Raw genomic sequence first — 57,013 nt, forward strand, 5'->3', positions numbered from 1 at the left:
CGCTGCGGTCGCGGCCGTGCGCGTCTTCCAGCGCATGCAGCCAGGCATCCAGCGCGTCCAGCGGCAGGTCGGTCTGGATGGCCACCGCATTGTTGAGGAAATCCGGGCCGTCAAAACCGACGGCGGCGGTGCGGTAGGCCGGGGAGACCGCAATGGCGCCGAAGCGCGCGCGCAGGGCCTCCACCGCGGCGTGAAGGTGCTGTTGCGGCTGCAGGTTGCTGCCCAGGCTCAGGAGCACAGTGGTCATGGTATTCAGCATGCGTGGGGCGAATCCACACCGGGCCAACAGGGCCAGCGCATAGAATCGGGGTGCACATCATAGGACACCGACATGACCTATTGCGTCGGCATCGAGGTGGACGAAGGCCTGGTCTTCGCCGCCGACACCCGTACCAACGCGTCGCTGGACGACGTGCGGGTGCATCGCAAGCTGCACGAATTCGAGTTCCCGGGCCAGGCCGCCTTCGTGATCATGGCCGCCGGCAACCTGGCCACCACCCAGTTGCTGATCTCGCGACTGCGGCGCGACGTGGAGGAACAGCGCGCGGAGAACCTGCGCGCCTACCGGCACCTGTTCGAGGTGGCCGAGTACGTGGGCCGCATCCTGGTCGACAGCCAGGTCAAATCCAGCACGCCCGAGCACGGCCACGACGGCGTCAACACCCAGGCCACGCTGATCCTCGGCGGCCAGGTGGGCGGCGAGCAGCCGGGCATGTACATGATCTACCCGCTGGGCAATGCCATCGCTGCCTCGCCGGAAACCCCGTTCCTGCAGATCGGCGAATCCAAGTACGGCAAGCCGATCCTGGACCGCATCATCCGCCCGCAGACGCGGCTGGAAGACGCGGCGCGCACCGCGATCGTGTCGCTGGATTCCACCATCCGCTCCAACCTATCGGTCGGCCTGCCGGTGGACCTGGTGTTGGTCCGCACCGGCGACCTGCGCATCAGCCAGCGCATGCGCCTGGCCGGCGATTCGCCGCTGTACGCCGAAATCCACGGGAGTTGGTCGCACAAGCTGGAACAGGCCGTGGCCAGCCTGCCGGGGTTTCCGTGGGAAGCGGGATGACCGCGCCCGGTTACGCCGTCTCCAGCGCCTCGGCGACCGAGCGGAACACCTGCTGCATCTCCAGCGGCTTGCGCAGCACGTGCACGTTGATGATCGGCGGGAACACCGCCAGCGGCACGGTGACATCGGCCTCTTCCAGCACCAGGGCCGGACCGCGGTAGCCCAGCGTGGCCATCTCGCCCAGCAGGTGACTGGCCGACAGCAGCTTGGAGCCGGCGTCGGCAATCACCAGCGCCGGCATCGCTTCCTGCTGCATCCAGCGCAGCGCCGCGGCGCCGTCCGATGCCAACTGCAGGTGGTAGCCCTGGCTGGACAGTGCATTGCCCAGCAGCGACAGCCGCGTGGCTTCGCCATCCACCACCAGGATGGTCTGGCCTGCACCCGCAGCAATCGGCGCGTCGATCGCCTCGCCTTCGGCCGGCACTTCGCGCATCGGCAGCAGCAGGTCGAAGCGCGTGCCCACGCCGGGCGTGCTGTCCACGTGGATGGTGCCGTTGGCGCCTTCCACGATCCGCTTGCACGAGATCAGGCCCAGGCCGGTGCCGTTGGCCTTGGTGGTGAAGAACGGATTGAACAGGTGCGACAAGGTTTCGGCATCCATGCCGGTGCCTTCGTCGCTCACCGAAATGCGCAACCACTCTTCCCCCTGCCTGCCCGCGTCGGCAGACGCGCGCAGGGTCAGGCGGCCGCCGCTCGGCATTGCCTGGATGGCATTCAATGACAGATTCAGCAGCACCTGCTGCAGCTCGGTGTAATTGGCGTCCACGCCGAGGCCTTCGTCGGCCACGTCCAGGTGCAGGCTGACCTTGTCGGGCAGGTTGCTGCGCAACAGCAGTTCCACGGCCTCGAACAGGTGCGCGATGCAGATGTGCTCGCTCGGCTTGCGCGACCCGCGCACGAACGACAGCATCGATTCGGCCATCTCGTGCCCGCGCCGGCCGCACTCGGCGATGATGTCGGCCAGGTGATGCAGCTGCGGGTCGTCGCTGCGCGCCTTGAGCAGGTCCGGCATGATCAGCAGCGGCTGCAGGATGTTGCGCAGGTCGTGGCTGAGCCCGGCCGCCAGCAGCGACAGGCTTTCCAACCGCTGCGCGCGCATCAGTTCGGCCTCCACCCGCTGGCGGTCCATCGTGCTGCGTGACTCGCGCACCGCGCGTGCCACCGCCGAAGGCAGCCGCGCCGGCTGGTGCTTGATGATGTAATCGTTGGCGCCCTGGTGCAGCGCGGCCACCGCGTTTTCCTCGCCCATCGTGCCGGACACGAAGATGAACGGCACATCGGGATGCCACGCACGCACGATCCGCAGGGCCTCGTTGCCGGAAAAGCCCGGCATGCTCAGGTCCGACAGCACGATGTCCGGCGAGAAACGGGTCAGGGCATCGCGCAGTTCGCGCGCGCTCTCCACCCGCTCGAAGCTCGCTTCAAGCCCCGCATCGAGCATCTGCTCGCACATCAGTTCGGCGTCCTCGGGGGAATCTTCCACCAGCAGGACGCGCAACATACCCAGGGAGGGGCCAGTCAGCGGCATGGATTATTCGACTTCCGGCGCCTGGTTGATGACGGCCCAGAACTTGCCCAGGGTCTGCACGGCACCGAAGAACTGGTCCACGTCCACCGGCTTGACCACGTAGGCGTTCACGCCCATGTCCCAGCTGCGGGCCAGGTCGCTTTCTTCGCGCGAGGACGACAGGATCACCACCGGCAGGCGCTTGAGCTCGTCGGTGTTGCGGATTTCCTTGAGGACTTCCAGGCCGTCCATGCGCGGCATCTTGATGTCCAGCAGCAGCACCGCCGGCAGGCCTTCCTCGCGGTTGGCGTAGGCGCCGCGGCGCAACAGGTAGTCCATCGCTTCCACGCCGTCTTCGACGTGCACGATGGGATTGGCCAGACGGGCCTCTTTCAGGGCATCGACGGCCATCTCGGCGTCGGCAGGGCTGTCCTCGGCGAGGAGGATGGTGCGGAGAGCGGTCATGCGGCAGAGCCTTTATTGATTGCGTCGAGCGCAGGAGGAAGCAGGAAGTGGAAGGAGGCGCCCTGGTCGACGGCCGATTCAGCCCAGATGCGGCCGCCGTGGCGGGTCAACACGCGGCGCACACTGGCCAGGCCAATACCGGTGCCCGGATATTCGCTGGCCTTGTGCAGGCGCTGGAACACGCCGAACAGTTTGGCCGCGTAGGCCATGTCGAAACCGGCGCCGTTGTCGCGCACCGTAAACAGGTGGCCACCGTCGGGTTGTTGCTGGTACTCGACCTCGATCCGGGCCGGATCGCGGTTGGAGGAGTATTTGATGGCGTTGCCAAGCAGGTTCAACCACACCTGGCGCATCATGTTTTCGTCGGAGACCAGGATCGGCAGCGGCGCGATCTTCCACTCGACATGGCGCGGTACGCCGGTCTCTTCGGCCTCGGTCTGCAGGTTGGCGTCCAGCATCGCGCGGGTGTCGGCCACCAGCGACTGCATATCCACCGCCTGCATGCGCATCGCCGCGCGGCCCAGCCGCGAGTAGACCAGCAGGTCGTCGATCAGCGCCGCCATGCGGCGCGCCGAATTGGAGATGACACCCAAGTAGTGCAGCGACTTTTCGTCGGCGTCGTCGCCCAGGTGGCGCGCAAGCTTGTCCGAGAAGCCGCCGATGTGGCGCAACGGCGCGCGCAGATCGTGCGAGACCGAGTAGCTGAAGGCCTCCAGCTCGCGATTCACTTCGGACACCTGCTCGACCTTGCCTTCCAGCTGCCGGTTCAGTTCTTCCACGCGCTGCTGCACGGCGCGCTGCACGGTGACGTCGCTGACCGTCATCAGCACCACTTCATCGTCCTTGTCGGGCAAGGGCATGCGGCGGGCGTTGATCAACATGGTGCGTACCTGGTCGTCGGCGGTGCGCTGTTCGTGTTCGTAGTCCCACAGTTCGCGGCCGCGCAGCAGCACGTCGGTCAAGCGCTGGCGCACCACCGCATCGGTCCAGGCACCGTCGCCGATGCTGTCCAGCGACCGCACTTCGCCGCTGTCCTCGTCCAGGCCGTAGAGCTCGGCGAAGGCCGGGTTGTGCAGCTGCACCTTCAGGTCGCGATCGAGCAGCACGATCGGTTCGCGCACGGTATGCAGCACTGACGCGGCACGCGCGGTCGAACGCAACGATGCGCGCTCGGCGGCCGCACGATGGCCGGCCTGGCGATAGAGCAGCCACAGTACCAGGCCCAGCAGGGCCAGCTGTATGGCCAGGGCAGTCCATGACACGAACTCGCCCCGGCGCTGCTGCTTCTGGAAGGTCGCGGTGCGCTGCGCCAGCAGCTTCTCTTCGCTGGCCTGCAGTTCCTCGATCAGGCCGCGGATCGGGTAGCGCGTGGTCAGGTCCTGGACCAGCTCGCGCTGGTCGGCATTGGGCGAGGTTTTGGCCAGCTGCCTGGCCACTTCCATGCGCCGCTCGACCATCGACTGGATGCGTCCGATGCGCACCAGCTGTTCGGGGTTGTCGCGGGTCAGTTCAGCCAGCCGCTGAAGGCGCTGCGGGATCTCCTTGGCCTTGCCCAGGCGCTCACGCAGGCCTGGTGCGTCGATGCCCTTGGACATCGTCAGCGCGGCCGATTCCACATCGCGCACATCGGCCTGCAGCTGGTAAACCACCACGCCTACGTCCTGGGTATGGGTGACCCAGCGCATGGCCTCGACATTGTCGTCGGACAGTTGTCGCAGGGTGACCCACGGCACCACGATGATCGCCGCCGCGGCCAATGCCAACGCCGGTAAACGCCACCGATCCCAGATTTCATCACTGAAAGCCAGCGCCATAGTTCCTCTTCACCGTGCGATGCCGTTGCCGGCGGTGCCTGTCGCGGCCGCCTCGGCTTCCTTGGCACGCCGTCGCGGGCGAAGACGTCAATATACCGCAGCGCATTGTGAATAGGATGCGCCGTATTTTCTGAACAATTAAGCGAACGCGGTTCGTGCGCAGCCGCCGATGAAAAGGTTCTTCCGGCGCGACGCTACGCAGGTGGCCGGGTGTGTGAAGTCGCTGTTTGGATCGGCTGGTGTCTCCGATCGGGTCGGTCGCGAGCGTGAGGGCCCCGTAGCAGGCGGTAGGCCCCTGGTGCAAATGTCCCCCGGCCGCGGGGCGGCCTCCTCCTTTATTTTGCCCAGGAGCCTACCGCCTGCTACGGGGCTCGGTTTGCGGTAAGGGGACAAGCCAGGCTTTTCTGGCGCTGTCGGTGGGTCGGGCGCTGGGGCCCCATGCCCTTGGAGGCGAAATAAAGGAGGAGGGGGCGGCCGCAGGCCGACGCCGGGGGACATTCGCCGGAAAGGGCATGGGCCCCCAGCGCCCGACCCGCCGACGGCTGCGCCTGAAAGCGTCAAAGCACGTTTCAGTCTGCCCGCAGAGGGGAGTAAAACAAAAAAAGGCGCGCCCTAAGGCGCGCCCTGTTACTTGCAACAGCTGCTGGAATCAGCGCTTGGCAGCGGCGGCAGCGACCTTCAGACCGCTGGCATCGACGCTCTTGACGCCCTTGATGCCCTTGGTCACGCGCAGTGCCTTGTCATGCTCGGCCTGGCTGGCCACGGTGCCGGTCAGGGTGACGACGCCGTTGACGGTCTCCACTTTGACTTCGGTGCCCGGCACATTCTTGCTGGTGAGCAGGTCGGTCTTGACCTTGGTGGTGATCCAGCTGTCGGTCACCGGCTCGGCAGAGTCATGCTTGTCCGCATGGGTCATGGCGGCATGATCGGTGGTCTTCGGCGGGTCCTTGGCCATGGCCGACGACGTGCCCAGCACCATGCCGAGGGCCAGCGAAGCAGCAAGCAGATTACGGGTCGTGTTGGTCATGTTCGGTGTCTCCTTGGGTGTGTGGCCAGTCTCCGTGTCGGGCCGTGTGCAGGACGTCGGCAAGACATAACGCCGCCGTGAACCGCTCAGGTTGATGCACAACCGTTCATGTTCCGCGCTGCAACAACCCACGCTACGCTGTATAGCCCGCACGGTTGGAGCCCCACCATGACCACGCGTCTGCAGGTTGGATTGATCGGCTACGGCCTGGCCGGCAGCGTGTTCCACGCGCCGTTGATCCAGCACACCCCGGGGCTGGCGTTGCACAGCATCGCCAGTTCGCAGCGCGACCGCCTTCTGCGCAGCTTCACCGACGTGCGCATCTGCAACCAGCCAGCTGAGCTGTTCAATGATCCCGCGCTGGACGCGGTGGTCATTGCCACGCCCAACGCCGAACACGCGCCGCTTGCCATTGCCGCGCTGCAGGCTGGCAAGCATGTGCTGGTGGACAAGCCATTCGCGCTCGACCTGACCGAAGCCGAGGCGGTGGTGCGCGCCGCGCAGGGCGCCGAGCGGGTGGTCACGGTGTTCCAGAACCGACGCTTCGACGCCGATTTCCTCACCCTGCAGCAGCTGCTGGCCGATGGCGTGCTGGGCGAGGTGGCCGAATGCCATTCGCACTTCGACCGCTATCGCCCGCAGGTGCGTGACCGCTGGCGCGAGAGCGATGCACCCGGGGCCGGGTTGTGGATGGACCTGGGCCCGCACCTGCTCGACCAGATGCTGCAGCTGTTCGGCTGGCCGCAGGCCATCAGTGCCGATCTGATGGCGCAACGCGACGGCGCGCGCAGCGACGACTATTTCCATGCGGTGCTGCACTACCCGCGGCACCGGGCCATCGTGCACGCCGGCTCGCTGGTGGCCGCCGCCCGTCCGCGTTTTGCCGTGCATGGTGGTCTGGGCAGTTACCTCAAGCACGGTCGCGATGTGCAGGAAGACCAGTTGCGCGAGGGGATCGCCCCGGGCGCGCCGGGCTGGGGGCTGGACCCGGTGCATGGCCAGCATGTCAGCGTGGATGCCGCGGGCCACGAGCACGCGGCCAGCGTGGACAACGCCCTGGGCGACTACCGGCGCCTGTATGCGGCGTTCCGCGATGCGATGCTGGGGACCGGCGCGCCTACGGTGAGCGCGGAGCAGGCGCTGCAGCTGATGCGACTGCTGGCGGCGGGCACGGAGAGTGCGCGCAGTGGCCGGCGGGTGGCGCTGGGGTAGCGCATCCACCGCCCCGCGCGCGTCGGCGCGGGGGTGGGGTTGGACGGGAGCCGGCCAGCGGCCGGCACCGGGTGGTGCGGCCGGGAATTACCGGGTTTTGATCGCGTGGCCGCCGAACTCGTTGCGCATCGCCGCGAGCAGGCGGTCGCTGAAGGAGTTCTTCTCGCGCGAGCGCAGGCGCTCCAGCAGGGACAAGGTGATCACCGGGGCCGGGACGTCCAGGTCGATGGCTTCGGCCACGGTCCAGCGGCCTTCGCCGGAATCCTCCACGTAGGGCGCGATGCCGTCGAGCTGCGGGTTGCGCTCCAGCGCATCGGCGCTCAGGTCCAGCAGCCACGACCGCACTACGCTGCCGTGCTGCCAGGCCCTGGCCACCTGGGCCAGGTCCAGGTTGAAGTCGGTCTTGTGCTGCATCAGCGCGAAGCCTTCGGCGTAGGCCTGCATCATCCCGTACTCGATGCCGTTGTGGACCATCTTGCAGAAGTGGCCGGCGCCACTGGGGCCCACGTGTGCCCAGCCCCGGTCCTGCGCCGGGGCCAGGGTGCGGAAGATCGCGCCCACCTGCTCCACGGCCGCCGCCTCGCCCCCGATCATCAGGCTGTAGCCTTCCTCCAGGCCCCACACGCCGCCGCTGGTGCCGCAGTCGATGTAGGTGACCTCTTCGCCCTTGAGCTGTTCGGCGCGGCGCATCGAGTCCTTGTAGTACGAGTTGCCGCCATCGATCACCACATCGCCTTCGGACAGGTGCGGGGCCAGCGCGGCCAGGGTCTGGTCGACCACCTCGCCGGCGGGCACCATCAGCCACACCACGCGCGGCACCGGCAGCTGCGCCAGCGTGTCGGCGATCGAGGCACTGACCTGGAAACCGCGCTTGGCCGCGCTGTCGCGCGCGCCTTCACCGGGATCGACGCCAATCACCCGATGGCCGCCGCGATGCAGGCGCTCGGCCATGTTGGCGCCCATCTTTCCCAGGCCGATCATTGCAATGTCCATGTATCTCCTTCCAGCGTGTCAGTTGTGGTGCGGGGGTGCTGCCGAGGGGGAATCGCACTGGCGAATGCGTGCGTCGATCCAGCGTCGGTACAGCGTGGTATGCAGGTTGTGCAGGCCCAGTTCGAAGGCAAACGGCGTGCGCGGGTTGCGGTCGAGCAGGCGTGCGATGTGATAACGCACAGGACGTATACCGCGAGGATGCACGTAAATCACGAACCCCTGGTAGAACGGATCGTCCAGCAGGGCGTCCAGTTCGGCCAGCAGCGGTTTCTGCTCTGCGGGCAGGCCATTGCGCCACACCGGGTCACGCTCGATCAGCAGCCGTTCGAAGCGGCGCGGTCCCGGCCCGGGCATGCGCTGGGCCAGCGCCCAGATCTGGCGGTTGATCGTGTCGTAGTGGGCAAACCCGCCGTGCACGCGCAGCGCCTCGGCGGCCGCGGTGCTGACGTCGACCACCACGAAGTTCTCGGCCTGGTTGTTGATGTCGTCCAGGTAGCGCTTGTCGAACACATGCTCGATGAAACCGGGCGCGCCGACGAAGGCCTGTCGACCGAGCTGCGCGGTCTTCACCGCCTTGCCATCGGCGAGGAACGCGCCGGCGTGGCGGCCGAGCAGGATGCTGTCGGTGTCGTGCAGGGTCAGGAAGGTGCCGATCGACAGTTCGCCGGGGCTGAACTCGGCATCGAAGGCCGCATCACCGTAGAGCTCGCGCTGGGTGGCCAGCTGCGCCACCTGCCGCCCTACCCCACATTCGGAGCGGACCCGGCCGTCGTAGAAGTGCTGCAACGCGGCGCTGTTGGCGCCGGCCGGCTGATAGCCCCGCCCGAAACTGCGGAAACGCTGCCAGCCCTGCGCCTGCGCACCGCGTGCACCGAAGCCGATCCAGCCCAGCTGCAGCGCCGAGAAGCGGTAGCCGGGGTTGTCCTGCAGCTGCGTGGCGGCCCGGCGCGTGGCCTGGCCCAGTTTGAACATATACGCACACCGCGTGGCCGGGTCGTCGAACAGCCCGGTCAACCATTCAGCGCGCTGGTCGGCTGTCCACGCCTGTGGCACCTGCACCCGCAGGTCGCCTGCCTGCTGGGCCAGCGGCAACGTGGCCCGCGTACAGACCGGACCGCCGTGGATCACCGGTGTGGCCACCGGCGCGTCGACGATGCGCCAGCCCAGTTCTTCCAGCAGCGCCTGGGTGCAGGTCGGCCCAGGCGCGGCAGCCGCGGTGCCGATGGCTGCACACAGCATGGCCGCCAGCACCCGCGTCCAGCGGCGAGGCCTGCGCGTTACGGTTGGGGATGGCACCCTGCCCGCCTGCTCAGTGCGTGGGTACCGGGGTATCGGCCGCCGGTGCGGGGCCGGGCTCGGGCACCGGCGTCGGTGCGGCGGCCGGCGGCGCGGGCGGGGTTGGCTCGACCGGTGCGGGCGGGGGCGTTGCCGGTACCACCGGCAGGTACTGCTGCAGGCGGTCGAAGAAACGGCGGTAGAACTGCGCGTCCTGCACGGTGCTGCTGGCCACCTTCACCAGCGAGTCGTCGTTGCTGCCGAACGGCAGCGACACCGAGCCCAGCGCGCCCACGCCGACACTGGCCGAGGTCGGGCTCTTCTTCAACGCGTAACGGTCCTGCACCGCACTGACGAACACCAGCGCCTGGTCGCCGCGCGGCGCGCAGGAAATCCGCAGCACCAGCTGTTCGTGCTCCTCGTCGCGCGGCTGGAAGTTCTTGTTGCCCTCCACCGCCGCGGTGTCGGCCCGCGCGATCGCATAGCCCTGGCTGAGCAGGGTACGGCGCGCCGCCTCGCAGGCCTGCGCCGGGGCACCGGGCACGGTGCGCGAATAGGTGTCGCCGGAATCGAAGGATTCGCGGATCAGGGTGCTGTCGGCGGCGCGGCCGCCGCAGGCGGTGAGCGACACGGCCAGCAGGCCCGCCGGGATTACGTGGGACAGGCGCATGCGCGCTCCTGCAGGGACAGACTGCGCCCAGCATAGCCACCCCGGCGTATGTGCCGGGTCTAAAACGGCGAAGGGCCGGCACACTGGCCGACCCTTCGTTGCTTCCGGTTCATGCCCCGCGGTGGGGGCGGCGACCGCCCTCAGTCCGCCCAGCGGCCCACGCCGGTGGACTGCGGCAGCACCTGGGCCGACAGCGGGCGGTCAGTTTCCAGCAGGTTCACCGCGTCGGCCAGGATCGCAGCCGATTCGCGCAGCAGCGGGTCCGGGCGCTTTTCGGCGGCCTTCTCGCGGGCGGCATCCTTGACGATGTCACGCTCGTTGCCAGTCAGGCCGTCGTCATTGCTGTCATCGGCCAGCGGGTCCAGATCCAGGCCCAGCTGCTTGCGGATCACCTGGCGATCCACTCGCTGCTTGTCCTGCTTCTCACGCTCGGCGCGGCGCTCGGCCTCGTTGAGCGAGATGTACTTCTTGGCCTTCTCGGCACGGAACTGCTCGACGTCCTCGTTCCACCACTGGAACTCCTTGTCGGCCGCGATGCGCGAGGCATGGCGGGTTTCCAGCTTGGGCAGCAGCGGGCCGAAGTTGCCGTACTGGGTATGCGGCACCGCGGCGATGCGGGTCCACGGCAGCGCGTTGTCGTAGGTGCTTTCGCCGTACTCGCTGGCGTCCACGCTCGCCGGGAAGGCCAGGTCGGGCACCACGCCCTTGTGCTGGGTGCTGCTGCCGCTGACGCGGAAGAACTGCGCGATGGTCAGCTTGACCTGCCCATAGCGCTGCGCTTCCCCGGTGGGCCAGCGATCCAGGTCCACGATGTTCTGCACGGTGCCCTTGCCGAAGGTGGTCTCACCGATCACCAGGCCACGGCCGTAGTCCTGGATGGCGCCGGCGAAGATCTCCGACGCCGAGGCCGAACCGCGGTTGATCAGCACCGCCAGCGGGCCATCCCACGCCACCGCTTCGCTGCGGTCGCTGTTGACGGTCACGCGGCCGCCGGACTCGCGCACCTGCACCACCGGGCCCTGCTCGATGAACAGGCCGGTCAGTTCGATCGCCTCGTCCAGCGAACCACCGCCGTTGTTGCGCAGGTCCAGCACCACGCCGTCGAGCTTGTCAGTCTTGAAGCCGGCCAGCAGCTTGGCCACGTCACGCGTCGCGGACGCATAGTCGGTGGCGTTGCGGCGACGGCCTTCGAAATCCTGGTAGAACGTGGGCAGCTTGATCACGCCCACCTTGCGCGCCGGTTCCCCGTCCTTGGCCGGAATGGTCAGCGTTTCGCCCTTGGCGGCCTGCTCGGCCAGGCGCACCTTCTGGCGGGTCAGCACCAGCGTGTGGTGCTTGCCGTCCACGCCTTCCTCGGCCGGAATGAATTCCAGCCGCACCTGGGTGTCGGCCTTGCCGCGGATCTTGGCCACCACGTCATCGATGCGCCAGCCGATCACATCCTCGATCGGCCCGGACTTGCCTTGGCCGACGCCGACGATGCGGTCGCCCGCCTTGAGCGTGCCGTTGACCGCCACCGGACCGCCGGCGATGACCTCGCGGATCACCACCATATCGTCCTGGCGCTGCAGCTGCGCGCCGATGCCTTCCAGCGACAGCGACATGGCCTGGTTGAAGTTCTCGGCGGTGCGCGGGGTGAAGTAGTCGGTGTGCGGATCCACCGCGCTGGTGTAGGAATTGAGGAAGAACTGGAACACGTCCTCGCCCTTCAACTCATTGACCGACTTTTCCAGCGTCGCGTAGCGCTTGTCCAGCGTCTTGCGGATCTCGGCCGGCTGCTTGCCGGCCAGCTTCAGGCGCAGCCAGTCGTTCTTGACCGACTTGCGCCACAGGTCGTCCAGTTCGGCATTGCTGGCTGCCCACGGCACGTCCTTGCGGTCGTACTCGAATTTCTCGTCGCTGCTGAAATCAAAGTCCTGCTTGAGCAGCTTGCGGGCATAGCCCACCCGCTCGCCCACGCGCTGCTTGTACACCGCAAAGACCTGGAACGCCGGCTCCAGCTCGCCGCCACGGATGGCGGTGGCGATGTTCGCCTCGAACGGCGCGAACCGGGTGATGTCGGCTTGGGTGAAGAACTGCTTGCTGCCGTCCAACGCCTCCAGGTACCGCTTGAACACATCCTTGGAGGTGGCCGCGTCCAGCGCGCGCGGACGGTAGGCATAGCGGCTGTCCGAGAGCAGCCCGTACACCAGCTTGGAGGTTGTCACCTGGTCGGGCGTGGCCGCCGACGGCAGCGCCGGCGAATCGGCATAGGCGGCCAGTGCCAGCGGCGCGGTGAGCGCCAGGGCCATCAGGAATGCGGGGGCTTTGAATTTCATCAACTTGCTCATGGCACCTTGCCAAGGGGGAGACTGCGTGCGGATCAGACCACACGACAGTGCCGAAAGTTGCGGGCTTTGTCATCCATCGCCGCGCAACACGTATTTCCAGCCTAAACCGGGGTCTGTAGCAAATTGTGAATGTGGGGCAGCGCCGGGGAGCCACCGACCGTTGGTCGGTGGAAACGCGCGGATCGCGGAAGGAAAAACGCGCGAATCGCGGGAGGAAACGTGAGGAGCCCGCCCCGTACCGACCAACGGTCGGTACCTACCGGGAGGCGTTTTTTGCCGTTGGCAACCGCCAGCGCAGGACACTGTCGGGGAGGGGGCAGGCCGCCCTCTCCGGGACCGTTAGCGCCATGGATGGCGCCAGACGAGCACCATGGAAGGGATTTGGCGTGTCCTGGAGAGGGCGGCCTGCCCCCTCCGGGCATGTGGAGAACTGAAGCGCTGCTGTGTGCTGTTGGCTGGATGCCCGGCAGAACCCGGCACTACGTGCAAAGCCATGCCGGGCAGAGCCCGGCACTACGTACAAAGCGATACCGGGCAGAGCCCGGCACTACGTGCAAAGCGATGCCGGGCAGAGCCGGGCCGGGCCGGATCAGGCTACGCCTGCGCCTTTCGCCTGCACGTCGGCATGGTACGAAGAACGCACCATCGGGCCCGAGGCCACGTGGCTGAAGCCCAGCTCGTAACCGTAGACCTCCAGCGCCTTGTAGTCATCCGGCGTCCAGTACCGCAGCACCGGGTGGTGGTGCGGCGTCGGCTGCAGGTACTGGCCGATCGTAATCATGTCCACGTCGTGCGCGCGCAGGTCGCGCATCGTCGCCCGCACCTGGTCCAGATCCTCACCCAGGCCCAGCATGATGCCGGACTTGGTCGCGATCGACGGATGCTGCGCCTTGAAGTTCTTCAGCAGCGTCAGCGACCACTGGTAGTCCGCACCCGGCCGCACATTGCGGTACAGGTCCGGCACCGTCTCGATGTTGTGGTTGAACACGTCCGGCGGGTTGGTCGCCAGGATGTCCAGCGCGCGCTCCATGCGGCCCTTGCCACGGAAGTCCGGTGTCAGCACCTCGATACGCGTGTTCGGCGACTTCTCGCGGATGGCCCCGATGCAGTCGGCGAAGTGCTGGGCACCGCCATCGCGCAGGTCATCGCGATCCACGCTGGTCACCACCACGTACTTCAGGCCCATGTCGGCCACCGTCTGGGACAGGCTGGCCGGCTCGTTGGCATCCGGCGGCTTCGGCCGCCCGTGGGCCACGTCGCAGAACGAACAGCGCCGCGTGCACACCTCGCCCAGGATCATGAACGTCGCCGTGCCATGGCTGAAGCACTCGTGGATGTTCGGGCAGCTGGCTTCTTCGCAGACCGTCACCAGACGGTTCTCGCGCAGCTTGGCCTTCAGCGTCTGCACCGCGTTTCCCGACGGAATCCGCACCCGGATCCACGACGGCTTGCGCAGCACCGGCGCATCGGCGAACTGCACCGGCGAGCGGCCGATCTTGTCCCCGCCCAGCTGTTTGACGCCCGTCTGCAGCGGCGCAACGGACGGCGTGTCGCCCTGCACGATCTGCAGGGGAATGAGGCGAGCGGTGGTTTCAGTCATGGCCTTGGTCGGCGGCGTTACGCCGCCTCTGTCAGATCGGGCAAATCAGTGGTCGGCTGGAGGTCCAGGCCGAACTGGCGGGCCAGATGGCCCAGCAGCACCGGCGTCACGGCCGCCATGCCGGACGGTCCCCCCAAGTCTACCACCGAGGTCACCTGCAGCCCTTGGTAGCCACAGGGGTTGATGCGGTGGAACGGCTCCAGGTCCATGGCCACATTGAAGGCCAGCCCGTGGAAGGTGCAGCCGCGGCGGACCCGGATGCCCAGCGCGGCGACCTTCGCGCCGCCCACGTAGACCCCGGGCGCACCGTCCAGCCGTTCAGCGCCGATATTCCATTCGTCGAGCGTATCAATGATCGCCTGCTCGATCCGGCACACGTAGTCGCGCACCCCGATTCCCAGCCGGCGCAGCTGCAGCAGCGGGTAGACCACGATCTGGCCCGGCCCGTGGTAGGTCACCTGGCCGCCGCGGTCCACGTGCAGCACCGGGATGTCGCCCGGCGCCAGCACGTGCTCGTCCTTGCCGGCCTGGCCCAGGGTGAACACCGGGTCGTGCTCGACCACCCACAGCTCGTCGGCCGTGCTGTCGTCGCGGTTGTCGGTGAACCGCTGCATGGCATGCCAGACCGGCGCATACGGCTGCCGGCCCAGCTGGCGCACCCGCGCCGGCTGCGGCGGACGGGCACCCGGGCTGGGAACGCTGTCGCAGGCGGCTACAGCGTCCACTTCACTTCCGGGTGGTCACGCAGCGCGGCGTGGGCGGCGTCGTACTGTTCGCGGCTGTCGGCCTTGAACACCAGCCGCACCGACACATATTTGCCGTTGGACGAGTGTTTCCAGCTGACCCGCTCGGTCAGTACTTCAACGCCGGCCTGCTCAAGCAGGCGCGGCAATTCGCGTTCAAGCTCCTGGCCGGCCGCGCCCATGGCGCTGAGTTCGAACTGGCCGGGGAACTGGAAGCCGTGGTCGGGGTTGTCAGACGTGATCTCCATGACCGCGATTATGGGGACGCCAGCGGCCGAACCCAAGCGCTGCATGATCGTGCCCATAGCTGCACCCAACGCTACGTGAAAATCGGCCTTCACCAGCAAAACGCTCCAGTGCGTGCGCGGGTATGGTCAGTACATCACGCGTTCACTACGCTGCATGCGCTTAAAAACAAAACAAATCCTGAGCGGGAATTCCATGTCGTTGAAGCCCTATGCGTTGTCGGCCGCACTTGCCGGCGCCCTGGCGTTCGTCGCCCCCGCGGTACAGGCCGCCAACCAGTGCGGCCCCGACGCGATGCGCGAGCACCCTCCGCAGGTCAACTTCCGCGTCGACAACGACCTGTTCGGCGGGGCCGACCAGGACCAGGGCTACACCAACGGCGCCCAGCTCACCCTGGTCTCGCCCAATCTGGTGGACTACACCGACGACGCCTGCCTGCCGCGCCTGGCGCGCTGGGTCAACCGGCACCTGGAAAAGCTGCACCCGGGCGAATTCGAGCAGCAGAACATGATCTTCAGCCTGGCCCAGGGCATCTTCACCCCCACCGATTTCACCCGGAAGGACCTGATCGAGGACGACCGGCCCTACGCCGGCGTGCTGATCGGCAGCTTCGGCTACAACGCCCGCCGGGGCGACCGCCTGCAGACCACCCAGCTCGCCGTGGGCGTGGTGGGCCCGTGGGCGCAGGGCAAGCAGGTGCAGAACGCGGTGCACGAACTGCTGGGCGACGAGAAGTTCCAGGGCTGGGACAACCAGTTGCACAACGAACCGGTGTTCATGCTCACCCACGAGCGCATGCGCCGCTGGCCGGCCGATGCCACCGACAACGCGACCGGCTGGGGCTGGGATGCGATCAGCCATTACGGCGGCGCGGTGGGCAACCTGGCCACCCACGTCAATGCGGGCGGTGAAGTGCGCTTCGGCTGGAAGCTGCCCGACGACTTCGGCAGCACCCCGCTGCGGCCGGCCGGCGAGAACACCGCCCCCACCCGCGGCGGCAAGCCGGCCGGTTGGTCCTGGCACCTGTTTGCCACCACCGACGCCGCCTGGGTGATCCGCGACATCACCCTGGACGGCAACACCTTCCGCAACAGCCACAGCGTGGACAAGCGCCACGTGGTGGGCCAGGCCGGCTACGGCGTGGCGGTCATGCGCGGCCGCTGGAAGTTCGCCGTGGCCCGCTACCACAGCACCCGCGAGTTCGACGGCCAGCGCCAGTCGCCGGTATTTGGCAGCTTCACCATCAGTCGCTCGCTGTAGTTGCCGACCGTTGGTCGGCACACCGACAGGGTAGCTGCCGACCGTTGGTCGGCACACCGACAGGGTAGCTGCCGACCGTTGGTCGGCACACCAAAGAGAAAAAGACCGGCACCCGCCGGTCTTTTTTTGCCTCGGCTGTCCGCCGGCTCGGTAGTGCCGGCCGCTGGCCGGCTCCCCATGACCCATCCAAACACCGGTAGGCGCCGACCGTTGGTCGGCGCCCCCATGACCCCAGCAGGGTGTGCGAGGAGCCGGCCAGCGGCCGGCACTACCCGGAATCGCACCGTTTCGCCCGGGATTCGCAGCGGTTCACGCAGATTCCCAGCGGTTCGGCCGGATAAACGCACCGGTTCACCCTGTAGCTGCCGACCGTTGGTCGGCACACCATCAATCGGCCCATCGCAGCCCCAAAAAAAAGACCGGCATGCGCCGGTCTTTCTTCACTACGGTCGGGCAGGCATCACTCCGATTCCCACCACATCCAGAAGCTGTCCCACAGGCGCTTGAAGAAGCCGGCTTCTTCCACGGCGGCCACGGCCACCAGCGGGGCTTCGGCCACCACCTTGCCATCCAGCGTCACCTTCAGCGAGCCGATCTGCTGGCCCGCGGTGAACGGCGCCTCCAGGGTCTTGGGCACGTCGATGGTCGGCTTGAGGTCGTTGTAGCGGCCACGCGGCACGCTCACCAGCAGCGGCTGGGCCACGCCCAGCTGCACGGTGTCGGTCTTGCCCTTCCACACCTTGTGCTCGGCCACGGCCTTGCCGGGTTCGTACATGCGGTGGGTTTCGAAGAAGCGGAAGCCCCAGTTGAGCAGCGCCAGGCTGTCATCGGCACGCTGCTTTTCCGAGCTGCCGCCCAGCACCACCGCGATCAGGCGCTGGTCGCCGCGCTGCGCCGAGCTCATCAGGCAGTAGCCGGCTTCGGAGGTGTGGCCGGTCTTGATGCCGTCCACGCTGCCGTCGCGCCACAACAGCAGGTTGCGGTTGGGCTGCTTGATGGTGCCCACGGTGAATTCCTTCACCTTGTTGTAGGCGTAGGTCTCCGGGTAGTCGCGCACCATCGCCCGGCCCAGCAGCGCCAGGTCGAAGGCGGTGCTGTGGTGGCCCGGCGCGGTCAGGCCGTGCGCGTTGACGAAGTGCGAGTTCTTCATGCCGATCTTGGCGGCGTAGCTGTTCATCAGCGAAGCGAAGGCCTCTTCGCTGCCGGCCACGTGCTCGGCCAAGGCAATCGCGGCATCGTTGCCGGACTGGATCGCCATGCCCTTCTCCATGTCTTCCAGGCGCGCGGTCTGGTTCACCGGGAAGCCGCTGTAGCTGCCGTCGGTACCGGCGCCACCTTCGCGCCAGGCGCGCTCGCTCATCATCACCTGGTCGTCGGGACGGACCTTGCCGTTCTTGACCTCAGCGGCGACCACGTAGGAGGTCATCACCTTGGTGATGCTGGCCGGGGCCAGCTGTTCATGTTCATTCTCGCCGGCCAGCACCTGGCCGGTGGCGTAATCCATCAGCACCCAGGCCTTGGACACGCTGGGCTTGGGCGCCGGCGGGGTGGCAACGGTGATCGGGGCGGCGGCAGGAGCAGGCGTCGGCTGCGGGGCCGGCTGCGGGGTCTGGGCAGAAACCACGCCCACCAACAGGGTCGTGGCCATGGCAGCAGCGGCAAAGCGGAATTTCATCGGACAGCAAGCTCCTGGAGGGCGCCAAGGTGGAAAGAGGGGTGGGCCATTGTAGGCCCATGCAACGGTGCGGCGTGTGGCGGCCGGCGGCGGCGGCCGTGCCGGTCAATCCTTCACGATCTGCGGCGATCCAAAGCCCAGACCCACGATGCGGCCGGCAAGTTCCGATGCACTGGCGTGGTCGGCGGCCGGAACCCGCAGGCGCCACAGGGTGCGGCCCCCGCTGACGATGTCGCTGATGCTGGCCCCGACAATGCCGGCCGAGGACAACTGCCCCAGCGCGCGGGTGGCGTTGTCGCGGCTGGCGAAGCTGGCCACCTGCAGGAACACGTTGCCCACCTGCTGTTGCAGGGTACTTGCCGGGACAGGCGCGGCGGCCGGTGCCGGGCGCGGCGCCGGGCGGGCGGCAGCGGCAACGGCCACCGGGGCGGCGGGCAGCGCGCTCACCGTGACCGGGGCATCGTCGATCTGTGCGGCCTGGGTGGCGGCCGGACGGCCCGCGCTGGGCGAGGGCGGCGACGGCAGCCGGCCCACCAGTTTGTCCATGTCGCTGGGCGTGCGCGCCGGCGCGGCGCTGGCCACGCTGGCGGCGGCCACGGCACGGCGTTCGCGGCGCGAGGGCTTGTCAGCCAGCAGGTTGTCGTCGCCCGGGCTGAGCGCACGTACTTCCACGTTGCCGGTGCCGCGCTGGGTGATGCCAAGGCGCACGGCGGCGGCATAGCTCAGGTCGACCACGCGGCCATCATGGAACGGCCCGCGGTCGTTGACCCGCACGATCACCGATTCGCCGTTGTCCAGGTTGGTCACCCGGGCGAAGCTGGGCAGCGGCAGGGTCTTGTGCGCGGCGGTGAAGGCGTACATGTCGTACACCTCGCGGTTGGAGGTCAGCCGGCCGTGGAACTTGGCGCCGTAATACGAGGCGGTGCCCTTCTCGGCATAGCCGCTGGTCTTGTCCAGCACCTGGTACTGCTTGCCCAGCACGACATACGGCGATTTGTTGCCCACCGGCGAGCGCGGCAGGTCGACCACGTCCGGCTCGGGAATGCAGGCCACGTTCGGAACATAGGTGGGCGTGCTGTCGTTGACGCCCGGCTTGTACAGCCCGCCGGCGCGGTAGTCGCCGCGGGTGCTGGGATCTTCGGTGGCCGCCTTGTACGGCGAGCCGTCCGGGCAATGGGCCGGGCGTCCGCCCTTGCCCTTGCCCTGCACCAGGGTGCCGCCGGGCTTGGCGGTAACGGCGCTGGCCGGCTTCTTGGGCGCGCTGCTGCAGGCGGCAAGCGCCAGGATCAGCAGACCGGGAACCAGCCATCTGCAGCGTGCGCGTGCGTTCATGCCGGGGGCAGCTCCTGTCCGGCGATGGCCTGGGACAACTGGAACACGGCCATCGCGTACATCTTGGAGAGGTTGTAACGGGTGATTGCGTAGTAGTTCTGGAAGCCCAGCCAGTACTGCTTGCCGGCGCTGCCTTCCAGCGTGATCGGGGTGGCGGTGAGCCCGGCCGGCACGCTCACGCTGGGCTGGTAACCGCGCTGGGCCAACGCGGACAGGGTCCAGGTGGGCGCCCAGTCGGTGGGATTGAATTCCTCGCGTCCCGCGGCCAGCGTGGCCGGTACCGCCACCGGGCCGCCGCGCACCCAGCCGCCCTTCTTGACGAAGTAGTTGGCGATCGAAGAGAACACGTCGTCGTAGCTGTTGAACAGGTCACGGCGGCCATCGCCGTTGCCGTCCACCGCGAAGTCCTGGTAGCTGGACGGCATGAACTGGCCCATGCCCATCGCACCGGCGTAGCTGCCCTTGATCGCAGTGATGTCCAGCTTCTCGTCGCGGGTCAGCGCGAACAGGCGCGCCAGCTCATCGCGGAAATACAGTTCGCGGCGCACTTCGCGCTCCAGCTTGGCCGGATCGCCGCTGCGCGGGTACTTGAAGGCCAGCGTATACAGCGCGTCGAGCACGCGGTAACTGCCGGTATTGCGGCCATAGCTGGTTTCAACGCCGATGATGGCCACGATCACTTCGGCCGGCACGCCCGTGCGCTGCTGTACGCGGGTGAGTTCGTCGCGGTGTTCGGCCAGGAACTTGCGGCCGCCGTCGATCCGCGACTGGCTGATGAACATCGGCCGGTACTCGTTCCACGGTTTGACCCGCTCGGCCGGACGCGACATCGCGGCGATGATCGGGTCGCGGATCTGCGCCTGGGCCAGCGTCGCTTCGATCTGCGCGGCCGGAATGCCGTAGCGCTGGGCGGTATCACGCACGAAGTTGGCGCGGGCCACCTCGAACGGCACCGGGGTCAGGTCGACCGGCGCGGCGGTGGCCGCAGCGGCCTCCGGCGCAGCTTCCGCCGGGCCCTTCTGCCCGGGCACCGGCTTGTTCGGTGCACCCGATGCCTGCGGTGACGGTGACGGAGAGGGCGGTTGGGTCGCGCAGGCGACCAAACCGAGCGTAAGCATGCAGGCCAGAGTGCGTCGAATCATCGCGGCAGGTTAGCAGGTCAAGGATGAATTAAAACCCCTAAGACCATGAATCACAACGAATTGCGTCAGCCAGCGCCGACTCGTTAAGCCCGTGTGTATTTCGACCGTGATCGCAGCCCCATTCAGATAAAGCCGGGAAGCACCTGGCGCCAGCGGCGGTCGAGGTTGAACGCGCGCGTCGGCTGCGGGGGAACCGAACACCCCGATAGGATCGCGCAGGCCGATGGCCAAAAAGGTCGTGCCGGCTGCGCCCCCATCCCCATGGACGCAACCGGCCAAACCGACCAGGTCGGTACCAGCGCGGCGCGCAACTCCCCAGCGCGCGCCTCGCTCCTTGTACCCGTAAGGTCAACTACTCCCCGTCAAGCTCCCCAGATGCAGCGCTTGGCTCACTGCACCCTGCTGACGGGCCGCCATTGTGCAGGCCGTTTACGACAAGTCCATTGATCAGGATCAAGCGACGTCATATGTGTGCGCCACATCCCACTTTTGCGCCACTTTCTTGACGAAACCTGCACCAAACACGACAGCAGATGACGCGCATTCCGCAATTCTGCGGATGGCGTGCGCTGGGCGGGTGCCGTGCGTCGGCAATGGTCGCCACGTTTTTGGGCCATCCCTTCCGAACAATGTTCAGAGCGGCCGACCAACGGTCGGCTCTACCTCCGGGGGCGCTTCTGTGTTGGTGCAGCCGACCAACGGTCGGCTCTACCTCCGGCCGGGTGTGGCAGCCGCCGGCCAGCGGCCGGCCTTACCGTCAGGTGCCGGCCGTCAGTGGCCCGTGGCGCTGCCGGCCGTGGATGGGCTTTCTGCCCTGCACCGCCATGACCAGCCCGAAGCCGGCCAGCAGCGACACCGCCGACGTGCCGCCATAACTGATCAGCGGCATCGGCACCCCCACCACCGGCAGCAGGCCGGAGATCATCCCGCCGTTGACGAGCACGTAGACGAAGAACACCAGACCGGTGGTCCCGGCCAGCAGCCGGGCGTAGCCGCAGCGCGTGCCCGCCGCGATCCACAGGCAGCGCGCGATGACGAACGGGAACAGCCCCAGTACCGCCAGCACCCCGACCCAGCCGAACTCCTCGGCCAGCACCGAGAACGCGAAATCGGTGGTGTACTCCGGCAGGAAATCCAGCGCGGCCTGGGTGCCCTGCCCCCAGCCTTTGCCGTGCATGCCACCGGAGCCAATGGCGATGCGCGACTGGATGATGTTCCAGCCGGTCCCGAGCGGATCGTTCTCCGGGTACAGGAACGTCAGCACACGGTCCTTCTGGTACTGCCGCAGCAGCCCGAACCACGCCAGCGGTGCTGCAACCGACACCCCGCCCAGCGCCAGCGCCACCCAGCCCCAGTGCAGACCCGCCAACAGCAGCGCGAACATCCCACTGGCCGTCACCAGCGTGGCCGTGCCCAGGTTCGGTTGCAGCAGGATCAACACCGCCGGCACTCCGATCAACAGCGCGGCCACCAGCACCACCTTCGGCCGCGGCGGTAGCGTCTGCCGGTGCAGATACCAGGCCATCATCATCGGCAGACTGAGCTTGAGCAGTTCCGACGGCTGCAGGTAGAACGCCCCCAGGTTCAACCAGCGCTGCCCGTATTTCCCCGTACCCACCACATACACCGCCAGCAGCGGCAGCAGCGACACCGCATAGATCCAGGGCGACCACGCACGCAATTGCAGCACCGGCAGCCGCGACAACCCCCACATCGCCGCCAGCCCCGCCGCAAAACGCATGGCCTGCGCCTGCACCGGCCCTTCCACGCTGTGCAACACCGCCAGGCTGGCCAGCATCAACAGGCACAACGCGACCAGCAGCGGAAGATCCAGCGAATGCAGGAAAAAATGAAACGCGGCGCGTACGCGCTGCAGGTGTTCGACCATAGGGGCGACTCCTGGAAATGCGCGACGCACAGCAAACGGCGACACGGCAACAAAAAGCGGACCCGAGCGGCCCGGCGCAAGCGGACGACCCTAGCATGCAGTCCGTTGGGCAACCTGAGTCACGCCCAACCTACGGCTGGCGTGCGGTGGGTCATGTTGTCGCCGAATACAGAAGAGCAGCCGGGCAGAGCCCGGCGCTACGGGCTAGCCGTAGCCGCCGTGCACCGGCTGGTGGCTGCGTGCGGCCATCACCAGCCCGAAGCCGGCCAGCAGCGACACCGCCGACGTGCCGCCGTAGCTGATCAGCGGCATCGGCACGCCCACCACCGGCAGCAGCCCGGAAATCATGCCGCCGTTCACCAGCACGTAGACGAAGAAGGCCAATCCCGTCGCGCCCGCCAACAAGCGCGAATACGAATCCCGCGACTGCGACGCGATCCACAGGCAACGCCCGATCACCACCAGATACAGCACCAGCACCGTGGCCACGCCGATCCAGCCAAATTCCTCGCTCAGCACCGAGAACGCAAAGTCCGTCGTCTGCTCGGGAATGAAGTTCAGGTGCGACTGCGACCCCTGGCCCCAGCCCTTCCCGTCGAACCCGCCCGACCCGATCGCGATCTTGGACTGGATGATGTTCCAGCCCGCGCCCAGCGCGTCCATCTCCGGGTCCAGGAACATCATGATCCGGTCCTTCTGGTAGGGACGCAGCAGCCAGATCCACGCCACCGGCGCCGCTGCCGCCACACCGCCCACCGCCACCCCTACCCACCACCACGGCAGGCCGCCCAGCAGCAGCACGAACGCACCGCTCGCCGCGATCAGCACCCCGGTCCCGAAGTCCGGCTGCAGCATCACCAGCCCGGTCGGCACCCCGATGATCACCGCACTCACCATCACCGTGGAAAAACGCGGCGGCAGCGGCATCTTGTGCAGGTACCAGGCCACCATCATCGGCAGGCTCACCTTCAACAGCTCGGCCGGCTGCAGGTAAAACAGCTTCAGATCCAGCCACTGCCGCCCGTACTTGCCCGTGCCCAGCACGAACACCGCCAGCAGCGGGATCATCGAAATCGCATAGATCAGCGGCGTGGCCGAGCGGATGCGCAGGATCGAAGCACGCGAGATGGCCCACATCGCCCCCAGCCCGACCACGAAACGCGCGCCCTGGGCGAACACCAGCCCGTCGCCGCCGGCGCTCTTCAGCACCGCCAGCCCGATCAGCATCAGCGCCCCCAGCGCCAGGCACAGCACCCAGTCCAGCGAACTGCTGAAACGCACGACCATGTCGGTCGCCCAACGCAGGAACACCTTCATCGTGAGCGCTCCGGCGCAGTAGGCGGGGCCGTGGCGGCAGGCACCGGTGTGCCGGGCACCGGCGATGGCACCGGGGCTACCGGCAGGCCGACCTGGACCGGCAGCGACTCCAGCGCCGCCGCCGCCGCATCGCCGGCCGCACGCGCGCTGTTGTCGCTGCTCTCGAAGCCGGTGATGCCGATCGCCGTCGTGCCGCGCTCGCTGTCCAGCGGCTCCAGCCCGTCGGGCATCTTGCCCAGCAGCCACGCATCGAACAGCTTGCGCGCGATCGGCGCGGCCGCCGAGCCACCGTAACCGCCGCCCTCGACCGCGATCGCCACGGCGATCACCGGGTTCTCGGCCGGCGCGAAGCCGACGAACAGCGAACGGTGGCGCAGGTGCATGGGCAGGCTCTTGGGGTTCACTGCGGCGGTACCGCGGCGGCTGATCACCTGTGCCGTACCGGTCTTGCCGGCAATGGTGTACGGCGCGCCGGCCGCGGCGCGCGCGCCACTGCCGCCCGGGCGCATCGTCCCCATCATGCCTTCGCGCACCGCCTGCAGGTTGCCGGGGCTGGGACTGACCGGCTTGGTCTCGCCGGCCGGCATCGCGGTCCAGTCGGCGTCGAAGCCGGCACGCTGCTGCATCACCAGGTGTGGCGTGCGCAGCTGGCCGTTGCCGATGCCGCTCACGCCATGCACCAGCTGCAGCGGGGTCACTTTCCAGTCGCCCTGGCCGATGCTCACGTTGACCGTGTCGCCGGGGTACCAGCGTTCCTTGCGCGTTTTGTACTTGTGCTGGGGCGAGGGCAGGATGCCGCCGATCTCGCCGGTGAGATCGATGCCCGTGGGCGCGCCGAACCCGTAGTAGCCCATGTACTGGTCGAAGCGCTCGATGCCCATGTCCAGCGCCAGCTTGTAGTAATACGTGTTCACCGACTGGGTGATCGACTTGCGCAGGTCGGTCCAGCCGTGGCCGCCGCGGTTGGCATCGCCCCAGCCGCGCGAGGTGCCCGGCAGGTAGAACATGCCGGTGGACAGGATCTTGTCTTCCGGCTTGCGCGTGCCGCTGTCCAGGCCGGCCAGGCCGATCAGCGGCTTGATCGTCGAACCAGGGGCCACGCCGCCCAGCACCAGCCGGTTGAACTGCGGCCGCGACGGGTTGCTGTTGAGGGCCTGGAAATCGGCATGCGAGATGCCGTTGACGAACAGGTTCGGGTCATACGACGGCAGGCTGACCATCGCCAGCACTTCGCCGGTGCGCGGGTCCATCGCCACGGCCGCGCCTTCGAACTCGCCGAACGCGGCCACCATCGCCCGTTGCAGGTCGGCGTCGATGGACAGCCGCAGGTCGCTGCCGGATTGGGCGGCCACCCGGCCGATGGTGCGGATGGCGCGGCCCTGCACGTTGGTCTCGACCTGCTCATAGCCGACCTTGCCGCGCAGCTGCGACTCGTAATACCGCTCCAGGCCGGACTTGCCGATATGGGTCAGCGCGGCATTGCCCTCGCCCAGGACCTCCAGGTCCTTGTCGTCCACCCGGCCCACGTAGCCGATGATGTGCGCGAACAGGTCGCCATAGGGATAGCGACGGGTCAGGTAGGGCTCCAGCTCCACGCCGGGATAGCGCCAGCGGTCCACCGCGAAGCGCGCCATTTCCTCATCGGTGACCCGCAGCTTGAGCGTGACCGGCAGGAACTTGCGGCGCGCCTTGCGCGACTTGTTGAAGGTTTCGATGTCCTCCGGACTCAGCGCGAGGATCTTGGCCAGCCCGGCCAGGGTGGCGTCCATGTCCTTGACCTTGTCCGGGGTGATGTCCAGCCGGAACGCAGGCACGTTCTCGGCGAGCAGGCGCCCGTTGCGGTCGTAGATCATGCCGCGGCCGGGCACCACCGGACGTGGCTTGATCCGGTTGGCTTCCGAGCGCGTGGCGTAGATGTCATGGTCCAGCACCTGCAGCTTGAAGTACCAGCCGCCCAAGCCCAGCAGGCAGACCAGCACGCCCAGGAAGCCCAGCGCGGCGCGACGCCGGAACTGTTCGCCCTCGGCGTGGGGATTCTTGGCCTGGCGGCGCACGTACATGTCAGCGCCCGCGACGCCCGAAGCGGACCGCGTCGAGCAGGATGAACAGCAGCGGCCACAGGCCCATGCCCAGCAGCGGGGCCCACCAGTACGACCACGGCAGGGTCGGTTCGCCCACCACGATGTGCACCACCGAACTGACGATGCGGTCGTTGAACAGCAAGCCGCCAATGGCGAGCATCTGCTGGGACATCGGGAAGAAGCGGATGCGCGCGCGGAAGCGCTGCAGGATGAAGGTGAGCATGACCAGGCGCAGCGCCTGTTCGCCCAGCACCCCGCCGTACAGCAGGTCGGCGACCACGCCGCTGGCGAACGCGATGCCCAGCCCGACCCGGTCCGGGGCCTCGATCACCCAGTAGGCCAGCACCAGCGCCAGCCAGTACGGCCGCAGCGGCTGCAGCAGCGCCGGCAGCGGCAGCAGGCCGAGCAGCAGCGCCAGCACCACGCTGAGCGGCAGCACCCACGGTTTGTCGCGCAGGCGGCTCATTCGCGATTCTCCACGGGCGGGGCTTGCCGGGCGGAGCCCGGCGCTACCGGCTGCGGCTGCCGGGCAGAGCCCGGCACTACCGGTTGCGGCTGCCGGGCAGAGCCCGGCACTACCGGTTGCGGCTGCCGGGCAGAGCCCGGCACTACCGGTTGCGGCTGCCGGGCAGAGCCCGGCACTACCGGTTGCGGCTGCCGGGCAGAGCCCGGCACTACGGCAGCGTCGGCTGGGGCAGAGCCCCCTTGTTGTTCAAGGGGGCGCGCCGACGGCGCGGGGTTAAGGGGGGATGCCCCCCCGGCAGCCTGATTCGTCTCAGACGGATCTGGCTGAGGCAATTCGTGCGTCGCAGGCACACGAATCGCCGCGCCGGGGCGCAGCAGCAGGACGTCGCGGCCGCGGTCGAGCTGGGCGGCGGGCTTCAGTTCGCCGACCAGGAAGGCGTGGGTATCATCGGGGCGCAGCGCGGTGATCTTCCCCACCGGGAACCCGGCCGGGAAACGCCCGCCCAGGCCGGAGGTGACGATCTCATCGCCCACTTCCACGCCCGCGCTGAGCGGAATGTCGCGCAGCTCCAGGGTGTCGCCCCGGCCGTACACGATCAGGCGCACGCCGTTGCGGGCCACGGTCACCGGTACCGCGTGGTCCGGGTCGGTGAGCAGCAGCACCGTGGCATTGCTGCCGGTGGTGGCGATCACCTGGCCCATCAGGCCACCGGCATCGATCACGGCCTGGCCAAGGTGCACGCCGTCGCGACTGCCGGCGGCCAGCACCAGGCGCTGCCGGACCGGATCCAGGTCGATGTCCAGGATCGGCGCCAGCTGCACGTCCAGCCCGCTGCGCTCGGCCACGTTGAGCAGCTCGCGCAGCTGCGCGTTGTCCAGCGCGGCGGTCTGCAGCCGGGTCAGGCGAGCGTTGGCGATCAGCAGCTTGTTGCGCAGCGCGCGGTTCTCTTCCACCAGCTGGCCATGGCTGGCGGCATTGTCCTTGACCTGGGTGCCCAGCTTGCCGGGCAGCCCGGCCAGCGCCCACACCGGCTGCACCAGCACGTTGGCCTGCGCGCGCAGGCGCGCCAGCCAGCCGGCCTGGTCATCGAGCACGATCAGGGTGATGGCCAGGGCCAGGTAAGCGAGCAGCCGCAGTGGACTGGCGGCGTCGCCCTGGCGGGAGGCTACGGGGGGACCGGCGTAGGGCGGCACGACTGGCTTCGACTGGAGGAAAACGAAAGAAGGATGCGACAACGCCCCGGCGTTGCGATACCCGGCGTGGCAGGCACGCAGCGGGCATCACGCCGCAGGGGCGCGTGCAGGGAGCACAGCCGGTACGGCTTACTCCGGCGCAAAGAACTCGTTGCCGTGCATGTCCACCAGCTCCAGCGCACGCCCACCGCCGCGGGCCACGCAGGTCAGCGGGTCATCGGCCACCTGCACGTGCAGGCCGGTTTCTTCGGAGATCAGGCGGTCCAGGTCGCGCAGCAGCGCGCCACCGCCGGTGAGCACGATGCCGCGCTCGGCGACGTCGGCACACAGTTCCGGCGGGGTCTGTTCCAGCGCCAGCTTGACCGCGCTGACGATGCCCGACAGCGGCTCGTGCAGGGCTTCCAGCACTTCGTTGGAGTTGATCTTGATCATCTTCGGCACGCCCTCGGCGAGGTTGCGGCCGGAGATTTCCATCTCGATCACTTCCGCCTGCGGGTAGGCGCAGCCCAGCTCCACCTTGATGCGCTCGGCGGTGGCTTCACCGATCAGCATGCCGTGGTTGCGGCGCACGTAGTTGGTGATGGACTCGTCGAAGCGGTCGCCGCCGATGCGTACCGAGGCCGAATAGACGATGCCGTTCAGCGAGATCACGGCCACTTCGGTGGTGCCGCCGCCGATGTCGATGACCATCGAGCCACGGGCTTCAGTCACCGGCATCCCGGCGCCGATCGCCGCGGCCATGGGTTCTTCAATCAGGAACACGTCACGCGCACCGGCCTCCTCGGCCGATTCCTTGATGGCGCGGCGCTCGACCTGGGTCGAGCCGGCCGGCACGCAGACCAGCACGCGCGGGCTTGGGCGCAGGAAGCGCGACTTGTGCACCTTCTTGATGAAGTGCTTGAGCATCGCCTCGGTGTAGGTGAAATCGGCGATGACGCCGTCCTTCATCGGGCGGATGGTGGTGATATGGCCCGGGGTACGGCCCAGCATCTGCTTGGCTTCGGCGCCTACGGCAGCCACGGAACGGGTACCACCGATGGCACGGTCCTGGCGCACGGCGACCACGGACGGCTCGTTCAGCACGATTCCCTGCCCACGCACATAGATGAGGGTGTTGGCCGTGCCCAGGTCGATGGACAGGTCATTGGAGAACATGCCGCGCAGTTTCTTGAACATCTGGGAGTTGATCCTGAGGGGTGTCGCGCCCAACGCGGGATGGCGAAAAAATGGGCAGAATTCGAGGTCGACAAGCCTAGCAATCCCCCTGTGCGCGAGCAAGGACAAATCTGGTGCAAAGCCAGCCTTCACGGCCATTCAGCCGAATTTGGCCAGGGTCGGACAGCACCGGTTCTGGCCCAAAGCCGCCTCACCCGTTAACCTTTGCGCCGCAGGGCGCCTCGAGGCGCCGTTTCGTTGCCCGCCTGGCGGGCCTCAAACTCCTTCCCGCATAGGCCTTAATCGATGTCCGCTTTGATCTGTGGTTCTCTTGCCTTCGACACCATCATGGTGTTCCCGGACCAGTTCAAGAATCACATCCTGCCGGACAAGGTGCACATCCTGAACGTGTCGTTCCTGGTGCCGCGCATGCGACGTGAATTCGGCGGTTGCGCAGGCAACATCGCCTACAACCTGCACCTGCTGGGCGGCGACCCGATCCCGATGGGCACCGTGGGCTCGGACTTCGGCCCCTACCGCGAGTACTTCCAGGGCCTGGGCATCGACCTGGCCCGGGTCAAGGTGATCGACGAGCTGTTCACGCCCCAGGCGTTCATCACCACCGACCACGACAACAACCAGATCACCGCCTTCCACCCGGGCGCGATGATGCGGTCCTACGAGAACCACGTGAAGGACGTGCCGGGCGTGACCCTGGGCCTGGTCGGCCCGGACGGGCGCGAGGGCATGATCCAGAACTCGCAGGAGTTCTTCGAGGGCGGCGTGCCGTTCATCTTCGACCCGGGCCAGGCCATGCCGCTGTTCAACGGCCCGGAACTGCGCACCTTCATCGAGCAGGCCGACTACGTGGTGGTCAACGACTACGAGTCCAACCTGCTGCAGGAGCGCACCGGCTGGGACGAAAAGGCCATCGTGAGCCGGGTCAAGGCCTACATCACCACCCGTGGCCCGAAGGGCGCGGTGATCCACACCCCGGAAAAGACCTATGACATCCCGCCGGCGCACGAGCGTCGCGTGGTGGACCCGACCGGCTGCGGCGACGCGTTCCGCGCCGGCCTGATCTACGGCATCGAGAAGGGCTTCGACTGGCTCACCATCGGTCGCATGGGCAACCTGATGGGCGCGCTGAAGGTGGAACACCCGGGCACGCAGAACCAGCGCTTCACGTTTGAAGAGTTCAACGAGCAGTTCAAGCAGCAGTTCGGTTACGCGCTGAACGTTTGATCGCGCTGCGATCAGACACCGCCGTGGATCAGCGTCACCACCAACGGTGGTGACCTACCGCTGCATCAGGTCGTGGCCGCAGGCGTCGGCCGGGGACATTTGCGAGAGGGCCTGCCGGCTGCCAAGCGGCCCCGGACGCGCGCATCACGCCCAAACCAGGACGCGCAGCTGCGCCCGCTCCGGCGCAGCAATCCCCAGGCTCCCCGCCCCGCTGCCCGCCTCAGGACTCCGGGCTCGGACTCAAGGCTTGGGCCTAGGCGTGGACGTAAGCGTCGGCTTGGCCTTCTCCGGCAACCGGTACAGCTCTTTTTCGTAGGCCAGCGTGCCCCACATGGCATAGGCGTGGGCGCGCCGTGCCAGCGCCGGGTTCAGCGGCTGCGGGTGCAGCTGGTCGCTGGCCGGGTCGTAGCGGTAGCCCTGTGCCGGTTTGTCCGGCTGCAGGATGGCCACGTCGTTGCCCTCCATCCACGCCAGGTTGCGGTCGTACTGCATCAGCGCGCGCCCAGGCTGCAGCCGGCGCGCGTCGGTCAGGTCCTGCCCCACCAGCGGCGTGGGATCGGCAATGCCCAGCAGCGACAACAGCGTCGGCGGCAGATCGATCTGGCTGACGATGCGGGCGTCCCGGCGGGGCGCGATGCCACCGCCCAGGATCAACCCGGGGATATGGAAGTTGCCGATGGGCACCATGTCCTTGCCGAACACCCGCGAATCATGGTCTGCCACGACCAGGAACACGGTATTTTCCCAGTACGGTGATGCCATCGCCTTGCGGAAGAATTCGCCCAGCGCGTAGTCGGCGTACTTGGCGGCATTGTCGCGGGTCTGCTTGGGCTGCTCGTACAGGTCGATGCGGCCGTCGGGGAACTCGAACGGATCGTGGTTGCTGGAGGTGAACACCAGCCCGAAGAATGGCTTGCCCTGCGCATTCAACTCGCGGAACTGCTGGTCGGCACGGACGAACAGGTCCTCGTCCGACGCCCCCCACGACCCGACGAACGCCGGCGTGCGGTAGTCCTTGCGGTCCACGATGCGGGTGAAGCCGTTGGCGAGGAAGAACTCGCGCATGTTGTCGAAATGGCTTTCGCCGCCGTAGTAGAAGCCGGTGTCGTAGCCATGCCGGCCCAGCACGTCGGCCAGGGTGAAGAAGCGCTCGCGGGAGGCGGGCAGCTTGACCACCGATTCGGCCGGGGTGGGCGGGAAGCCGGTCAGCACCGCCTCGATCCCGCGCACCGAGCGCGTGCCGGTCGCATACAGCCGCTCGAACGCCCAGCCCTGCGTGCTCAAGCGGTCGTAGTTGGGCGACAGCGGCCGTCCCCCCAGGCTGCCGATGAACTGCGCCCCCAGGCTTTCTTCCAGCACGATCACCAGGTTGCGCGGCGTGCCCGCGTGCACCGGCGGCCGCACGGCCAGGCTCGGCAGGTCATCGGACACGTACGCCGATGCCGGCAGGCCACTGGTGGCGCGCAGTTCGCTGAGCACCTCGGCCAGCGGCATGTCGCCATACACGCGCGAGGTTTCGCTGCGGGTTGCCAGCTGCCGCGCGGCAAAGCCGACGGTGTACAGCGAGTTCAGCGGCAGCGCGTTGACGGTGGGGTCAGTGGAGAACGCCACAAGCGCCGGGTTCAGGGGGCGATGCCCCAGGCTCGAGCGCACGCCCATGGCGGCCAGCAGCAGCACCAGCAGCGCCAACGGCAGCCGCCATAGCCAGCCGGCCTCGACCGGGACCGTCGGCGCAGGCAGTACCCAGCGGCGCGAGCCGCGCAGCAACACCCAGAACAGCACGATCACCGCCGTCACCTCGATCACCACGGCCAGCAGGTGCCCGCGCAGCAGGGTCATCCCGACTTCCTCGGGATAGATCAGGTATTCCAGGAACAGGCGGTTCGGGCGCAGCCCGTATTCGGCCATGAAGCTGGGCGTGGCCAGCTCCATGAACACCAGCAGCACGCTCGCCACGATCAGCCAGCCGCGCAGCAGGTGGCGCCAGGCGCGGCCCAGCCGCCCGTCCACCGGCAGCAGCAGCGCCAGCACCGCAGGAATGCCATGGAGCAGGCAGAGCGTGGAGACATCCACCCGTATTCCCTGCAGGAACACCGTGGCCCAGCCGTCGGCGGCGCTGACCCGGGAGGCATGCCACAGCGCCAGCCCCAGCCGGGACACCGACAGGACCACCAGGCCGAACAGAAAGAAGGCGGCAATCGGAGACAGACGCCGGTACAGCGACACCCATACAGCTCGGAGCATGAAAGGAATCCAGAAAGGGAACGACGAACAGCCCGTGCCCATCCCTGGCAGCGGGCCACACCTGACCACGTGTTAACCGACACACACCCGCCAGCGCAGCGCACCTGCCGCCGCCACGGTTCTACGCCTATCGCTGCCTGGATCAGGCCGCTCCGGTCGGCGGCGGCGGTTCCCCAACCGCGCCCCGCCCCACGCCAGACCCGTCCGTCATCTATCCGACACACGGCCGGTTCCGAACAATACAGGGAATAACGCTGGCGTCGACCGGAAACGTGATCGCCCGTTTGCCGGCGTTGGGCGGCGGTTTCCACCGGCCGCCCGCCCTGCACTAGCGCTGGCAGTGCGCCAGCACCGCGCGGCAGTCGTCCAGGTGCCAGCAGGCCAGGCCCGGCCACGGGTTGTCCGGTGCATTGACCAACAGCGTGCGGGTGCCGGCCGCGCGGCCGCATTCCAGGTCGAAGCGGTAGTCGCCCACCATCACCACCTGCGCCGGGTCCACCTGCCAGCGCCGCAGGAAGTACTGCAGCCCGGCCGGGGAGGGCTTCGGCTCGGCCTCGTCGCGGCCAATGATGTCCTGTTCGGCAAACACGTCGCCCAGCCCGATGGCCTGCAGGGTGACCTGGGCCAGGCTGCGGACGTTGCGGGTCAGGATGCCCAGCCGGCAGCCGGCCCCCTGCAGCGCGCGCACCAGCGCCACCGCGCCGGGCGCGGGCCGGGAGGCTGCGGCGAGGTCGCGCTCGTGCCGGAGCAGCCAGGCGTGTTTGGCGGCTGCCTCCTCGGCGGGCAGGCTGGCCAGGTGCACGAGGATGTCGTCCTGCACCGGGACGCCAGTTCGCGCTTGATCCGTTCGAAATCGTGCACCGCCACGGTCAGGGTGCCGTCCATGTCGAACACCCAGTGGCGGATCGCCGACAGCGGCAACGCCGCTGCCGGGTCGCCCGCCGCCGTCATTCCCACCACTTCGGCATGCGGTTGGCGTCCACCCCGCCGGTTTCGAACACCGCGGTGCGGGTGCCGCCGGCCTTGACCGGGAATTCGATGCTGATCACCTTGGCCTTGCGCGCCAGTTTCCACAGCGCCTTCTGGTCGGTGATGAACATCGCGATCGCCTCGTCGGTCTTGGGACGCCAGGCGGCCATCGCGATCGGCTTGCCGCCGTCCACGCTGACCTGCACCTTGCACTGCGGGCAGCGGAAGTCGCCGGCCTGCAGCACCAGGTAGGCATGCCGCTTCCATTCGGGGTGGTCGCGGAACACCAGCTGCACCGGCTTGGCGCCACTGCCGTCCACGTCCACGCGCTCCTTGCTGAAGATCTGCGCCGAGACCTGGCTGCCCTTGCCGCCCACCGGGATCTGGTTGTACTGCCACAAGCCCTGCATGCGGCGCAGGTCGCGTGCCGCATCACCCTTGGCCTTGACCTCGGCAAAGCCAGGCTCGATGCGCGCGGCCACGTCGGTGTCCTTGTACTGGTCCAGCAGCGCGCCGCCATGGATGCGCGCGCGCTCCCAGTCCTGCGCCGCCACGGCCATCTCGTACTCCTTGGCCACGCCTTCGGCCTTCTGTTCCTGCTGTGCCTTCGCGGCGGCGGCGGCGGCTTCCTGCGCCCTGCGTTCTTCCTCGGGGTTGCTGCAGGCCACCAGCGCGAAGGCACAGGCGGCGGCCAGGATCAGTCGTTTCATTGCGTGCTCCGTGATTGGAAAGGCGCCCACTGGCGTCACCCGGCTACTGTAACGGGGGAGCAGGCGCGGCCGCATCTTCATCGAACGCGTTCATCGGGTCCACCCTGCGGGGGGACACGACCCGGGGCGGAGCAAACGCCCTCTGCGTTGATGGTCATGCCGATACCGAACGTGGGCGATGCAACGGCAGTCGATCGGGATGCGACCCTGCCTCGGTAGCGCGACGTCGATCTGACGGAACGCCGCTGCGCAGGTGCGGCGCATAAAAAAAACGGCGGGTTTCCCCGCCGTTTTTTCAGGCATTGCATTGCATGGTGCGCACCGGCCGGGATTGCCGGCCAGCGACCAAGGTTACCTGCTCGCCTTGTCCAGCATGTCCTGCACCGACGCGGTGGTGATCGGGTGGTAACCCGGCTTGGCCTTCTCGAAGGCCGCCTTGGCGAATGCCAGGCCTTCGGGGGTCTTCACCAGTTCGGCGTAGATCGGCAGGATCAGCTTGCGACGGCCCACGCGCTCGATGAAGGCCGCGGCCGGCTCATTGGCCTCGGTGTACCCGCTGCGGATGGCCAGCGGGTACCAGCGCATCGCGATTTCGCCATTGGCGGTGCCGGTGAAGTGGTACGCCTTGTCCAGCGCGGCCAGCTTCTCCAGCGGCAGGGTCTTGCCCAGGCCGTCGATGAAGTGCACCCACTCCTGGGTACCCCATTCGCCGGTGATCTGCACGTTCGGCAGGGTGTTGCTGCCCTGCCAGGCAATGCGCGCGGTGTCGACGATGGAGAAGTTGCGCGAGCGTGCCTTGGTCGCGAACGCCGGGATGCCCGGCTCGTCCAGCCAAGCCTTCAGTTCGGCGTCGGTGACCGCACCGGGCTTCTTGGTCAGCAGGTTCTTCTTCATGTAGGCAACGAACTGGTCGGTGTTCGCGCTCTGGAAGGCGTGGTCATCGAACCAGCCACGCAGGAACGGATCGAAGGTGTCGCGACCGAAACGCTGCTCCAGGAACTGCAGGAACCACGCGCCCTTGACGTAGGCCACCTGGCTCAACGCATCGTCCGGATCACGCTCGGTCAGCGGCGGCAGCGCCAGCGCCTGGTCGGCCGGGCTCTTGTCCTTGATCTCGGCCAGCAGGTCGTTCTGGTCGATCTCGCGCTCCATCTCGGCCATTTCCTGGCCATACAGCGCTTCGGTGATGCGGCCCTGCACGTAGGTCGTGAAGCCTTCGTTGAGCCAGATGTCCTTCCAGCTGGCGTTGGTCACCAGGTTGCCCGACCAGCTGTGCGCCAGTTCATGGGCCACCAGCGACACCAGCGACTTGTCGCCGACGATCACGGTCGGCGTGGCGAAGGTCAGGCGCGGGTTTTCCATGCCACCGAACGGGAACGACGGCGGCAGCACCAGCATGTCGTAACGGCCCCAGCGGTACTGGCCGTACAGTTTCTCGGCGGCACCGATCATCTTCTCGGTGTCTTCGAATTCCTTGGCGGCCTTGCCGACCATGGTCGGTTCGGCCCACACGCCGGAGCGGCCGGAGATCGGCTCGAACACCAGGTCGCCGGCGGCGATGGCCAGCAGGTAGGACGGGATCGGCTGCGGCATCTTGAAGGTGTAATCACCGTCACGCGCGGCCTTGGGATCGTTGTCGGCGCTCATCAGCACCATCACGTCCGGGCGCGAGGTGACATGCGCGGTATAGGTGAAGCGCACGCTCGGCGTGTCCTGCAGCGGCACCCACGAACGGGCGTGGATGGCCTGGGACTGGCTGAACATGAAGGGCAGCTTCTTGCCCTCGGTCATCGACGGCTCCAGCCACTGCAGGCCCGACGCGGTCGGGGCGGTGTGGTAGGTGATCTGCACCTTGGCCGGCTGCGCAGGCGCGTCGATGCTCAGCTTGCTGCCGAACACCTTGTCGGCCGGAGCCAGCACGAACTGCAGCGGCGATGCCGTGCCGTCGGCGCCGATCGCCTCGACCTTCTCCACGCTCAGCTCGCGGGTGTCGAGCACCAGCTGCTTGGCTGCCTTGTCCTTCCACTGCAGGGTGTAGGTGGCGGTGCCACCGATCTGCTTGGCGTCAAAATCCAGCTTCAGGTCCAGCGCCACGTCCTTGACCACGACCTTGTCCGGCTCGGCGTAGGAGCTTTCATCGTGGCTGCGGCTGTCGGCTTTCATGGCAGTGCTCGCCGGTGCGGTGGCAGTGGACGCGGCAGCGGGGGCTGCAGCTTCTTTGGAACAGCCGGCGGCCAGCGCCACGGCAAGGGGAATGAGCAGGAACGGAGATCGCATGGACATCGGGACCGATCAGGGTGAAACCACCAGTTTACCCCCTGTCCGCCCTACCCCACAGCGCTGGCACCCCGGGCTGCGCATTCAGTCTGGCTCGCACAGCAGCCGGGCGCCGCCGGCGTATTTGGCACGGTACATCGCCGAGTCCGCGCGGCGGTAGACCTCGCGCAGGTCTTCGCCCGGTCGATAGGCCGCGCCGCCGGCACTGGCCTTGAGCGGGGTCTGCTCACCGCCCTCGGCGGCCAGCGACGCCAGCCAGTGGCGCAGCCGCACGCAGGCCACCGCATGGCTGGCATGCACGCCCAGCACGAACTCATCCCCGCCCCAACGCCCGATCCAGTCGCCGGGCTGCAGCCACTGCCGCGCCGACTCCACCAGCCGGACCAGCACCTGATCGCCGGCCAGGTGGCCGTACGCGTCATTGATCGGCTTCAGGTTGTCCAGGTCCACCACGAACAGGCTCAACGGCTGCCGCCGCGACTGTGCCAGCCGCGCCGAGTCGGCCAGGGCCTGCTCGCAGCCGCGGCGGTTGAGTGCCTGGGTGAGCGGATCGAGCAGCACGCTGCGGCGCAGGTCGCGCAGGCCGGCATCGACGCCGTGCAGGTTGCGGTTGATGCTGCGCAACAGCCGCCCGATCTCGTCATGGCCGAGGTCGGGCAGGTGCGGCAGGCGCTGTTCGTCGTAGTAGGCCTCCAACGCATCGGCGGCCTGGCGCAGCGGCGCCATCAGCCGGTACAGCGCCATCATCGCCATCGCGGTGCCCACCAGGGTGGCGCCCAGCACCACGCCCACCACGGTCCACATCGTGTCGCGCTGGTAGTGGCCGCTTATCGCCATCCACCCCAGCAGTACCAGCAGCGGCACGTGCACGCCGATGAACACCACGGTCATCAGCTTGGCGCTGAACGACCGGGGAAACGCGCGGGCCAGGCCGCGGTACAGACGCATGGCAGGCCCTCTCTGACAGCCTGCCCGCAGTGTGGACCAGCTCCCTCAGCGGGAACTGGACCGGTGTCTCAAACCTTGTAGCCGGAGTGGATCGAAACGATGCCGCCGGTCAGGTTCTTGTAATGGCAGCGCGCAAAGCCCGCCTCGCCCATCATGGTCTTGAGCTGTTCCTGCGGCGGGTGCTTGCGGATGCTCTCGGCCAGGTACTGGTAGCTGTCGCCGTCACGCGCGAACAGCTGCCCCAGCTTGGGCAGGATCTTGAACGAGTGGAAGTCGTAGATCGGCTTGAACCAGTCCGCGGTGACTTCGGAGAACTCCAGCACGCGCGCCTGGCCGCCCACCTTGAGCACGCGGTACATCTCGCGCAGGCCGGCGTCCTTGTCGGTTACGTTGCGCAGGCCGAAGGCGATGGTCACCAAGTCGAAGCTGGCGTCCGGGAACGGCAGCGCCTCGGCGTTGCACTGCACGTACTCCAGGCCCTTGACCAGGCCACGGTTCATCAGCCGGTCGCGTCCCACCGACAGCATGCCGGCGTTGATGTCGCCCAGCACCACCTCGCCTTCGTCACCCACCCGCTCCTTGATCAGCGCGGCGATGTCACCGGTGCCGCCAGCCAGGTCGAGCACGCGGTCGCCCGGCTTCACCTGCGCGGTGGCCACGTAGTAGCGCTTCCAGGCCCGGTGGATGCCGAGGCTCATCAGGTCGTTCATCAGGTCGTAGCTGCGCGCGACCGAGGTGAACACTTCGCCCACCAGCTTCTGCTTGTCCTTGGCTGCGACATCGCGGAAGCCGAAATGGGTGGTGCCAGTCTTGTAGGGGGATTCGCTCATGGCTGGATTATCGCACCGCTCGGCGCGCTGCGGCACCCGCCCCCTGCGACCGGGCGCCGCAGGGGGGCCGCGCCAGCCGGTGCCGAAGCCGCTGGCGGCCACTATCATGGCGGTCCAGATGCTTACGGACCGCCCATGATCACCACCCCCGACTACGCCGCCCTGCTTGAAACCGCCATCGCCGAGGCCCGCCAGGGCCTGGCCGAAGGCGGCATCCCGATCGGCGCTGCCCTGTACCACAACGACGGCCGCCTGCTGGGCTGCGGCCACAACCGCCGCGTGCAGGAAGGCGACCCGTCGGTACACGGGGAAACCGATGCGTTCCGCAAGGCCGGCCGCCAGCGCCGCTACCAGGACACCATCATGGTCACCAGGCTGGCCCCGTGCTGGTACTGCAGCGGGCTGGTGCGCCAGTTCAACATCGGCACCGTGGTGGTGGGCGAGTCGGTCACCTTCCAGGGCGGCATCGAGTGGCTGCGCGAGAACGGGGTCAAGGTGATCGACATGCAGAGCCAGGCCTGCATCGATCTGCTGGGCGGCTTCATCTCGGCCCATCCAGAGGTCTGGAACGAAGACATCGGCGAGTAATCGACGGGTGTCGCGCCGTGGGTTGGCCCCTTCCACTGGGCCTGCAGCGTGCGCGGCACCCGGTCGCAGCACGTGCGGTTCTGAACGCTTCAGTTCCGGCGCGCCGGGTGAACACGCTGTGCCAGCAGCGTATGCGCGTCTTCATGCACCGCAGTGTCCACACCTGCGGCACCGCGCCACGACGCCGCACTAACAAACCGTGCACGGCGACCGCCTATGGTGGATGCACAGGGGGCAGCAGCGTCGAGGAGACGTCATGAATGCCCGAATACGCCGCACCGCCGCCATGGATCCCGCGCTGGCCACTGCCTGGGAACAACTGCAGGTGCATTACGCCGCCTACCAGAACACCGCGCCGTTCTGGACCGCCTACCAGGCCATCCAGGACGCACTGACCCACGCCCATCCACATCGGCGCATCGACGTCTGCAACCAGCTGGCCACGTTGGCCGAGCAGCTGGGCGTGGTCGATCATGCGCAATTGCTGGGCGACCGCTGCGCTGACAATGTCAGCCAGGGTCGCCACGCGGAGTCGACGCCACAATGACATCGCATGCACTGCGCTTTACGCACTCTTGTAAAACTCCCTCCCTGCATATCGATGCCACCATGTCTTCCGCCCAGCTTTCCATCCCTGCCGTGATCGACGTAGACGCCGAAGTGGCGTACTGGCGCCAGCGCCACGCCGACGGCAACCTTGGCACGGGCACCGGGTCGTTCGGCCACTACGTGCCGTGGATCAAGTTCGCCTGCGATTCGCTCATCACCCAGCCGCGTGCGAGCGACGAGCAGCGCGATGAAGCGTTCCAGACCCAGTACGCGCTGCAGATCATGCCGCGCCTGAGCGAAGAACAGGCCCGCGCTTTCGTCGAATCCTGCTGGGAGCATGTGTACCTGACCAGCCGCCACGACGTGGCCACGCGCCCACGCCTGGGTGCCGCACGCGCCTGAGCACGCTGCACTGCGCGTACACGGCGCGGCGCCAATGATGGGGTACCGTCGCTACCCTGCCGTGCCGCATGAGCCTTCGAAGTGTGTTCAACCTGGTCGCCAAAAAGGCGGCCTATGCAGCGGGAACGCCTTGGACGTTCCTTGCCGCCGTGTCCATCGTGGTGCTGTGGGCACTCAGCGGCCCCATCTTCAAATTCAACGATACGTGGCAGCTGGTGATCAACACCGGGACCACCATCATCACCTTCCTGATGGTGTTCCTGATCCAGCACAGCCAGAACGCCGACGCGGCGGCGGTGCAGATCAAGCTCGATGAGCTGATCCGGGCCACGGCCGAGGCCAACAACGAACTGCTCGACCTGGAAGAGCTCGATGAAGAGCGACTGGAAGAGATCCGCCGCGAATACGAGCGCATGGCACGCGAAGCCGGCGATGCGCTGGAACGTGCGCGCCGCTGCCATGGCGACGGGCGCAAGGACGACCAACCTCATGACCGGGCGGATGAACCGCGGTCATGAGCGCATTGATGACCACGACGATGACCGGTAGAGCCGAATGGTAGAGCCGACTGTTAGTCGGCTGCCCTTACCGACCACCGGAAAGAAATCACGCCCGGTAGAGCCGACTGTTAGTCGGCTGCCCTTGCCGACCACCGGAAAGAAATCACGCCCGGTAGAGCCGACTGTTAGTCGGCTGCCCTTGCCCGCCGCCGGAAAGCAGCCGACTAACAGTCGGCTCTACCGGTCGGCTGTATCTACCGGTCGGCTCTACGCCTCGGGGCTACCGGCTCAGCCGCGCTCGTGCCAGCCGCCACCCAGCACCTTGTACAGCGCGACCTGGTTGGACTGCTGCGCCAGCTGCGTGCTGACCAGCGACTTGCGCGCGCTATAGGCCGTGCGCCGCGCATCCAGCAGGGTCACGAAGCTGTCCAGCCCCGCGTCATAACGGGCCTGCGACAACGTCTGCGCCTGCGTGGCCGCCGCCATCAGGGCCTGCTGCGAGGCCAGCTGCGCATCCAGGCTGTCGCTGAGGGCCAGTGCATCCGCCGCCTCGCGGAAGCCGGACTGGATGGCCTTCTCGTATTGCGCCAGCGCGATATCGCGGTTGGCGGTGGCCACGCCCAGGTTCGCGCGCAGCTTGCCGCCCTGGAAGATCGGCAGGTTCAGCGTGGGCACGAAGCTCCACGCACGGGTGCCGCTGTCGAACAGGTTGGACAGCTCCGACGACGCCGACCCGATGCTGCCGGTCAGGCTGATCGACGGGAAGAACGCCGCGCGTGCCGCCCCGATGTTGGCATTGGCCGACAGCAGCGTGTGCTCGGCGGCCATCACGTCGGGACGGCGCAGCAGCACCTCGCCGGGCACGCCGGCCGGCAGCGGCCGCACCGCCGCGACCTCGGTCACTTCAGTGGCCGGCAACAGGGTGTCATCGACCGGACCACCGGCCAGCAGCACCAGCGCGTTGCGGTCCTGCGCCACCTGCCCGGCAAAACGGGCCACGTCGGTGCGCGCGGTTTCCACCAGGGTGCGGGTCTGGCTGAGTTCCAGCGACGATGCGCCGCCGAGCTGGTGGCGCGCCTCGGCCAGCCGCAGCGAGTCTTCGTAGCTGGCCAGGGTGGCCTGGGCGATGCGCAGCTGTTCGTTGTCCGCGCCCAGGGTCAGCCAGGCATTGGCCACTTCGGCCACCAGGCTGAGCTGCGCGCTGCGGCGGTTGGCCGCTTCGCTGAAGTACTGCTGCAACGCCGCTTGGCTCAGGTTGCGGACGCGGCCGAACAGGTCCAGCTCGAACTCGACCACACCCAGGTTCGCGCTGAACTGCTCGGTCACCGGGGCATCGCCGCCGGTGCGGGTCATCTGGCCCTGTACGCCAAGGGCGGGCACGCGGTCGGCGCGCTGGATGCGGTACTGCGCCCGCGCCTTTTCGACGTTGAGCACGGCCACGCGGAGGTCGCGGTTGTTGTCCAGCGACTGGGCGATCACCGCCTGCAGGCGGGGGTCGACGAAGAACTCGCGCCAGCCGATGTCGGCCACCTCGACGGTGGCCGCGGACGTGCCGCTGGTGCTGGCCGGCCACTGCGCCGGGATCGCCGGGGCGACCTCGGTGCTGGACGGCACCAGCGTGGCGCAGCCGGACAGCGCCGCGGCCACGGCGAGGGCCAGCAGGGAGGATGCCTTACTCATGATTGCCACCTTCCGGCGTATCGCCGTTGTGTTGCGTGCCGGCCTGCGGGGATGCCTCGGCCGCGCGCAGCTTGCGGTTGAACAGGCGCTGCACCACCACGAAGAACAGCGGGATGAAGAACACACCCAGCACGGTGCCCACCACCATGCCGCCGAGCACGCCGGTACCGATCGCGCGCTGCGCGCCCGAACCGGCACCGGAGGCGATCGCCAGCGGCAACACGCCCAGGCCGAAGGCCAGCGAGGTCATGATGATCGGGCGCAGACGGTCGCGCACGGCATGCATGGTGGCCTCGATCAGGCCAGCGCCCTTTTCCAGGTTTTCCTTGGCGAACTCCACGATCAGGATCGCGTTCTTGCTGGTCAGACCCACAGTGGTGAGCATGGCCACCTGGAAGTAGATGTCGCGTTCCATGCCGCGCATGGTGTTGGCCAGCACCGCGCCGAGGATGCCCAGCGGGGCCACCAGCAGCACCGAGGTCGGCACGCTCCAGCTTTCATACAACGCGGCCAGGCACAGGAACACGATCAGCAGCGACAGGGTGTACAGCAGCGGCGTCTGCGAACCGGCCTGGCGTTCCTGGTAGGACAACGCAGTCCATTCGATCTCGAAGCCCGGCGGCAGGTCCTTGGCGAGGCGCTCGATTTCCACCATGGCATCGCCCGAGGCCACGCCCGGGGCCGGTTCGCCCTGGATTTCCATGGCCGACACACCGTTGTAGCGCTCCAGGCGCGGCGAACCGTAGTCCCAGCGCTTGGAGGCGAAGGCACTGAACGGCACCATCTCGCCCTGGCTGTTCTTCACCGACCACACGTTGAAGTCGTCCGGGTTCATGCGGAAATCCGCATCGGACTGCACATACACGCGCTTGACCCGGCCACGGTCGATGAAGTCATCGATGTAGCTGCTGCCCCACGCGGTGGCGAGGGTGTTGTTGATCGAGGCCACCGACAGGCCCAGCGCATTGGCCTTCTCCACGTCCACGTCGATGCGCAGCTGCGGGGTGTCTTCCTGGCCGTTGGGACGCACGTTGGCCAGCAGCTTGCTGCCACCTGCGCCGCCCAACAGCTGGTTGCGTGCGTTGAGCAGTGCTTCGTGGCCCTGCCCGCTGGTGTCCTTCAGGAAGAAGGTGTAGCCCGAGCCGATGCCCAGCTCCGGCATGGCCGGCGGCGGGAAGGCAAAGATGAAGGCATCCTTGATCTGGCCCAGTGCGCCCATCGCACGGCCGGTGATCGGGCCCACGCCCTGGTCGGCGTCGCGCTCCTTCCAGTCCTTGAGCTTGATGAAGGACATGCCCGCGTTCTGTCCCATGCCGGCGAAGCTGAAGCCCTGCACCGAAAACACCGATTCGACCGCCTCGGTTTCATTCTTCAGGAAGTGCTCTTCCAGCTGGTGCATCGCTTCCAGGGTACGTTCCTGGGTAGCGCCGACCGGGGTCTGCACCAGTGCCATCAGGATGCCCTGGTCTTCGTTGGGCAGGAACGAGCTGGGCAGGCGCATGAACAGCAGGCCCATCACCAATGCCAGCACCGCGAAGATCGACATGAAGCGCCACGGCCGGGCCAGGATGCCCTTGACGCCGCGCTGGTAGGTTTCGCTGGAGCGGTCGAAGCCGCGGTTGAAGCCGCCGAAGAAGCGGCCCGACCAACCCTTGTGCGCCACGTGGTGCTCGCCCTTCTTCAGCGGCTTGAGCATGGTGGCGCACAGCGCCGGGGTGAGCACGATGGCCACCAGCACCGACAGCGCCATGGCCGACACGATGGTCGCCGAGAACTGCCGGTAGATGACGCCGGTGGCACCGCTCATGAAGGCCATCGGCACGAACACCGCCGACAGCACCAGGCCGATACCCACCAGCGCGCCGGTGATCTGGCCCATCGACTTGCGGGTGGCCTCCAGCGGCGACAGGCCCTCTTCGGACATGATGCGTTCGACGTTCTCCACCACCACGATGGCGTCATCGACCAGCAGGCCGATCGCCAGCACCATGGCGAACATGGTCAGCATGTTGATCGAGAAGCCCAGCGCGGCCAGGATGCCGAACGTGCCCAGCAGCACCACCGGTACCGCGATGGTGGGGATCAGGGTGGCGCGGAAGTTCTGCAGGAACAGGTACATCACCACGAACACCAGCACGATCGCTTCGATCAGGGTCTTGATGACGCCCTTGATCGAGACCTGCACGAACGGGGTGGTGTCATACGGCACCACCGATTCCAGCCCGGCCGGGAAGTTGGACTTCATGTCCTCCAGCGCGGCGCGCACGCCGTTGGCGGTGTCCAGCGCGTTGGCGCCGGTGGCCAGGGTGATGGCGATACCGGTGGACGGCTTGCCGTTGTAGCGGGTGACGAAGTCATAGCTTTCCGCGCCCAGTTCGACGCGGGCAACATCGCCCAAGCGCAGCTCGCTGCCGTCGGTGCCGCCGCGGACCAGGATGTTGCGGAACTGTTCGGGGGTCTGCAGGCGGTCCTGCGCGTTGATGGTGGCGTTGAGCTGCTGGCCCTTCACCGACGGCGCGCCGCCGAGCTGGCCGATGGCGACCTGCGCGTTCTGCGCGGTGATCGCCGCGGTCACTTCATCCACCGACAGCTTGTAGGTATGCAGCTTGTTGGGGTCCAGCCAGATGCGCATGGCGTACTTGCCACCGAACACCTGGATGTTGCCCACGCCCGGCACGCGGCTGAGCGGGTCCACGACATTGGAGCCGACGTAGTCGGAGATGTCGTTGGCGTCCATGCTGCCGTCGTTGGACACGAAGCCGATCACCTGCAGGAAGCCGCTGCTCGACTTGGCCACGTTGATGCCCTGCCGCTGCACTTCCTGCGGCAGCAGCGGCATGGCCAGCTGCAGCTTGTTCTGCACCTGCACCTGCGCGATGTCCGGGTTGGTCCCGCTCTCGAAGGTAAGGGTGATGGTGGCCTGGCCATTGGCCGAGCTGTTGGAGGAGAAGTAGATCAGGCCATCGATGCCCTTCATGTTCTGCTCGATGATCTGGGTCACCGAGTCTTCCACCACCTTGGCCGACGCACCCGGGTAGGTGGCGCTGATTTCGACCGCGGGCGGGGCCACTTCGGGGTACATCGACACGGGCAGCTTCACCACGGCCAGCGCACCGGCGAGCATGATGATGATCGCAATCACCCACGCGAAGATGGGGCGATCAATAAAATAACGAGCCATTGGATTCTCCGCTTACTGCTTGTCGGCCGGCGCCGCCGGTGCTGCCGGCGTAGCCGGCTTGGCCGGCGCGGCGCCCATCTCGGTGGCCTGCACGGGCATGCCCGGCTGGATCTTCTGCAGGCCTTCGACGATGACCTTGTCGCCTGGCTTCAAGCCATCCTCGACCAGCCACTTGCTGCCAACCGCGCGGCTGACCTTGACCGGGCGCACTTCGACTTTGTTGTCCTTGCCGACCACCATGGCGGTGGTGTCGCCCTTGGGATCGCGGGCGATGCCCTGCATGGGCACGAGGAGGCCGTTTTCGCGCACGCCGCTGCCGACCTGGGCGCGCACGTACATGCCGGGCATCAGCACCTGGTCGGGGTTGTCGACCTTGACCCGCAGTGCGTAGCTGCCGGTGGTGGGATCGACGCTGACTTCGGAAAACTCCAGCGTGCCCTTGTGGGCGAACTCGGTGCCGTCGTCGAGCAGGATGGTGACCGGCAGGGTCTGGTTGTCCTGCAGGCGGCCGCTGGCCAGTTCGCGGCGCATCTGCAGCAGTTCGCTGGCCGACTGGGTGAGGTCGACATAGATCGGGTCGAGCTGCTGCACGGTGGCGAGCGCGTCGGCCTGGCCGGCGCTGACCAGCGCGCCCTGGGTGACCGAGGACTTGCCGATGCGGCCGCTGATCGGTGCGGTAATGCGGGCGTAGCCCAGGGTGACGTTGGCGGCATCCAGCGCGGCCTTGGCGGCGCCGACATCGGCTTCAGCCTGTTTCTGCGCGGCCACGGCGTTTTCCAGGTCCTGCTTGCTGACCGCGTCGACCTTGGCCAGCTCGGTGATGCGCTTGGCGCTCAGGCGCGCGGCGTTGGCGGTGGCCTCGGCGCGGGCGAGCTGGGCGCGGGCGCTGTTGGCCTGGGCGCGGTAGCTGGCGTCGTCCACCTGGTACAGGGGCTGGCCGGCGGTGACCAGGCCGCCTTCGGTGAACAGGCGCTTGGCGACGATGCCGCTGACCTGGGGGCGTACTTCGGCGACCAGGAAGGCATTGGTGCGACCGGGCAGTTCGCGGGTAAGGCTGACCTGTTCGCCCTTGAGGGTGGCAACAGTGACCTGGCCCGGGCCGCCTTGTGGCCCCTCCTGCTCACCGCCGCCACAGGCGGACACGGTCAAGGCGATCGCGAGGGACAGCGCGAGAAGACGGTACGGGGTTCGGGACATGGTGGGGGCTCACAGGAAACGAAAAAGGGTCGCCTGCAGCACTACCCCGCCTTTAAAAGCGACGAATGACAGCCAACAGGTCGGCAAATACGGCAAATCTGACGGTTTCGGCAGGGGCGCGGGTACGCGCGGTCCTCGCCGAGGATCAGTGGGACGGAAATATACATACATGCATGTTTGTTTGTAAAGCGGTACAATTCAGGTCGGTTTCATCCAGCAACTGCATAACGCAATGGCCAGAAAGACCAAAGAAGAGGCGCAGGCCACCCGCGCGGGGATCCTCGACGCGGCCCAGGCCTGTTTCCATGAATTCGGGGTGGCGGGGACGAGCCTGGCGATGATCGGTGCGCGCGCGGGGTATACGCGCGGGGCGGTGTACTGGCACTTCAAGAACAAGACGGAGGTGCTGACGGCGATGATCGACCGGGAGCGCATTCCGTTCATCGAGCGGTTGCGGCGGACGACGTCGTCCAGGCGCACGACGCCGGTGCTGGATCTGCGGTCGGCGTTGCTGGTGTCGTTCCAGGAGCTGGCCGATGACGAGCGGTTGCGCAACATGATGGAGATCATGCTGCGCAACGATCTGTCGGTGGAGAGCCAGGCGATGCAGGAGCTGCAGTTGGAGGCATCGCGGGAGGAGCTGGCCATTTTCGCGGCAGCCTTCCAGCGCGCGCGCGAGTTGGGGCAGTTGCGCGAGGGGGTGGATGTGGACACGGTGGCCCGGATCGTGAGCACGAGTCTGACGGGGGTGCTGTACAGCGCGATGCTGGAGCCGGAGCTGTTCGAGATCAAACGCGACGGCGCGCAGACGCTGGACGCGATTCTGAGTGCGTTCGTGAAGCCAGGTGTGTTCACCCCGGGGGCGGCGCCGACGGCGTTGCCTACTGAGGATGAGGTTTGAGGCTTAAGGCTTAAGGCGTAAGGCGTAAGGCCGAAGCCGAGCAGATTCCGCTTGTCCAGGGCTGGGCGGGGCGGTGTGGATTCACGGGACACGCCGTGAATCCATCCCTGGAGGCTCGTGGGCGCCATCCATGGCGCCCAACGGTCCCGCGAACCCACACCGCCCCACCCTCGACAGTGGGCTGGTGGCCATGGGAAAGCCGCTCTTCATCTGAATCGACTTGCTTCCGCTACGTTGTGTGTGCAGAAGATCCCGGACTGGGTTGAAGAGAAGTTGCTTTAGGCAAACGTAGGCAAAAGGTAGCTGAAGCTGTCGCCTTTTCTGTGCACGACAGGAATGTGTCGAGGGTGGGGGCGTGGGAGTTTGCGGGACCGTTGGGCGCCATGGATGGCGCCCACGAGCCTCCAGGGATGGATTTACGGCGTGTCCCGCAAACTCCCACGCCCCCGCCCAACCAGCGCATGCTTCACATATAACGCTTTTGATCCACCTCAATCGAAATAAAAAAAACGGCGACGCTTTCGCGCCGCCGCTTCCCTACCACCCGACTGGTGTGATGCGTTACAGGATGTAGCGGCTCAGGTCCGGGTCCTGCACCAGCTCGCCCAAGTGCGCATCCACGTACGCCTTGTCGATGCTGATGGTCTCGCCGTCGCGGTCCGGGGCCTCATAGCTGAGCGTGTCCAGCAGGCGCTCCAGCACCGTGTGCAGGCGGCGGGCGCCGATGTTCTCCTGGCGCTCGTTGACCTGGAACGCGATCTCCGCGAGACGGTCCACCGCGTCGTCGGTGAACTTCATCGACACGCCTTCGGTCTGCAGCAGCGCTTCGTACTGCTTGGTCAGCGCCGCCTTCGGCTCGGTCAGGATGCGCACGAAATCGTTCTTGCTCAGCGCGCCCAGTTCCACCCGGATCGGGAAACGACCCTGCAACTCCGGAATCAGATCGCTCGGCTTGGCCAGGTGGAACGCGCCGGAGGCAATGAACAGAATGTGGTCGGTCTTGATCGTGCCGTACTTGGTCGACACGTTCGAGCCTTCCACCAGCGGCAGCAGGTCGCGCTGCACGCCCTCGCGCGACACATCGCCGCCGCCCACGTTGTCACCGCGCTTGGCCACCTTGTCGATCTCGTCGATGAACACGATCCCGTGCTGCTCGCAGGCCTCGATCGCCGCGCTGCGGATGTCGTCTTCGTTGACCAGCTTGCCCGCCTCTTCCTCCACCAGCAGCGGCCGTGCCGCCTTGATGCTCAGCGTGCGCTTCTGCGCCTTCGCCCCGCCCATGCTCGAGAACATCTGGCGCAACTGCTGGCCCATTTCCTCCATGCCCGGCGGGGTCATGATGTCCATGCTCACGTTGGCCGACACTTCCAGCTCGATCTCGCGCTCGTCCAGCTCGCCGTTGCGCAGCATGCGCCGGAACTTGATGCGGGTTTCGTTGTCCTGCGCCGACGGCTCGTTGCGCGCGGCCTCGGCATCGAACCCGATGCCGGCGCTGCGGCGTGGCAGCAGCGCGTCCAGGATGCGGTCTTCGGCGCGCTCTTCAGCCTGCGTGCGCACGCGCACCTTGGCCTGCTCGCGGTACAGCTTCACCGCCGTGTCGGCCAGGTCGCGGATGATCTGCTCCACGTCCTTGCCCACATAGCCGACCTCGGTGAAACGGGTGGCTTCTACCTTGACGAACGGCGCGTTGGCTAGCGTGGCCAGGCGACGCGCGATCTCGGTCTTGCCGACGCCGGTGGGGCCGATCATCAGGATGTTCTTGGGCATCACTTCATTGCGCAGCTCGACCGGCAGCTGCATGCGGCGCCAGCGGTTGCGCAGCGCGATGGCCACCGCGCGCTTGGCGTCGTGCTGGCCCACGATGTGCCGGTCCAGTTCCTGCACGATCTCGCGCGGGGTCATGGTGGCGGAAGAGACTTCGATCTTGTGCGGCATGGGTGTGCTCACATGGAAAACGAGGGGGGCAATCGCGTAGTGCCGGGCTCTGCCCGGCAGATGGGGTCACGGTGCCGGGCAGAGCCCGGCGCTACGCCATGTAACGGTGGGAAGGTCATGTTGCCGGGCAGAGCCCGGCACTACGCGTTACAGCTCTTCCACCACCACGTTGCGATTGGTGTAGATGCAGATGTCGCCGGCGATGTTGATCGACTCGGTGGCGATGGTGCGGGCGTCCAGTTCGGTGTGGGCCATCAGCGCGCGGGCGGCCGACAACGCATAGGAACCGCCGGAGCCGATCGCGATGATCCCGTCTTCCGGCTCGATCACATCACCGGTGCCACTGATGATCAGCGAGGTGTCCTTGTCGGCGACGGCGAGCAGCGCTTCGAGCTTGCCCAGGCGGCGCTCGGTGCGCCAATCCTTGGCCAGTTCCACTGCGGCGCGCTGCAGCTGGCCGTGCTTTTCCAGCTTGGCCTCGAACAGCTCGAACAGGGTGAAGGCATCGGCGGCGGCACCAGCGAAACCGGCCAGCACCTGGCCCTCGCGACCCAGACGGCGCACCTTGCGGGCGTTGCCCTTCATCACCGTGTGGCCGAGCGTGACCTGACCATCGCCAGCGACGGCGACATGTCCGTTGCGCCGCACCGAGATGATGGTGGTGGCATGAAAAACGTTGGGGTTCTGACTGGGGTCCATGGAGCCTCCGGGGTGACAAAGACTGAGGTGGGGTCTATGCCCGACGCTTCAAGCCGCCCTGCCCTGCGCCCGGATGCCGCAGCGGATCGATTCAGCTTTCGTTGCTGCTCTTGCGCCGTTTCGCGCGCGGGTGCGCGGCGTCGTAGACCTTGGCCAGGTGCTGGAAATCCAGATGGGTATAGATCTGCGTGGTGGCGATATCGGCATGCCCGAGCAGCTCCTGCACGCCGCGCAGGTCGCCGGAGGACTCCAGGATGTGGCTGGCAAAACTGTGCCGCAGCATGTGCGGGTGCACATGCTTGAACAGGCCCTGGCGCTGGGCCAGCTGGCGGATGCGGATCTGGATGGCGCGCGGGGTGATCGGCCCGCCCTTGCGCCCGGGGAACACCGGCGCGGTCGCCGCACCGCCGCCTTCGGCCCGCCAGCCCTCCAGCGCGGTGCGTGCGTGGGAGCCGAACGGCACGCGCCGCTCGCGGTTGCCCTTGCCCAGCACGTTGACCAACCCGGTGGCGAAATCCAGGTCCCGCCAGATCAGCGCGCACAGCTCGCTCAGGCGTAAACCGGAGGAATAGAACAGTTCCAGCAGCGCGCGGTCGCGCAGGCCCAGCGGTCCATCGGTGGGCAGTTCCACCAGCTGCACGGCTTCATCGGCATCGAGCACCTGCGGCAGCTTGCGTGGCGCCTTCGGAGCCTTGAGCCCCGCGGCGGGGCTGGCCTCGATGCGGCGGTGCTTGAGCAGCCACGCATAGAAACTTCGGCACGCCGACAGGCGGCGCTGCAGCGACGTGGGCGAAAGCCCACGGCGGTGTTCGGCGGCGATGAACTGGCGCAACTGCTCGCCATCGAGCGACTCGATACGGGCGTCGTGATCGTTGGCCCAGCCGGTCAGGGCCTCCAGGTCGCGGCGGTAGGCGTCCAGGGTGTGCACCGACATGCGCCGCTCCACCTCCAGGTGCGAGAGGAATTCCGCAGCGACCCCCATGCCAGCGCCCACGTCGGCGTCAGTCGTGGGTGAAGCGGGCCAGACCGACCGCCAGCGCTTCGCCCATCATGCGCAGGAACAGCGTGCCCATGCCCGGATAGAAGCGGTTGGGGTCGTGGCTGCCCACGGCGATCAGGCCGACACCCGGCAGCGGCAGCAATGCGCTGGACTGGACCGTGTCGGCGAGTGCACCGTACAGCACGGTGTTCTTCTCGGCCTGCAGGCGGCCGCAGATCGGCTCGCCGTCCTTGAGGCAATCGCGGAACGACGCCAGCAGCGGGCTGTCGGCCGGGATGACCTGCAGCCACGGCGCCTGCTCCAGCCCGGCCACCGGCTGCAGCATCACCAGCCGCACCTTGTCGCCGGCGAAGTCCTCTTCCAGTGACGCGGCCATGGCCCGCAGCGTGTCGGCGGCCGTGGTCTGCTTCATCAGCGCCAGGGTCAGCTGGTGGGTGCGGACGGCCAGGCGCTCGTTGACCTGCGCGTTGGCGGCCAGGTCAGCCAGCCGTCGCGACAGCTCGCGGTTCTTGTCGCGCAGCACGTCCAGCTGGTAGCTGGCCAGCGATGCGGTCGGGCCGTCATCGCGCGGCACCACCATCGTGAGCGCCAGGTCCGGGAACTGCTTGAGGAACGCCGGGTGCCGCCGCAGCCAGGCGGCGACCTCGTGCGCACCGATCTTCTCGACCGTCTCGTTCATGCGTGCCACTCCCCTTCAAAGACGAAGGCTGCCGGGCCGGACATCACCACCTGGGCGTCGTCGGCCGGCCAGCGCAGGCGCAGCTCGCCGCCGGGCAGCGACAGCGTGGCGTCGCGCTCCAGCCGGCCACGCTGCATCATCACCACCGCCGCCGCGCACGCGCCGCTGCCGCAGGCCAGGGTTTCGCCCACGCCGCGTTCGTACACGCGCAGGCGCGCATGGCGGGGATCGACGACCTGCACGAAGCCGACATTCACCGACTGCGGGAAGGTGGCGTGCTGCTGCAGCAGGTTGCCCAGGCGCTCGACGGGGGCGGCATCGATCAGGCCCACTTCGATCACCGCATGCGGGTTGCCCATCGACACCGCGCCGAAGCGCACCGTGTCGCCCTGCAACGGCAGCAGGTATTCATCGCGCGCGCGGGCAAAGCCCAGCAGCGGCACCTGCGCCGGCTCGAAGCGCGGCACGCCCATCGCCACCGCGTACTGGTCGTTGCCCAGGCGTTCGATGGTGTGGGTGGCCAGCGGGCTGTCGATGGCGAAGCGGTCGCCGTCGGCTGCGCCATCGCGCACCAGCCAGGCGGCCACGCAGCGGGCGCCGTTACCGCACTGCTCGGACTGCGAGCCGTCGGCGTTCCAGATGCGGTAGGACGCCACCGAGCCTTCCGCACGCGGAGGTTCGATGGTGAGGATCTGGTCGCAACCCACGCCGGTGTGGCGGTCGGCCAGGCGCGCGGCCAGGGCCGGGGTGGGCGCGGGTGTACCGTCACGCAGGTCCAGGACGACGAAATCATTGCCGGCGCCGTGCATCTTGCTGAAGCGCAGCGCCGGGGAGGCGGCCTTAGTCATTACCGTCTTCGGACTTCAGCGGCGCGTCGACCGGATCGGGGACCACCGGCGGGTTCTCGGTGTCATCCACGGCAGCCGGCGTGGTCTCATCGACAGCCGGCTCGGCGATTTCTTCGACCGGCACCGGCTTCTGCGGCAGCACCAGCGGGCCTTTGTTGCCGCAGGCGGCAAGGAGAAGCAGCGAGGCCGCTGCCAACGGAATCAGGATTCGGTTGCGATGGGGGATGCTCATGGCCCGAGTATAGCCGTGGGCTCTTTGACCGAGGGTATCGATTCGATGAACACGGCCATGGGGGTGCCGGCTGCGGGTCGGCTGACCACGATGCCAGGGGTATGCGATTGCCGGCCAGCGGCCGGCAGCCCGTGCGTCCTTCAGTGCATGCGTGGATGCCGGCCAGCGGCCGGCACTACCGGGGTGGCAGGGGACGGCTCCACAGCCAGATCGCCACCGCCGCCATGCTGCCGATGGAGAACCACTTCACCCACGCGATCGGCACGCACCAGAGCATGATGCCGGCGCAGACCGCCATGGTCAGGGTGGCCATCCACTTGGCGTAGCGGCTGACCGCGCCGTGGGCCTGCCAGTTGCGGATGGAGGGGCCAAAACGCGGATGCTGCAGCAGCCAGGTGTGCAGGCGCTCCGAGCCGCGCGAGGCGGCCCAGGCCGAGATCAGGATGAACACGGTGGTGGGCAGGCCCGGCACGAAGATGCCGACGATGCCGGTGGCCAGGCTGGCATAGGCCAGCAGCCACCATGCCCAGCGGAACCGCACCGGCGGCCGCGTGGCGGGGGCATCGGCAACGTCGGGGCGTTCGGGCACGGTCATGTGCCCAGCATAGCGAGGCCGGACGACGACCGCGATGGTCGCCGTCCGGCGTGCGGGTTGCGGGCCGGTGTTACGGGGCGGCGGTCACGCCCAGCTGGTCAAGCACGAACGCATACGATTCGGCCAGCTCGTGGTAGCGCTGGAACCGCCCGGACTTGCCGCCGTGCCCGGCCTCCATGTTGGTGCGGAACACGATCGGATGGGTACCGGTGTTGTCATCGCGCAGCTTGGCCACCCACTTGGCCGGCTCCCAGTACTGCACCTGCGAATCCCACAGCCCGGTACCGACGAACAGCGCCGGGTAGGCCTGCTTCTTGACGTTGTCGTAGGGCGAGTAGCCGAGCATGTAATCGTAGTAGGCGCGCTGCTCCGGGTTGCCCCACTCGTCGTACTCGTTGGTGGTCAGCGGAATGCTGGCGTCGAGCATGGTGGTGACCACGTCCACGAACGGCACCTGCGCCACCATCACCCGGTAGTCCTGCGGGGCCTGGTTGGCCACCGCGCCCATCAACAGGCCGCCGGCGCTGCCGCCGGACGCGGCCACGCGGTCCTTGGACGCATACCCCAGCCGCACCAGTTCGCGGGTGACGTCGACGAAGTCGTTGAAGGTGTTCTGCTTCTTCAGCAGCTTGCCGTCCTCGTACCACGCACGGCCCATTTCCTCGCCGCCGCGGATGTGCGCGATGGCATAGACAACGCCGCGGTCGAGCAGGCTCACCACGGTCTGGTTGAAACCGGGGTCCATCGACATGCCGTAGCTGCCGTAGGCGTACTGGTACAACGCCGCGGTGCCGTCCTTCTTGAAGCCGTTGCGGTACACCAGCGACACCGGCACCCTGGCGCCGTCACGCGCGGTCACCCAGACCCGCTCGGTGGTGTACTTGGCCGGGTCGTAGCCGAGCACCGGCTGCTGCTTGAGCTGGCGGCGCTCACCGGTGACGGTGTTGAGCTCGTAGGTGGTGGTCGGGGTGGTCAGCGAGTTGTAGGCATAGCGCAGCCACGGGCTGTCCGGCTCGGGGTTGGCGGCCAGGCCCATGGAGTAGGCCGGCTCGTCGGCCTTGACGTAGTCCTGGCGGCCATCGGGGTACAGCAGGCGGATACGTTCCAGGCCATTGGAACGCTCGGCGATCGCACTGAAGCCGTCGAAAAGCTCGAACCCTTCCACCAGCACCGCATCGTCGTGCGCCACCCAGTCGGTCCACTGCGAGCGCGCGGTGGCATCGGTGGGCGCGGTGACGATCTTGAAGTTCTTCGCGCCCGCATCGTTGGTGCGGATCACCCAGCGGCCGTTGAAGTGGTCGGCGTCGTATTCCACATCGCGCGCACGCGGCGCCAGCAGGGTGAATGCCTGCGGATTGGCGGCCGGGGCGTAGCGGGTTTCCGAGCTGACCGTGCTGTGCAGTTCGATGGTGAGGAACTTGTCGTCGCGGGTGCGGCCGACGCCCATGTAGAAGCTGTCGTCCTTCTCTTCGTACACCAGCACGTCGCTGCTGGCCGGGGTGCCCAGCACGTGCTTCTTCACCCGCACGGTGAGCAGGGTGTCCGGATCGTTCTCGACGTAGAACAGCGTGCGGTTGTCGTCGGCCCAGACCACGTTGGGCGACACGTTCTCGATGCGGTCCGGCAGCACCTGGCCGGTCCGCAGGTCCTTGAAGCGGATCACGTACTGGCGGCGGCCGACATCGTCTTCGGCCCAGGCCAGCAGATGGTTGTCCTGGCTGACGTCGGCATCGCCGACATCGAAGAAGTTCTTGCCTTCGGCCATCACGTTGATGTCCAGCAGGATCTCTTCGGGCGCGTCCATGCTGCCCTTGCGGCGCGCCTGGATCGGGTAATCCTTGCCGGTTTCGTAGCGGGTGTAATACCAGTAGCCGCGATCACGCGCGGGCACGCTGGCGTCGTCCTGCTTGATGCGGGCGACGATTTCCTTGTACAGGGTGTCCTCGAGCGGCTTGAGCGGGGCCATCACCTGGTCGGTGTAGGCGTTTTCCGCATTCAGGTAGGCCAGCATCTTCGGATTTTCGCGCTTGTCGTCGCGCAGCCAGTAGTAGTCGTCGGTGCGGGTCGCACCGAACGGCGCCTTGACCGTGTGCGGCTGCTTCTCGGCGTCGGGCGGGGTGAGCGCGGGGGCGGCATGCACGTTGGAGGTCATCAGGCTGGCAACCAGTAAACAAAGGGCGGGTTTCACGAGATAAGGCTCCTTTCGGGGGAATGCAATGGCGTCCATGGTCGGCCCCAGTCTGGGCGGGCGTTGGGGCAGCGGCAAGCCTGCCGATGGTCACTGCACCTATCATCGGCAGCATGAGCCCCCCTACCCCCACGGCAGGCTACAGCCGCCGCAGCCAAGAAATCGAACCCTTCCACGTGATGTCGCTGCTGGCCCGCGCGCAGGCGCTGGAGCAGGCCGGGCATGACGTGATCCATCTGGAAATCGGCGAGCCGGACTTCACCACCGCCGCACCGATCGTGCAGGCCGGCCAGGCGGCCCTGGCCGCCGGCCACACCCGCTACACCGCCGCGCGCGGGCTGCCCGCGCTGCGCGAGGCCATCGCCGGGTTTTACCAGCAGCGTTACCAGCTGCAGATCGATCCCGAGCGCATCCTGGTCACGCCCGGCGGCTCGGGCGCGCTGCTGCTGGCCAGCAGCCTCCTCGTCGACCCGGCCAAGCACTGGCTGTTGGCCGACCCCGGCTACCCGTGCAACCGCCACTTCCTGCGCCTGGTCGAAGGCGCCGCGCAACTGGTGCCGGTGGGTCCGCAGACGGCCTACCAGCTCACCCCCGCGCTGATCGAGCGGCACTGGAACGCGGCCAGCGTGGGCGCGCTGGTGGCCTCGCCAGCCAACCCGACCGGCACGGTGCTCTCGGCGCCGCAGCTGGCCGGGTTGTCGCAGGCGCTGAAGGCGCGCGGGGGCCACCTGGTGGTGGATGAGATCTACCACGGCCTGACCTACGGCATGGACGCGGCCAGCGTGCTGCAGGTGGACGACGAGGCCTTCGTGCTCAACAGCTTCTCCAAGTACTACGGCATGACCGGTTGGCGGCTGGGCTGGCTGGTCGCCCCACCACAGGCGGTGCCGGACCTGGAGAAGCTGGCGCAGAACCTGTACATCAGCGCCTCCAGCATTGCCCAGCATGCCGCCCTGGCCTGCTTCACCCCGGAAAGCATGGCCATCTTCGAACACCGCCGCGCGGCCTTCCGCGAGCGCCGCGACTACCTGCTGCCGGCGCTGCGCGCCCTGGGCTTCCGCATCGAGGTGGAGCCCGAAGGCGCCTTCTACCTCTACTGCGACGTCAGCGCGTTCACCGATGACGCGCAGGCGTTCTGCGCGCACTTCCTGGAAACCCAGCACGTGGCCTTTACGCCGGGGCTGGATTTCGGACACTACCGCGCCAACGCGCACGTGCGACTGGCCTACACACAGGAAGTACCGCGCCTGGAAGAAGCGGTGGCTCGGATTGCGCGCGGGCTGGAGACGTGGGTGAGGTGAGGCGGTAGAAGCTTCAAAAGCTGCCTCGACTGCGGACGGTAGGGCTGGGTGGGGGTGTGTGGGTTCGCGGGGCACGCCGCAAGTACGTCCGTGTAGGCTCGTGCGCCGCATCCATGCGGCGCAACGGCCCCGTGAACCCACACACCCCCACCCCAGACAGTTGGCCGGTGCCCATGGAACAGCAACGCAACGCGGTAGAGCCGACCGTTGGTCGGCTGCTTCGCTGCTTTGCTGCGTTGCTTTCCGATGTCCGTTGCGAACCAGCGAACTGTCAGGGGTGGGCACGGGTGGGTTGGCGGTACCGTTGGGCGCCATGGGTCCGGCGCATGCGCCGGACGGGTTGGGCAGGACGCCCAACCCCGGTCTTGCCGTTTGTGCGGGACTGCACAAACGAGCAAGGCGCCCACGAGCCTCCATGCATGGATTCACGGCGTGTCCTGCCAACCCACCCGTGCCCGCCCCAGCCAGCAGACGCACGGACCCGCCGCCGTTGCAGTTGATCTGCAGTTGCGGTTGCCTTCCGCCTTGAAAACCCGCCGAAGGCGAAACAACCAAAAAAAACGCCACGCATTGCTGCGTGGCGCTGAAACTGGGGTGGAGCCAACCTGACGCCCCACCACCCGGAGGCGGACCGAAGATGCCTTCGGTATTTTCATGCGGCTACCGGGCCGATGGGCCATCCCAGCAGTCGAGCAACGCTCGACTCTACCGCAACTGCTCCCACAGGAAGCTGTAGGCCAATGCCGACATGTGCGCGGCCTGCGCATTGTTGGCCGCGCCGCCGTGCCCGCCTTCGATATTCTCGTAGTAGGTCACGTCCTTGCCGGCGTCGATCATCTTCGCAGCCATCTTCCG

The 57,013-nt window shown here is 67.5% G+C and carries 48 protein-coding genes and 1 pseudogene (2 of these 49 running past the window's edge); 10 read left to right on the forward strand and 39 right to left on the reverse strand.

The window, feature by feature from the left end:
- Positions 1 to 247: the 5' portion of a 2-amino-4-hydroxy-6-hydroxymethyldihydropteridine diphosphokinase gene (gene folK, locus GQ674_RS16310; protein ID WP_159497910.1), read on the reverse strand. 245 nt of this gene lie to the left of the window's left edge; only the first 247 of its 492 coding nucleotides appear in the window; its start codon is at positions 245 to 247; the stop codon falls past the left edge of the window.
- Positions 248 to 331: 84 nt separating this feature from the next.
- Between folK and GQ674_RS16315 the strand changes: the two genes are divergently transcribed.
- Positions 332 to 1,069 (forward strand): 20S proteasome subunit A/B, encoded by a 738-nt coding sequence (locus GQ674_RS16315; protein ID WP_159497911.1) that lies wholly within the window; start codon positions 332 to 334, stop codon positions 1,067 to 1,069.
- A gap of 10 nt (positions 1,070 to 1,079) precedes the next feature.
- On the opposite strand, the gene GQ674_RS16320 is transcribed toward GQ674_RS16315, so the two are convergent.
- From GQ674_RS16320 to GQ674_RS16335, 4 genes are all read right to left on the reverse strand, one after another.
- Positions 1,080 to 2,597 (reverse strand): ATP-binding protein, encoded by a 1,518-nt coding sequence (locus tag GQ674_RS16320; RefSeq protein ID WP_159497912.1) that lies wholly within the window; start codon positions 2,595 to 2,597, stop codon positions 1,080 to 1,082.
- Positions 2,598 to 2,600: 3 nt separating this feature from the next.
- On the reverse strand, positions 2,601 to 3,041 hold the full coding sequence (locus GQ674_RS16325) for a response regulator (RefSeq protein WP_038686220.1): 441 nt from the start codon (positions 3,039 to 3,041) through the stop codon (positions 2,601 to 2,603).
- Positions 3,038 to 4,855, reverse strand: a complete 1,818-nt coding sequence (locus tag GQ674_RS16330; protein WP_159497913.1) for an ATP-binding protein — start codon at positions 4,853 to 4,855, stop codon at positions 3,038 to 3,040. Before GQ674_RS16330 ends, GQ674_RS16325 begins: the two co-directional genes overlap by 4 nt.
- A gap of 649 nt (positions 4,856 to 5,504) precedes the next feature.
- The gene (locus GQ674_RS16335) at positions 5,505 to 5,882 is read right to left on the reverse strand and encodes a BON domain-containing protein (protein ID WP_159497914.1); all 378 of its coding nucleotides are present in this window, start codon (positions 5,880 to 5,882) and stop codon (positions 5,505 to 5,507) included.
- Between the two features lie 168 nt (positions 5,883 to 6,050).
- Here GQ674_RS16335 and GQ674_RS16340 point away from each other — a divergent pair, with 168 nt between their 5' ends.
- Positions 6,051 to 7,094, forward strand: a complete 1,044-nt coding sequence (locus GQ674_RS16340) for an oxidoreductase (protein WP_159497915.1) — start codon at positions 6,051 to 6,053, stop codon at positions 7,092 to 7,094.
- Positions 7,095 to 7,181: 87 nt separating this feature from the next.
- On the opposite strand, the gene gnd is transcribed toward GQ674_RS16340, so the two are convergent.
- The 7 genes from gnd to GQ674_RS16375 form a co-directional block, all read right to left on the reverse strand.
- On the reverse strand, positions 7,182 to 8,087 hold the full coding sequence (gene gnd / locus GQ674_RS16345; RefSeq protein ID WP_159497916.1) for a phosphogluconate dehydrogenase (NAD(+)-dependent, decarboxylating): 906 nt from the start codon (positions 8,085 to 8,087) through the stop codon (positions 7,182 to 7,184).
- An 18-nt stretch (positions 8,088 to 8,105) separates the two neighbouring features.
- Positions 8,106 to 9,326, reverse strand: coding sequence for a hypothetical protein (locus GQ674_RS16350; RefSeq protein ID WP_159497917.1), 1,221 nt, complete (start codon positions 9,324 to 9,326; stop codon positions 8,106 to 8,108).
- 70 nt (positions 9,327 to 9,396) lie between these two features.
- Positions 9,397 to 10,032 (reverse strand): DUF2242 domain-containing protein, encoded by a 636-nt coding sequence (locus tag GQ674_RS16355; protein ID WP_159497918.1) that lies wholly within the window; start codon positions 10,030 to 10,032, stop codon positions 9,397 to 9,399.
- A 140-nt stretch (positions 10,033 to 10,172) separates the two neighbouring features.
- On the reverse strand, positions 10,173 to 12,350 hold the full coding sequence (locus tag GQ674_RS16360) for a carboxy terminal-processing peptidase (RefSeq protein WP_159497919.1): 2,178 nt from the start codon (positions 12,348 to 12,350) through the stop codon (positions 10,173 to 10,175).
- Positions 12,351 to 12,951: 601 nt separating this feature from the next.
- A complete protein-coding gene (lipA, locus tag GQ674_RS16365) occupies positions 12,952 to 13,962 on the reverse strand; it encodes a lipoyl synthase (protein WP_038686209.1) in 1,011 nt (336 codons plus the stop codon).
- A 17-nt stretch (positions 13,963 to 13,979) separates the two neighbouring features.
- Positions 13,980 to 14,687 (reverse strand): lipoyl(octanoyl) transferase LipB, encoded by a 708-nt coding sequence (gene lipB / locus GQ674_RS16370; RefSeq protein ID WP_159497920.1) that lies wholly within the window; start codon positions 14,685 to 14,687, stop codon positions 13,980 to 13,982.
- Entirely contained in the window at positions 14,675 to 14,953 is a 279-nt protein-coding gene (locus GQ674_RS16375; protein WP_128097003.1) for a DUF493 family protein, read from the reverse strand. Before GQ674_RS16375 ends, lipB begins: the two co-directional genes overlap by 13 nt.
- Before the next feature lie 193 nt (positions 14,954 to 15,146).
- Between GQ674_RS16375 and GQ674_RS16380 the strand changes: the two genes are divergently transcribed.
- Entirely contained in the window at positions 15,147 to 16,211 is a 1,065-nt protein-coding gene (locus tag GQ674_RS16380; protein ID WP_201290169.1) for a lipid A deacylase LpxR family protein, read from the forward strand.
- Positions 16,212 to 16,671: 460 nt separating this feature from the next.
- On the opposite strand, the gene GQ674_RS16385 is transcribed toward GQ674_RS16380, so the two are convergent.
- From GQ674_RS16385 to GQ674_RS16425, 9 genes are all read right to left on the reverse strand, one after another.
- Positions 16,672 to 17,886, reverse strand: coding sequence for a D-alanyl-D-alanine carboxypeptidase family protein (locus tag GQ674_RS16385; RefSeq protein ID WP_038686203.1), 1,215 nt, complete (start codon positions 17,884 to 17,886; stop codon positions 16,672 to 16,674).
- Positions 17,887 to 17,991: 105 nt separating this feature from the next.
- Positions 17,992 to 19,218: a septal ring lytic transglycosylase RlpA family protein gene (locus GQ674_RS16390; protein WP_159497921.1), complete on the reverse strand. Its 1,227-nt coding sequence runs from the start codon at positions 19,216 to 19,218 to the stop codon at positions 17,992 to 17,994.
- Positions 19,215 to 20,360 (reverse strand): lytic murein transglycosylase B, encoded by a 1,146-nt coding sequence (mltB, locus tag GQ674_RS16395; protein WP_159497922.1) that lies wholly within the window; start codon positions 20,358 to 20,360, stop codon positions 19,215 to 19,217. Before mltB ends, GQ674_RS16390 begins: the two co-directional genes overlap by 4 nt.
- A gap of 757 nt (positions 20,361 to 21,117) precedes the next feature.
- Positions 21,118 to 22,248: a rod shape-determining protein RodA gene (rodA, locus tag GQ674_RS16400; protein WP_159497923.1), complete on the reverse strand. Its 1,131-nt coding sequence runs from the start codon at positions 22,246 to 22,248 to the stop codon at positions 21,118 to 21,120.
- Between the two features lie 204 nt (positions 22,249 to 22,452).
- Positions 22,453 to 23,565, reverse strand: coding sequence for a rod shape-determining protein RodA (gene rodA / locus GQ674_RS16405; RefSeq protein WP_159497924.1), 1,113 nt, complete (start codon positions 23,563 to 23,565; stop codon positions 22,453 to 22,455).
- Entirely contained in the window at positions 23,562 to 25,625 is a 2,064-nt protein-coding gene (gene mrdA, locus GQ674_RS16410; RefSeq protein ID WP_159497925.1) for a penicillin-binding protein 2, read from the reverse strand. The genes rodA (GQ674_RS16405) and mrdA overlap by 4 nt, the downstream gene beginning before the upstream one ends.
- Position 25,626: 1 nt before the next feature.
- Positions 25,627 to 26,112: a rod shape-determining protein MreD gene (gene mreD / locus GQ674_RS16415; protein ID WP_128097599.1), complete on the reverse strand. Its 486-nt coding sequence runs from the start codon at positions 26,110 to 26,112 to the stop codon at positions 25,627 to 25,629.
- On the reverse strand, positions 26,109 to 27,305 hold the full coding sequence (gene mreC / locus GQ674_RS16420) for a rod shape-determining protein MreC (protein ID WP_159497926.1): 1,197 nt from the start codon (positions 27,303 to 27,305) through the stop codon (positions 26,109 to 26,111). Before mreC ends, mreD begins: the two co-directional genes overlap by 4 nt.
- A 129-nt stretch (positions 27,306 to 27,434) precedes the next feature.
- A complete protein-coding gene (locus GQ674_RS16425; RefSeq protein WP_038686189.1) occupies positions 27,435 to 28,481 on the reverse strand; it encodes a rod shape-determining protein in 1,047 nt (348 codons plus the stop codon).
- 285 nt (positions 28,482 to 28,766) lie between these two features.
- On the opposite strand from GQ674_RS16425, the gene GQ674_RS16430 reads away from it, so the two are divergent.
- Positions 28,767 to 29,705, forward strand: a complete 939-nt coding sequence (locus GQ674_RS16430; RefSeq protein ID WP_159497927.1) for a carbohydrate kinase family protein — start codon at positions 28,767 to 28,769, stop codon at positions 29,703 to 29,705.
- Positions 29,706 to 29,945: 240 nt separating this feature from the next.
- On the opposite strand, the gene GQ674_RS16435 is transcribed toward GQ674_RS16430, so the two are convergent.
- The 6 genes and pseudogenes from GQ674_RS16435 to ubiE all read right to left on the reverse strand — a co-directional run bounded on the left by GQ674_RS16435 (position 29,946) and on the right by ubiE (position 37,683).
- Positions 29,946 to 31,949 carry an LTA synthase family protein gene (locus tag GQ674_RS16435; RefSeq protein ID WP_159497928.1) on the reverse strand — a complete coding sequence of 668 codons (2,004 nt, stop codon included), beginning with the start codon at positions 31,947 to 31,949 and terminating at the stop codon, positions 29,946 to 29,948.
- 328 nt (positions 31,950 to 32,277) lie between these two features.
- Positions 32,278 to 32,900, reverse strand: a pseudogene (locus tag GQ674_RS16440) (HAD family hydrolase).
- The gene (locus tag GQ674_RS16445) at positions 32,897 to 33,628 is read right to left on the reverse strand and encodes a hypothetical protein (RefSeq protein WP_159497929.1); all 732 of its coding nucleotides are present in this window, start codon (positions 33,626 to 33,628) and stop codon (positions 32,897 to 32,899) included. Before GQ674_RS16445 ends, GQ674_RS16440 begins: the two are co-directional and overlap by 4 nt.
- Before the next feature lie 351 nt (positions 33,629 to 33,979).
- Positions 33,980 to 35,905: a M1 family metallopeptidase gene (locus GQ674_RS16450; protein ID WP_159499514.1), complete on the reverse strand. Its 1,926-nt coding sequence runs from the start codon at positions 35,903 to 35,905 to the stop codon at positions 33,980 to 33,982.
- 84 nt (positions 35,906 to 35,989) lie between these two features.
- Positions 35,990 to 36,853: a GGDEF domain-containing protein gene (locus tag GQ674_RS16455; RefSeq protein WP_159497930.1), complete on the reverse strand. Its 864-nt coding sequence runs from the start codon at positions 36,851 to 36,853 to the stop codon at positions 35,990 to 35,992.
- A gap of 68 nt (positions 36,854 to 36,921) precedes the next feature.
- Positions 36,922 to 37,683, reverse strand: coding sequence for a bifunctional demethylmenaquinone methyltransferase/2-methoxy-6-polyprenyl-1,4-benzoquinol methylase UbiE (ubiE, locus tag GQ674_RS16460; RefSeq protein ID WP_038686180.1), 762 nt, complete (start codon positions 37,681 to 37,683; stop codon positions 36,922 to 36,924).
- Between the two features lie 135 nt (positions 37,684 to 37,818).
- Between ubiE and GQ674_RS16465 the strand changes: the two genes are divergently transcribed.
- From GQ674_RS16465 to GQ674_RS16480, 4 genes are all read left to right on the forward strand, one after another.
- Positions 37,819 to 38,271: a nucleoside deaminase gene (locus tag GQ674_RS16465; RefSeq protein WP_159497931.1), complete on the forward strand. Its 453-nt coding sequence runs from the start codon at positions 37,819 to 37,821 to the stop codon at positions 38,269 to 38,271.
- A gap of 256 nt (positions 38,272 to 38,527) precedes the next feature.
- Positions 38,528 to 38,818 (forward strand): hypothetical protein, encoded by a 291-nt coding sequence (locus GQ674_RS16470; protein WP_159497932.1) that lies wholly within the window; start codon positions 38,528 to 38,530, stop codon positions 38,816 to 38,818.
- Positions 38,819 to 38,880: 62 nt separating this feature from the next.
- Positions 38,881 to 39,222 (forward strand): hypothetical protein, encoded by a 342-nt coding sequence (locus GQ674_RS16475; RefSeq protein WP_159497933.1) that lies wholly within the window; start codon positions 38,881 to 38,883, stop codon positions 39,220 to 39,222.
- 68 nt (positions 39,223 to 39,290) lie between these two features.
- On the forward strand, positions 39,291 to 39,740 hold the full coding sequence (locus GQ674_RS16480; protein WP_159497934.1) for a low affinity iron permease family protein: 450 nt from the start codon (positions 39,291 to 39,293) through the stop codon (positions 39,738 to 39,740).
- 270 nt (positions 39,741 to 40,010) lie between these two features.
- Here GQ674_RS16480 and GQ674_RS16485 read toward each other — a convergent pair whose 3' ends face one another.
- Genes GQ674_RS16485 through smeD form a run of 3 tightly spaced genes read right to left on the reverse strand, consistent with a single transcriptional unit; the run spans position 40,011 to position 45,780 of the window.
- Entirely contained in the window at positions 40,011 to 41,402 is a 1,392-nt protein-coding gene (locus GQ674_RS16485) for an efflux transporter outer membrane subunit (protein ID WP_159497935.1), read from the reverse strand.
- Positions 41,395 to 44,583, reverse strand: a complete 3,189-nt coding sequence (smeE, locus tag GQ674_RS16490) for a multidrug efflux RND transporter permease subunit SmeE (protein ID WP_159497936.1) — start codon at positions 44,581 to 44,583, stop codon at positions 41,395 to 41,397. The genes GQ674_RS16485 and smeE overlap by 8 nt, the downstream gene beginning before the upstream one ends.
- 12 nt (positions 44,584 to 44,595) lie before the next feature.
- Positions 44,596 to 45,780, reverse strand: coding sequence for a multidrug efflux RND transporter periplasmic adaptor subunit SmeD (smeD, locus tag GQ674_RS16495; protein ID WP_159497937.1), 1,185 nt, complete (start codon positions 45,778 to 45,780; stop codon positions 44,596 to 44,598).
- Positions 45,781 to 46,012: 232 nt separating this feature from the next.
- On the opposite strand from smeD, the gene GQ674_RS16500 reads away from it, so the two are divergent.
- Complete coding sequence (locus GQ674_RS16500) at positions 46,013 to 46,681, forward strand: TetR family transcriptional regulator (protein ID WP_128098078.1); 669 nt, start codon at positions 46,013 to 46,015, stop codon at positions 46,679 to 46,681.
- 561 nt (positions 46,682 to 47,242) lie between these two features.
- Here GQ674_RS16500 and hslU read toward each other — a convergent pair.
- The 8 genes from hslU to GQ674_RS16540 form a co-directional block, all read right to left on the reverse strand.
- Positions 47,243 to 48,616: an ATP-dependent protease ATPase subunit HslU gene (gene hslU / locus GQ674_RS16505; RefSeq protein WP_159497938.1), complete on the reverse strand. Its 1,374-nt coding sequence runs from the start codon at positions 48,614 to 48,616 to the stop codon at positions 47,243 to 47,245.
- Between the two features lie 147 nt (positions 48,617 to 48,763).
- The gene (hslV, locus tag GQ674_RS16510) at positions 48,764 to 49,315 is read right to left on the reverse strand and encodes an ATP-dependent protease subunit HslV (RefSeq protein WP_019183676.1); all 552 of its coding nucleotides are present in this window, start codon (positions 49,313 to 49,315) and stop codon (positions 48,764 to 48,766) included.
- 91 nt (positions 49,316 to 49,406) lie between these two features.
- Positions 49,407 to 50,297: a tyrosine recombinase XerC gene (gene xerC / locus GQ674_RS16515; protein WP_159497939.1), complete on the reverse strand. Its 891-nt coding sequence runs from the start codon at positions 50,295 to 50,297 to the stop codon at positions 49,407 to 49,409.
- A 19-nt stretch (positions 50,298 to 50,316) separates the two neighbouring features.
- Entirely contained in the window at positions 50,317 to 50,994 is a 678-nt protein-coding gene (locus GQ674_RS16520; protein WP_128096216.1) for a DUF484 family protein, read from the reverse strand.
- Positions 50,991 to 51,842, reverse strand: a complete 852-nt coding sequence (dapF, locus tag GQ674_RS16525) for a diaminopimelate epimerase (RefSeq protein ID WP_159497940.1) — start codon at positions 51,840 to 51,842, stop codon at positions 50,991 to 50,993. Before dapF ends, GQ674_RS16520 begins: the two co-directional genes overlap by 4 nt.
- A complete protein-coding gene (locus tag GQ674_RS16530) occupies positions 51,835 to 52,074 on the reverse strand; it encodes a lipoprotein (RefSeq protein ID WP_159497941.1) in 240 nt (79 codons plus the stop codon). The genes dapF and GQ674_RS16530 overlap by 8 nt, the downstream gene beginning before the upstream one ends.
- Positions 52,075 to 52,249: 175 nt before the next feature.
- Positions 52,250 to 52,669, reverse strand: a complete 420-nt coding sequence (locus GQ674_RS16535) for a YbaN family protein (RefSeq protein ID WP_038686160.1) — start codon at positions 52,667 to 52,669, stop codon at positions 52,250 to 52,252.
- Positions 52,670 to 52,739: 70 nt separating this feature from the next.
- Positions 52,740 to 54,857: a S9 family peptidase gene (locus tag GQ674_RS16540; RefSeq protein ID WP_159497942.1), complete on the reverse strand. Its 2,118-nt coding sequence runs from the start codon at positions 54,855 to 54,857 to the stop codon at positions 52,740 to 52,742.
- Positions 54,858 to 54,970: 113 nt separating this feature from the next.
- Between GQ674_RS16540 and GQ674_RS16545 the strand changes: the two genes are divergently transcribed.
- On the forward strand, positions 54,971 to 56,158 hold the full coding sequence (locus GQ674_RS16545; RefSeq protein WP_159497943.1) for a pyridoxal phosphate-dependent aminotransferase: 1,188 nt from the start codon (positions 54,971 to 54,973) through the stop codon (positions 56,156 to 56,158).
- A gap of 705 nt (positions 56,159 to 56,863) precedes the next feature.
- Here GQ674_RS16545 and GQ674_RS16550 read toward each other — a convergent pair.
- A protein-coding gene (locus GQ674_RS16550) for a prolyl oligopeptidase family serine peptidase (protein ID WP_159497944.1) crosses the window boundary here: on the reverse strand, positions 56,864 to 57,013 show its 3' end. The gene runs 1,944 nt beyond the window's last position; 150 of the gene's 2,094 nt are visible here — the last part of the coding sequence; its start codon lies beyond the right edge, outside the window; its stop codon occupies positions 56,864 to 56,866.

Source organism: Stenotrophomonas sp. 364, assembly GCF_009832905.1.
GTDB classification, from domain to species: domain Bacteria; phylum Pseudomonadota; class Gammaproteobacteria; order Xanthomonadales; family Xanthomonadaceae; genus Stenotrophomonas; species Stenotrophomonas maltophilia_AP.

What these genes read in the sequence shown, in the direction of transcription:
- dapF (WP_159497940.1), bottom strand. Translation starts at nt 51,842, where the DNA reads ATGACTAAGGCCGCCTCCCCGGCGCTGCGCTTCAGCAAGATGCACGGC.
- GQ674_RS16450 (WP_159499514.1), bottom strand. Translation starts at nt 35,905, where the DNA reads ATGCGATCTCCGTTCCTGCTCATTCCCCTTGCCGTGGCGCTGGCCGCC.
- GQ674_RS16520 (WP_128096216.1), bottom strand. Translation starts at nt 50,994, where the DNA reads ATGAACGAGACGGTCGAGAAGATCGGTGCGCACGAGGTCGCCGCCTGG.
- GQ674_RS16375 (WP_128097003.1), bottom strand. Translation starts at nt 14,953, where the DNA reads ATGGAGATCACGTCTGACAACCCCGACCACGGCTTCCAGTTCCCCGGC.
- mltB (WP_159497922.1), bottom strand. Translation starts at nt 20,360, where the DNA reads ATGATTCGACGCACTCTGGCCTGCATGCTTACGCTCGGTTTGGTCGCC.
- GQ674_RS16470 (WP_159497932.1), top strand. Translation starts at nt 38,528, where the DNA reads ATGAATGCCCGAATACGCCGCACCGCCGCCATGGATCCCGCGCTGGCC.
- GQ674_RS16465 (WP_159497931.1), top strand. Translation starts at nt 37,819, where the DNA reads ATGATCACCACCCCCGACTACGCCGCCCTGCTTGAAACCGCCATCGCC.
- GQ674_RS16530 (WP_159497941.1), bottom strand. Translation starts at nt 52,074, where the DNA reads ATGAGCATCCCCCATCGCAACCGAATCCTGATTCCGTTGGCAGCGGCC.
- GQ674_RS16360 (WP_159497919.1), bottom strand. Translation starts at nt 12,350, where the DNA reads ATGAAATTCAAAGCCCCCGCATTCCTGATGGCCCTGGCGCTCACCGCG.
- ubiE (WP_038686180.1), bottom strand. Translation starts at nt 37,683, where the DNA reads ATGAGCGAATCCCCCTACAAGACTGGCACCACCCATTTCGGCTTCCGC.
- GQ674_RS16350 (WP_159497917.1), bottom strand. Translation starts at nt 9,326, where the DNA reads ATGCTGTGTGCAGCCATCGGCACCGCGGCTGCCGCGCCTGGGCCGACC.
- mrdA (WP_159497925.1), bottom strand. Translation starts at nt 25,625, where the DNA reads ATGTACGTGCGCCGCCAGGCCAAGAATCCCCACGCCGAGGGCGAACAG.
- mreD (WP_128097599.1), bottom strand. Translation starts at nt 26,112, where the DNA reads ATGAGCCGCCTGCGCGACAAACCGTGGGTGCTGCCGCTCAGCGTGGTG.
- GQ674_RS16435 (WP_159497928.1), bottom strand. Translation starts at nt 31,949, where the DNA reads ATGCTCCGAGCTGTATGGGTGTCGCTGTACCGGCGTCTGTCTCCGATT.
- GQ674_RS16445 (WP_159497929.1), bottom strand. Translation starts at nt 33,628, where the DNA reads ATGAAACGACTGATCCTGGCCGCCGCCTGTGCCTTCGCGCTGGTGGCC.
- smeE (WP_159497936.1), bottom strand. Translation starts at nt 44,583, where the DNA reads ATGGCTCGTTATTTTATTGATCGCCCCATCTTCGCGTGGGTGATTGCG.
- smeD (WP_159497937.1), bottom strand. Translation starts at nt 45,780, where the DNA reads ATGTCCCGAACCCCGTACCGTCTTCTCGCGCTGTCCCTCGCGATCGCC.
- xerC (WP_159497939.1), bottom strand. Translation starts at nt 50,297, where the DNA reads ATGGGGGTCGCTGCGGAATTCCTCTCGCACCTGGAGGTGGAGCGGCGC.
- GQ674_RS16425 (WP_038686189.1), bottom strand. Translation starts at nt 28,481, where the DNA reads ATGTTCAAGAAACTGCGCGGCATGTTCTCCAATGACCTGTCCATCGAC.
- GQ674_RS16455 (WP_159497930.1), bottom strand. Translation starts at nt 36,853, where the DNA reads ATGCGTCTGTACCGCGGCCTGGCCCGCGCGTTTCCCCGGTCGTTCAGC.
- GQ674_RS16475 (WP_159497933.1), top strand. Translation starts at nt 38,881, where the DNA reads ATGTCTTCCGCCCAGCTTTCCATCCCTGCCGTGATCGACGTAGACGCC.
- lipA (WP_038686209.1), bottom strand. Translation starts at nt 13,962, where the DNA reads ATGACTGAAACCACCGCTCGCCTCATTCCCCTGCAGATCGTGCAGGGC.
- GQ674_RS16390 (WP_159497921.1), bottom strand. Translation starts at nt 19,218, where the DNA reads ATGAACGCACGCGCACGCTGCAGATGGCTGGTTCCCGGTCTGCTGATC.
- GQ674_RS16315 (WP_159497911.1), top strand. Translation starts at nt 332, where the DNA reads ATGACCTATTGCGTCGGCATCGAGGTGGACGAAGGCCTGGTCTTCGCC.
- rodA (WP_159497923.1), bottom strand. Translation starts at nt 22,248, where the DNA reads ATGGTCGAACACCTGCAGCGCGTACGCGCCGCGTTTCATTTTTTCCTG.
- GQ674_RS16385 (WP_038686203.1), bottom strand. Translation starts at nt 17,886, where the DNA reads ATGAAATTCCGCTTTGCCGCTGCTGCCATGGCCACGACCCTGTTGGTG.
- GQ674_RS16340 (WP_159497915.1), top strand. Translation starts at nt 6,051, where the DNA reads ATGACCACGCGTCTGCAGGTTGGATTGATCGGCTACGGCCTGGCCGGC.
- GQ674_RS16380 (WP_201290169.1), top strand. Translation starts at nt 15,147, where the DNA reads ATGTCGTTGAAGCCCTATGCGTTGTCGGCCGCACTTGCCGGCGCCCTG.
- GQ674_RS16535 (WP_038686160.1), bottom strand. Translation starts at nt 52,669, where the DNA reads ATGACCGTGCCCGAACGCCCCGACGTTGCCGATGCCCCCGCCACGCGG.
- GQ674_RS16485 (WP_159497935.1), bottom strand. Translation starts at nt 41,402, where the DNA reads ATGAGTAAGGCATCCTCCCTGCTGGCCCTCGCCGTGGCCGCGGCGCTG.
- hslV (WP_019183676.1), bottom strand. Translation starts at nt 49,315, where the DNA reads ATGGACCCCAGTCAGAACCCCAACGTTTTTCATGCCACCACCATCATC.
- GQ674_RS16320 (WP_159497912.1), bottom strand. Translation starts at nt 2,597, where the DNA reads ATGCCGCTGACTGGCCCCTCCCTGGGTATGTTGCGCGTCCTGCTGGTG.
- GQ674_RS16330 (WP_159497913.1), bottom strand. Translation starts at nt 4,855, where the DNA reads ATGGCGCTGGCTTTCAGTGATGAAATCTGGGATCGGTGGCGTTTACCG.
- hslU (WP_159497938.1), bottom strand. Translation starts at nt 48,616, where the DNA reads ATGCCGCACAAGATCGAAGTCTCTTCCGCCACCATGACCCCGCGCGAG.
- GQ674_RS16545 (WP_159497943.1), top strand. Translation starts at nt 54,971, where the DNA reads ATGAGCCCCCCTACCCCCACGGCAGGCTACAGCCGCCGCAGCCAAGAA.
- GQ674_RS16500 (WP_128098078.1), top strand. Translation starts at nt 46,013, where the DNA reads ATGGCCAGAAAGACCAAAGAAGAGGCGCAGGCCACCCGCGCGGGGATC.
- GQ674_RS16335 (WP_159497914.1), bottom strand. Translation starts at nt 5,882, where the DNA reads ATGACCAACACGACCCGTAATCTGCTTGCTGCTTCGCTGGCCCTCGGC.
- GQ674_RS16325 (WP_038686220.1), bottom strand. Translation starts at nt 3,041, where the DNA reads ATGACCGCTCTCCGCACCATCCTCCTCGCCGAGGACAGCCCTGCCGAC.
- gnd (WP_159497916.1), bottom strand. Translation starts at nt 8,087, where the DNA reads ATGGACATTGCAATGATCGGCCTGGGAAAGATGGGCGCCAACATGGCC.
- GQ674_RS16430 (WP_159497927.1), top strand. Translation starts at nt 28,767, where the DNA reads ATGTCCGCTTTGATCTGTGGTTCTCTTGCCTTCGACACCATCATGGTG.
- GQ674_RS16355 (WP_159497918.1), bottom strand. Translation starts at nt 10,032, where the DNA reads ATGCGCCTGTCCCACGTAATCCCGGCGGGCCTGCTGGCCGTGTCGCTC.
- rodA (WP_159497924.1), bottom strand. Translation starts at nt 23,565, where the DNA reads ATGAAGGTGTTCCTGCGTTGGGCGACCGACATGGTCGTGCGTTTCAGC.
- GQ674_RS16480 (WP_159497934.1), top strand. Translation starts at nt 39,291, where the DNA reads ATGAGCCTTCGAAGTGTGTTCAACCTGGTCGCCAAAAAGGCGGCCTAT.